This window comes from Aquilutibacter rugosus (assembly GCF_036541335.1).
In the GTDB taxonomy this organism is placed as follows: domain Bacteria; phylum Pseudomonadota; class Gammaproteobacteria; order Xanthomonadales; family Xanthomonadaceae; genus Aquilutibacter; species Aquilutibacter rugosus.
This window is the reverse complement of record NZ_JAZHBO010000001.1, coordinates 642600-699001: the sequence shown is the minus strand read 5'-3', so window position 1 is coordinate 699001 and position 56402 is coordinate 642600. Positions and strand designations below refer to the sequence as shown.

General features: G+C 60.1%; 59 protein-coding genes and 1 tRNA gene (2 of these 60 cut by a window edge). 22 read left to right on the top strand and 38 right to left on the bottom strand.

All coding sequences use genetic code 11. The features are described 5' to 3' along the window. The 12 genes from V3390_RS03365 to maiA all read right to left on the bottom strand — a co-directional run. On the bottom strand, positions 1 to 815 hold the 5' portion of the coding sequence (locus tag V3390_RS03365; protein ID WP_331703343.1) for an ABC transporter ATP-binding protein. 541 nt of this gene lie to the left of the window's left edge; only the first 815 of its 1356 coding nucleotides appear in the window; its start codon is at positions 813 to 815; its stop codon lies off the left edge, out of view. After that, the gene (locus V3390_RS03360; protein WP_331703342.1) at positions 805 to 1623 is read right to left on the bottom strand and encodes an ABC transporter permease; all 819 of its coding nucleotides are present in this window, start codon (positions 1621 to 1623) and stop codon (positions 805 to 807) included. The genes V3390_RS03365 and V3390_RS03360 overlap by 11 nt, the downstream gene beginning before the upstream one ends. A 20-nt stretch (positions 1624 to 1643) precedes the next feature. Then, positions 1644 to 3020 (bottom strand): pyridoxal-phosphate dependent enzyme, encoded by a 1377-nt coding sequence (locus V3390_RS03355; protein ID WP_331703341.1) that lies wholly within the window; start codon positions 3018 to 3020, stop codon positions 1644 to 1646. After that, positions 3017 to 3934, bottom strand: coding sequence for a dTDP-4-dehydrorhamnose reductase (gene rfbD / locus V3390_RS03350; RefSeq protein ID WP_331703340.1), 918 nt, complete (start codon positions 3932 to 3934; stop codon positions 3017 to 3019). Before rfbD ends, V3390_RS03355 begins: the two co-directional genes overlap by 4 nt. Continuing rightward, a complete protein-coding gene (gene rfbC, locus V3390_RS03345) occupies positions 3934 to 4494 on the bottom strand; it encodes a dTDP-4-dehydrorhamnose 3,5-epimerase (RefSeq protein ID WP_331703339.1) in 561 nt (186 codons plus the stop codon). Before rfbC ends, rfbD begins: the two co-directional genes overlap by 1 nt. Then, positions 4495 to 5409, bottom strand: a complete 915-nt coding sequence (rfbA, locus tag V3390_RS03340; RefSeq protein WP_331703338.1) for a glucose-1-phosphate thymidylyltransferase RfbA — start codon at positions 5407 to 5409, stop codon at positions 4495 to 4497. Next, positions 5399 to 6454 carry a dTDP-glucose 4,6-dehydratase gene (gene rfbB, locus V3390_RS03335; protein WP_331703337.1) on the bottom strand — a complete coding sequence of 352 codons (1056 nt, stop codon included), beginning with the start codon at positions 6452 to 6454 and terminating at the stop codon, positions 5399 to 5401. The genes rfbA and rfbB overlap by 11 nt, the downstream gene beginning before the upstream one ends. A 167-nt stretch (positions 6455 to 6621) precedes the next feature. After that, positions 6622 to 6837: an HP1242/YdcH family protein gene (locus tag V3390_RS03330; protein ID WP_331703336.1), complete on the bottom strand. Its 216-nt coding sequence runs from the start codon at positions 6835 to 6837 to the stop codon at positions 6622 to 6624. A gap of 149 nt (positions 6838 to 6986) precedes the next feature. Continuing rightward, positions 6987 to 7997 (bottom strand): UDP-glucose 4-epimerase GalE, encoded by a 1011-nt coding sequence (galE, locus tag V3390_RS03325; protein WP_331703335.1) that lies wholly within the window; start codon positions 7995 to 7997, stop codon positions 6987 to 6989. Between the two features lie 27 nt (positions 7998 to 8024). After that, positions 8025 to 8978, bottom strand: a complete 954-nt coding sequence (locus V3390_RS03320; protein WP_331703334.1) for an OmpA family protein — start codon at positions 8976 to 8978, stop codon at positions 8025 to 8027. After that, positions 8975 to 9349 carry a DUF4398 domain-containing protein gene (locus V3390_RS03315; RefSeq protein WP_331689450.1) on the bottom strand — a complete coding sequence of 125 codons (375 nt, stop codon included), beginning with the start codon at positions 9347 to 9349 and terminating at the stop codon, positions 8975 to 8977. The genes V3390_RS03320 and V3390_RS03315 overlap by 4 nt, the downstream gene beginning before the upstream one ends. Before the next feature lie 99 nt (positions 9350 to 9448). Then, on the bottom strand, positions 9449 to 10099 hold the full coding sequence (maiA, locus tag V3390_RS03310; protein ID WP_331703333.1) for a maleylacetoacetate isomerase: 651 nt from the start codon (positions 10097 to 10099) through the stop codon (positions 9449 to 9451). Positions 10100 to 10181: 82 nt separating this feature from the next. Between maiA and cysD the strand changes: the two genes are divergently transcribed. Then, positions 10182 to 11105, top strand: coding sequence for a sulfate adenylyltransferase subunit CysD (gene cysD, locus V3390_RS03305; RefSeq protein WP_331703332.1), 924 nt, complete (start codon positions 10182 to 10184; stop codon positions 11103 to 11105). Then, positions 11105 to 13009: a sulfate adenylyltransferase subunit CysN gene (gene cysN, locus V3390_RS03300; protein ID WP_331703331.1), complete on the top strand. Its 1905-nt coding sequence runs from the start codon at positions 11105 to 11107 to the stop codon at positions 13007 to 13009. The genes cysD and cysN overlap by 1 nt, the downstream gene beginning before the upstream one ends. Before the next feature lie 16 nt (positions 13010 to 13025). Here cysN and V3390_RS03295 read toward each other — a convergent pair whose 3' ends face one another. The 3 genes from V3390_RS03295 to rplM form a co-directional block, all read right to left on the bottom strand. Next, positions 13026 to 13703 (bottom strand): hypothetical protein, encoded by a 678-nt coding sequence (locus V3390_RS03295; RefSeq protein WP_331689446.1) that lies wholly within the window; start codon positions 13701 to 13703, stop codon positions 13026 to 13028. A gap of 140 nt (positions 13704 to 13843) precedes the next feature. Beyond that, positions 13844 to 14236 (bottom strand): 30S ribosomal protein S9, encoded by a 393-nt coding sequence (gene rpsI / locus V3390_RS03290; RefSeq protein ID WP_331689445.1) that lies wholly within the window; start codon positions 14234 to 14236, stop codon positions 13844 to 13846. Between the two features lie 12 nt (positions 14237 to 14248). Continuing rightward, positions 14249 to 14677 carry a 50S ribosomal protein L13 gene (gene rplM / locus V3390_RS03285; RefSeq protein ID WP_331689444.1) on the bottom strand — a complete coding sequence of 143 codons (429 nt, stop codon included), beginning with the start codon at positions 14675 to 14677 and terminating at the stop codon, positions 14249 to 14251. 226 nt (positions 14678 to 14903) lie between these two features. On the opposite strand from rplM, the gene coq7 reads away from it, so the two are divergent. Then, positions 14904 to 15557 (top strand): 2-polyprenyl-3-methyl-6-methoxy-1,4-benzoquinone monooxygenase, encoded by a 654-nt coding sequence (coq7, locus tag V3390_RS03280; protein WP_331703635.1) that lies wholly within the window; start codon positions 14904 to 14906, stop codon positions 15555 to 15557. Positions 15558 to 15593: 36 nt separating this feature from the next. Here the strand turns inward: coq7 and V3390_RS03275 are convergent, their stop codons facing one another. Next, a complete protein-coding gene (locus V3390_RS03275; protein WP_331703330.1) occupies positions 15594 to 15974 on the bottom strand; it encodes a four helix bundle protein in 381 nt (126 codons plus the stop codon). 226 nt (positions 15975 to 16200) lie between these two features. After that, the gene (gene speD / locus V3390_RS03270) at positions 16201 to 16995 is read right to left on the bottom strand and encodes an adenosylmethionine decarboxylase (protein WP_331703329.1); all 795 of its coding nucleotides are present in this window, start codon (positions 16993 to 16995) and stop codon (positions 16201 to 16203) included. Positions 16996 to 17257: 262 nt separating this feature from the next. Between speD and crp the strand changes: the two genes are divergently transcribed. Then, on the top strand, positions 17258 to 17923 hold the full coding sequence (crp, locus tag V3390_RS03265) for a cAMP-activated global transcriptional regulator CRP (RefSeq protein ID WP_331689441.1): 666 nt from the start codon (positions 17258 to 17260) through the stop codon (positions 17921 to 17923). Between the two features lie 80 nt (positions 17924 to 18003). Here the strand turns inward: crp and V3390_RS03260 are convergent, their stop codons facing one another. The 4 genes from V3390_RS03260 to V3390_RS03245 are packed head-to-tail and all read right to left on the bottom strand — an operon-like array spanning position 18004 to position 21081. Further along, the gene (locus tag V3390_RS03260) at positions 18004 to 18696 is read right to left on the bottom strand and encodes an HAD-IB family phosphatase (protein ID WP_331689440.1); all 693 of its coding nucleotides are present in this window, start codon (positions 18694 to 18696) and stop codon (positions 18004 to 18006) included. A 1-nt stretch (position 18697) separates the two neighbouring features. Continuing rightward, positions 18698 to 19492, bottom strand: coding sequence for an indole-3-glycerol phosphate synthase TrpC (gene trpC, locus V3390_RS03255; RefSeq protein ID WP_331689439.1), 795 nt, complete (start codon positions 19490 to 19492; stop codon positions 18698 to 18700). Then, complete coding sequence (gene trpD / locus V3390_RS03250; protein WP_331703328.1) at positions 19489 to 20511, bottom strand: anthranilate phosphoribosyltransferase; 1023 nt, start codon at positions 20509 to 20511, stop codon at positions 19489 to 19491. Before trpD ends, trpC begins: the two co-directional genes overlap by 4 nt. Before the next feature lie 3 nt (positions 20512 to 20514). Further along, entirely contained in the window at positions 20515 to 21081 is a 567-nt protein-coding gene (locus tag V3390_RS03245; RefSeq protein WP_331703327.1) for an anthranilate synthase component II, read from the bottom strand. A gap of 152 nt (positions 21082 to 21233) precedes the next feature. Between V3390_RS03245 and V3390_RS03240 the strand changes: the two genes are divergently transcribed. Beyond that, a complete protein-coding gene (locus V3390_RS03240) occupies positions 21234 to 21731 on the top strand; it encodes a hypothetical protein (RefSeq protein ID WP_331703326.1) in 498 nt (165 codons plus the stop codon). A gap of 120 nt (positions 21732 to 21851) precedes the next feature. On the opposite strand, the gene V3390_RS03235 is transcribed toward V3390_RS03240, so the two are convergent. Together V3390_RS03235 and V3390_RS03230 are read right to left on the bottom strand one after the other, a co-directional pair. Then, positions 21852 to 22628: a TSCPD domain-containing protein gene (locus V3390_RS03235; RefSeq protein WP_331689395.1), complete on the bottom strand. Its 777-nt coding sequence runs from the start codon at positions 22626 to 22628 to the stop codon at positions 21852 to 21854. A 27-nt stretch (positions 22629 to 22655) separates the two neighbouring features. Then, on the bottom strand, positions 22656 to 24806 hold the full coding sequence (locus tag V3390_RS03230) for an adenosylcobalamin-dependent ribonucleoside-diphosphate reductase (protein WP_331703325.1): 2151 nt from the start codon (positions 24804 to 24806) through the stop codon (positions 22656 to 22658). Between the two features lie 246 nt (positions 24807 to 25052). Between V3390_RS03230 and V3390_RS03225 the strand changes: the two genes are divergently transcribed. From V3390_RS03225 to V3390_RS03215, 3 genes are all read left to right on the top strand, one after another. Then, positions 25053 to 26426: a trypsin-like peptidase domain-containing protein gene (locus V3390_RS03225; protein WP_331703324.1), complete on the top strand. Its 1374-nt coding sequence runs from the start codon at positions 25053 to 25055 to the stop codon at positions 26424 to 26426. A 235-nt stretch (positions 26427 to 26661) separates the two neighbouring features. Next, a complete protein-coding gene (locus V3390_RS03220; RefSeq protein ID WP_331703634.1) occupies positions 26662 to 27003 on the top strand; it encodes a hypothetical protein in 342 nt (113 codons plus the stop codon). 21 nt (positions 27004 to 27024) lie between these two features. Continuing rightward, positions 27025 to 27945, top strand: coding sequence for a phage holin family protein (locus tag V3390_RS03215; protein WP_331703323.1), 921 nt, complete (start codon positions 27025 to 27027; stop codon positions 27943 to 27945). Positions 27946 to 27981: 36 nt separating this feature from the next. Here V3390_RS03215 and V3390_RS03210 read toward each other — a convergent pair whose 3' ends face one another. Continuing rightward, positions 27982 to 28998 (bottom strand): hypothetical protein, encoded by a 1017-nt coding sequence (locus tag V3390_RS03210; RefSeq protein ID WP_331703322.1) that lies wholly within the window; start codon positions 28996 to 28998, stop codon positions 27982 to 27984. A 109-nt stretch (positions 28999 to 29107) separates the two neighbouring features. Here V3390_RS03210 and V3390_RS03205 point away from each other — a divergent pair, with 109 nt between their 5' ends. From V3390_RS03205 to V3390_RS03180, 6 genes are all read left to right on the top strand, one after another. Further along, entirely contained in the window at positions 29108 to 29809 is a 702-nt protein-coding gene (locus V3390_RS03205; protein WP_331689390.1) for an HAD family hydrolase, read from the top strand. A gap of 14 nt (positions 29810 to 29823) precedes the next feature. Continuing rightward, the gene (locus V3390_RS03200; RefSeq protein WP_331703321.1) at positions 29824 to 31218 is read left to right on the top strand and encodes a leucyl aminopeptidase family protein; all 1395 of its coding nucleotides are present in this window, start codon (positions 29824 to 29826) and stop codon (positions 31216 to 31218) included. Between the two features lie 178 nt (positions 31219 to 31396). Next, entirely contained in the window at positions 31397 to 32671 is a 1275-nt protein-coding gene (locus V3390_RS03195; protein ID WP_331703320.1) for an efflux RND transporter periplasmic adaptor subunit, read from the top strand. A gap of 3 nt (positions 32672 to 32674) precedes the next feature. After that, positions 32675 to 33364, top strand: coding sequence for an ABC transporter ATP-binding protein (locus V3390_RS03190; RefSeq protein WP_331703319.1), 690 nt, complete (start codon positions 32675 to 32677; stop codon positions 33362 to 33364). Next, positions 33361 to 34521, top strand: coding sequence for an ABC transporter permease (locus V3390_RS03185; protein ID WP_331703318.1), 1161 nt, complete (start codon positions 33361 to 33363; stop codon positions 34519 to 34521). The genes V3390_RS03190 and V3390_RS03185 overlap by 4 nt, the downstream gene beginning before the upstream one ends. 11 nt (positions 34522 to 34532) lie before the next feature. Continuing rightward, the gene (locus V3390_RS03180; protein WP_331703317.1) at positions 34533 to 35840 is read left to right on the top strand and encodes an ABC transporter permease; all 1308 of its coding nucleotides are present in this window, start codon (positions 34533 to 34535) and stop codon (positions 35838 to 35840) included. A gap of 146 nt (positions 35841 to 35986) precedes the next feature. Here V3390_RS03180 and V3390_RS03175 read toward each other — a convergent pair whose 3' ends face one another. The 4 genes from V3390_RS03175 to V3390_RS03160 all read right to left on the bottom strand — a co-directional run bounded on the left by V3390_RS03175 (position 35987) and on the right by V3390_RS03160 (position 40430). Then, positions 35987 to 36616, bottom strand: coding sequence for a hypothetical protein (locus tag V3390_RS03175; protein WP_331703316.1), 630 nt, complete (start codon positions 36614 to 36616; stop codon positions 35987 to 35989). A 71-nt stretch (positions 36617 to 36687) separates the two neighbouring features. Beyond that, positions 36688 to 37575: a drug/metabolite exporter YedA gene (yedA, locus tag V3390_RS03170; protein WP_331703315.1), complete on the bottom strand. Its 888-nt coding sequence runs from the start codon at positions 37573 to 37575 to the stop codon at positions 36688 to 36690. A gap of 100 nt (positions 37576 to 37675) precedes the next feature. Continuing rightward, complete coding sequence (locus V3390_RS03165) at positions 37676 to 39892, bottom strand: carboxy terminal-processing peptidase (RefSeq protein ID WP_331703314.1); 2217 nt, start codon at positions 39890 to 39892, stop codon at positions 37676 to 37678. A 199-nt stretch (positions 39893 to 40091) separates the two neighbouring features. Continuing rightward, positions 40092 to 40430 (bottom strand): P-II family nitrogen regulator, encoded by a 339-nt coding sequence (locus tag V3390_RS03160; protein WP_331689381.1) that lies wholly within the window; start codon positions 40428 to 40430, stop codon positions 40092 to 40094. Positions 40431 to 40553: 123 nt separating this feature from the next. Here V3390_RS03160 and ubiK point away from each other — a divergent pair, with 123 nt between their 5' ends. After that, a complete protein-coding gene (gene ubiK, locus V3390_RS03155) occupies positions 40554 to 40817 on the top strand; it encodes a ubiquinone biosynthesis accessory factor UbiK (protein ID WP_331689380.1) in 264 nt (87 codons plus the stop codon). Between the two features lie 147 nt (positions 40818 to 40964). Further along, the gene (locus tag V3390_RS03150; protein WP_331703313.1) at positions 40965 to 42491 is read left to right on the top strand and encodes a YifB family Mg chelatase-like AAA ATPase; all 1527 of its coding nucleotides are present in this window, start codon (positions 40965 to 40967) and stop codon (positions 42489 to 42491) included. Here V3390_RS03150 and V3390_RS03145 read toward each other — a convergent pair. The 7 genes from V3390_RS03145 to V3390_RS03115 form a co-directional block, all read right to left on the bottom strand. Next, entirely contained in the window at positions 42488 to 43141 is a 654-nt protein-coding gene (locus V3390_RS03145; protein ID WP_425492991.1) for a lysophospholipid acyltransferase family protein, read from the bottom strand. The genes V3390_RS03150 and V3390_RS03145 overlap by 4 nt on opposite strands. 9 nt (positions 43142 to 43150) lie before the next feature. Next, entirely contained in the window at positions 43151 to 43567 is a 417-nt protein-coding gene (gene arfB, locus V3390_RS03140; protein WP_331689377.1) for an alternative ribosome rescue aminoacyl-tRNA hydrolase ArfB, read from the bottom strand. Continuing rightward, positions 43554 to 44330 carry a pseudouridine synthase gene (locus V3390_RS03135; RefSeq protein ID WP_331703312.1) on the bottom strand — a complete coding sequence of 259 codons (777 nt, stop codon included), beginning with the start codon at positions 44328 to 44330 and terminating at the stop codon, positions 43554 to 43556. The genes arfB and V3390_RS03135 overlap by 14 nt, the downstream gene beginning before the upstream one ends. A gap of 74 nt (positions 44331 to 44404) precedes the next feature. Then, complete coding sequence (gene ubiB, locus V3390_RS03130) at positions 44405 to 46069, bottom strand: ubiquinone biosynthesis regulatory protein kinase UbiB (RefSeq protein WP_331689375.1); 1665 nt, start codon at positions 46067 to 46069, stop codon at positions 44405 to 44407. After that, complete coding sequence (locus V3390_RS03125; RefSeq protein WP_331689374.1) at positions 46066 to 46701, bottom strand: ubiquinone biosynthesis accessory factor UbiJ; 636 nt, start codon at positions 46699 to 46701, stop codon at positions 46066 to 46068. The genes ubiB and V3390_RS03125 overlap by 4 nt, the downstream gene beginning before the upstream one ends. Further along, complete coding sequence (locus tag V3390_RS03120) at positions 46698 to 47696, bottom strand: NAD-dependent epimerase/dehydratase family protein (protein WP_331703311.1); 999 nt, start codon at positions 47694 to 47696, stop codon at positions 46698 to 46700. Before V3390_RS03120 ends, V3390_RS03125 begins: the two co-directional genes overlap by 4 nt. Further along, the gene (locus V3390_RS03115) at positions 47693 to 49318 is read right to left on the bottom strand and encodes a fatty acid CoA ligase family protein (protein WP_331703310.1); all 1626 of its coding nucleotides are present in this window, start codon (positions 49316 to 49318) and stop codon (positions 47693 to 47695) included. Before V3390_RS03115 ends, V3390_RS03120 begins: the two co-directional genes overlap by 4 nt. Positions 49319 to 49363: 45 nt before the next feature. On the opposite strand from V3390_RS03115, the gene V3390_RS03110 reads away from it, so the two are divergent. Then, on the top strand, positions 49364 to 49750 hold the full coding sequence (locus V3390_RS03110; RefSeq protein ID WP_331703309.1) for a YkgJ family cysteine cluster protein: 387 nt from the start codon (positions 49364 to 49366) through the stop codon (positions 49748 to 49750). Here V3390_RS03110 and V3390_RS03105 read toward each other — a convergent pair. From V3390_RS03105 to V3390_RS03095, 3 genes are all read right to left on the bottom strand, one after another. After that, positions 49692 to 50594 (bottom strand): alpha/beta fold hydrolase, encoded by a 903-nt coding sequence (locus V3390_RS03105; protein ID WP_425492990.1) that lies wholly within the window; start codon positions 50592 to 50594, stop codon positions 49692 to 49694. The genes V3390_RS03110 and V3390_RS03105 overlap by 59 nt on opposite strands. Continuing rightward, on the bottom strand, positions 50578 to 51420 hold the full coding sequence (locus V3390_RS03100) for a hypothetical protein (protein WP_331703308.1): 843 nt from the start codon (positions 51418 to 51420) through the stop codon (positions 50578 to 50580). Before V3390_RS03100 ends, V3390_RS03105 begins: the two co-directional genes overlap by 17 nt. A 64-nt stretch (positions 51421 to 51484) precedes the next feature. Next, positions 51485 to 52219 carry a glutamine amidotransferase gene (locus V3390_RS03095; RefSeq protein WP_331703307.1) on the bottom strand — a complete coding sequence of 245 codons (735 nt, stop codon included), beginning with the start codon at positions 52217 to 52219 and terminating at the stop codon, positions 51485 to 51487. Between the two features lie 69 nt (positions 52220 to 52288). Between V3390_RS03095 and glyQ the strand changes: the two genes are divergently transcribed. From glyQ to V3390_RS03070, 5 genes are all read left to right on the top strand, one after another. Next, the gene (glyQ, locus tag V3390_RS03090; protein WP_331703306.1) at positions 52289 to 53206 is read left to right on the top strand and encodes a glycine--tRNA ligase subunit alpha; all 918 of its coding nucleotides are present in this window, start codon (positions 52289 to 52291) and stop codon (positions 53204 to 53206) included. Beyond that, the gene (glyS, locus tag V3390_RS03085; protein ID WP_331703305.1) at positions 53203 to 55278 is read left to right on the top strand and encodes a glycine--tRNA ligase subunit beta; all 2076 of its coding nucleotides are present in this window, start codon (positions 53203 to 53205) and stop codon (positions 55276 to 55278) included. The genes glyQ and glyS overlap by 4 nt, the downstream gene beginning before the upstream one ends. 99 nt (positions 55279 to 55377) lie before the next feature. Beyond that, a tRNA-Arg gene (locus V3390_RS03080) sits at positions 55378 to 55454 on the top strand. Positions 55455 to 55655: 201 nt separating this feature from the next. Continuing rightward, positions 55656 to 55994 carry a helix-turn-helix transcriptional regulator gene (locus V3390_RS03075; RefSeq protein ID WP_331689367.1) on the top strand — a complete coding sequence of 113 codons (339 nt, stop codon included), beginning with the start codon at positions 55656 to 55658 and terminating at the stop codon, positions 55992 to 55994. A 2-nt stretch (positions 55995 to 55996) separates the two neighbouring features. Beyond that, on the top strand, positions 55997 to 56402 hold the beginning of the coding sequence (locus V3390_RS03070) for a type II toxin-antitoxin system HipA family toxin (RefSeq protein ID WP_331703304.1). It continues 830 nt past the right edge of the window; the window shows 406 of its 1236 coding nt (coding positions 1–406); the start codon lies at positions 55997 to 55999; the stop codon falls past the right edge of the window.

Here is a 56402-nt window from a genome sequence, read left to right as displayed (position 1 = left end):
TCGGATCTGTTCATCTCTGACTGGGCGATGGCTGCAGCGAGATCCTCCGGTGAAGTGCTTGACATGGAATTTTGATATTGCTCACACACTTCCTCCGAAGGGCCATCCGCGACTAACTTGCCTTTTTCTAGCAAGATGGCTCGCCGACACAGGCTTTTTACAGCGTTCAAAGAGTGCGACACAAAGAACACCGTTACCCCGCGGCCTATTATGTCCTTTATCTTGGCTAGACATTTCTGCTGAAAAAACATGTCGCCAACGCTTAAGGCCTCATCGATGATTAGTACATCGGGATCCATATGGACCTGTTGGGAGAACGCCACCCGGACCATCATGCCGCTTGAGTACGTCTTCACGGGGTGATCGATAAACTCGCCGATGTCAGCGAATTCGATAATCTCGTCTAATTTCCGGCGAACCTCATCTGAAGACAATCCAAGTACAGCGCCCGCGAGCTCAATATTCTCTCGCCCTGTTAGTTCAGGATTAAAGCCAGCCCCTAGCTCCAATAGCGCTCCAATCCGACCTGCGATGTTTACCGATCCCTTGGTGGGCTGCAAAACACCGGTAATCACCTGCAACAGCGTGCTCTTGCCAGCGCCGTTTTTTCCCAACACCCCAACTGTCTCGCCCTTTCCGACACTGAAATTGATGTCATCTAATGCAAGGTAACCCGCTGACTTCGAGTCCTGCGAACTCTTGTTTCGACTACGCCAGTGCCCTAAAGGCGACCATCGGCGGGCATGTGTAAACGTGTACTCCTTGCTAACGCCTTTAACCGAAATAGCTTCGGTAGCATCCTGATTAATAGACATCAGCAAACTCCAGTTGATTCCCCTTAAACGAAACCAGGCCAATCCAAGCCACTGCAAGGGAGGTCAGGACGCCGAAAAGCATCACATTGACACTCGGCCACTGTACATTCAGCAATATGCCCCGGCCCGCCTCAAACACATAAGTCAATGGGTTCCATTGCGTCAGGAACGATAATTGCTCCGGCATGCTGTTCGCAGGAAACAGCAATGGAGAGACAAACATAAGCAGGACCATAAGGGAGGGAATGATATGCTCAAGGTCGGAGTGAAAGACAGCCGCAGCAGCTACAAACCAGGAAATCCCCACCGTAAAAACAGCAAAAGGAATAAGTACGACCGGAACCCCAAAGATACCGAGCGGAAATTCATGCTTGATCAGGACGAAGAGGACTGTCCAGACAATCAAACTCATCAGAAAATCAATGCTGGCCACAATTACAGACACCCAGCTCAGCACCTCAAGGGGGAACCTCATTTTGGTGACTAGAGATTGGTTGGAATGGATCTGACCCGCTGACCTGGAAACAACTTCATTGAAAAAGTTGTAGAAGATCAGACCGGCCTGCAACACCAGCGCAAACTCAAGCGTAGATCCTGCGCCCCCCCACCTCGCACGCAAGAGTACGCCGAAAACCAAGGTGTAGGCCGACATCAATAACACCGGATTTAAGACAACCCAGAGAAAACCCAGGTTCGAGCGCCGGTACTTTGCACTAAGCTCCTTCTTGACCAGCTGCTTAATCAGGTACTTTCTTTCCCATAGTGGACGAAAAACGTCCATAGGACGCGGAAACATCATTTCAGACATAGTTGCCTCTCAACTCGCATTTAATTCACCTGGCGCCGCAGGTAGTTCAGCAGATCAATTCGGGTGACCAATCCAACAAACCTTACATCATTCATGACAATGGCAACATGGTCCCGACGAAAGATGGGTAACAGATCTTCAATGGACTGTTTGACCTGAACCACGTCGAGAGCAGTAACCATTGCGGTGGAAACAGGATCGCGGAAACGCGCCTCGTCGCCGTAAACTTGAAGTAGTACATCGGATTCATCAACGATACCTACTAGCCTGTCACCATCCATGACCGGGAGCTGAGAGACATCGTAAAGTTTCATCCGTTGATATGCCGTGACGAGCAGATCGGTCGGAGCAACGACAACCGTGTCGCGCTTATCGTACGGGCGCAACACCAGATCTCGCAGATCCCCATGCTGCGGCGACTCCAGGAAGCCGTTATCCAGCATCCAGTAATCGTTGTACATCTTAGACAGATACTTGTTGCCAGTGTCGCAGACCAGTACTAGAACGTTCTTCGGAGTCGTCTGCTCTCGGCAATACTTCAGAGCCGCTGCCAGAATCGTACCGGTGGAAGAGCCACCTAGGATGCCTTCAGACTCCAACAGCGAGCGTGCCGCCAGAAATGACTCCTTGTCTGAGATCGCATAAGCCTTTTTGACTCGTGTAAAGTCTGAGATTGGCGGCAGGAAATCCTCACCGATTCCTTCGACCATCCACGATGCCGACTTATCAACGATATCGCCGCGGTTGATATAGTCCTCAAGGATCGAGCCGACGGGATCGGCTAGAATCAGCTCTGTGCCGGGCGACTTGTCTGCAAAACACCGCGACAAGCCGGTCATGGTGCCGGAGGAGCCGCAACCGAACACGATTGCATCGAGTCCACCGACGTCGCGCATTTGCGACAGAATCTCAGGGCCCGTGCCAAATTCATGTGCAGCCGGGTTATCGGGATTGCCGAACTGGTTGATAAAGAATGCACCAGGTGTCTGATCGGCAATGGTCTTGGCCAGATCCTGATAATAGTCGGGGTGGCCCTTGGCCACATCCGAGCGCGTCAAAACCACCTGTGCGCCCATCGCCTTGAGATTAAATATCTTCTCGCGCGACATCTTGTCGGGGACGACTAGGATTAACTTATAGCCTTTAGATTGCGCCACTAGGGCTAGGCCGAGACCGGTATTACCCGCGGTACCCTCAACCAGCGTGTCACCGGGCTTGATGTCGCCACGCCGTTCTGCGGCCTCGATCATGCTCAGCCCGATGCGGTCCTTAATGGAGCCGCCAGGGTTCTGAGACTCCAACTTAAAGAATAGATTGCAATCCCCGGTATCAAGGTTGCGATTGCGGATGATCGGCGTACCGCCAATCATATCCAGCACGGAAGCATGGATAGTCATTGAATACTTTGCGCCTGTTGCAGCGCGTCGCTATTAAAGGTCATTTTCAGACATTCGTCCCAGCCGGGCAACTTGAGGCTGAACTCAGACTTCAGGGATTCAGTCGAAAGTACCGAATACGCCGGGCGCTTTGCGGGCGTGGGATAGTCCGCCGTTGTAATCCGCTTAACGGCCGGCCTGGCATCGATCAGGCCTCCGGCTACCGCTTGATCAAAGATGGCGTCGGCAAAGCCCGCCCAGGAGGTCTGTCCGCCGGCAACTACATGATGAGTCCGTTGACCGCGGAAGCCCTGACGCAGCATTGCAGCGGTTACCTCGGCGATTAGCCATGCCGGAGTAGGAGAGCCGATTTGATCATCCACAACGCCCAGCTCGGCGCGATCCGCCAGCCGCAACATGGTGCGGAGGAAGTTGCTACCATGGAGGCCGTATACCCAGGCATTCCGCAGGATTCGCACATCTCCACCGGCAGATTGAACCGCTTGCTCTCCGGCGAGTTTGCTGAGGCCATAGATTCCGGCGGGTGCAGTAGCATCCTCGGGGAGATAAGGCCTATCAGCATCGCCCCCAAAGACATAATCCGTCGAATAGTGCACAAACGGGATGCCGTGATCGGCACAGGCCTTCGCGATCGCACCGGGAGCCTCACCGTTGATGCGCATGGCCAGTTCGGCCTCGGACTCTGCCTTATCCACCGCCGTATATGCAGCCGCATTCACAACCGCATCCGGCTTCACACGCTCGATCAAACCACCTAATGCCTCAGGCTCGCTCAGATCCGCAGTCTCACAGGGCTGACCCTCCCAGTCGCCGGAGCGAGTCACAGGCACCACATCGGCGTGGAGCCTTTCCGGCAGTCTACGGACAAGTTCAGTTCCGACTTGCCCGTTCGCACCAAGCACCAGAACTTTCATCAGCGTTTCCAATATTCAGGCAGACGATCTGCAGCAATATCCACCAATCGAGGTGCTGCCGCATCTTTCGGCGAAAGCAACACATCTTTCAATGGCCAATCAATCGCAAGTTCCGGGTCATCCCACGCCACATTGGCATCGCACTGCGGCTGATACGTGTCGGTACATAGATACGTGAAAACCGCAGTATCACTGAGTGTCACAAAGCCATGGGCAAAGCCTTCAGGAATCCAGAGCTGCCGCTTGTTTTCAGCGCTAAGCACGACTGCAGTCCATTGACCAAACTGTGGCGACCCGCGACGAATATCCACTGCCACGTCCCAGACCTCGCCCCGCACAACGGAAATGAGCTTACCTTGTGGCCGCGGCCATTGATAATGCAAGCCACGTAATGCGCCACGGATCGAACTGGAGGTATTGCCTTGCCGAAATCGCACATCCGAACCCAGTGCTAGAGTTTTGTCGAGGTTGAATGATTCAAAGAACCAACCTCGCTCATCGGTAAACACGTGCGGCTCAAGGACGAGACAGCCGTCCAAACTGGTCTTAAGGATATTCACTTAGCCGCCGAGTCTCGAGCGCCCCAATTCGACCAGCTTCAGCAAGTACTGCCCGTAACCGTTTTTCTTCAGCGGATCGGCCAAACGGAGCAGGTCCTCGTCACTTATCCAGTCTTGTATCCAGGCGATTTCTTCCAGACAGGCCACCCGCAAGCCTTGCCGCGCTTCAATGGTTTCAATGTAGTTCGCAGCCTCGAGCAACGACTGATGCGTGCCGGTATCCAGCCACGCATAACCGCGACCCAAACGCTCCAGACTCAGTGAGCCTTCTTCCAGATAGACCCGATTGAGATCGGTAATTTCCAGCTCGCCTCGCGGCGAGGGCTCTAACGAGCGCGCAAACTCGGGAGCGCGACCGTCGTAAAAATAAAGTCCGGTCACTGCATAGTTGGATTTAGGTTTCGCCGGTTTTTCTTCCAGACCAATGACTTTGCCGGAGTCATCAAATTCGGCAATGCCGTAACGCTCGGGATCCGCCACCCAATAGCCGAACACTGTGGCACCATTCTCAACGGCCGAGGCGCGCTGAAGCCGCTCCGTTAGACCGGGGCCATGAAAAATGTTGTCGCCCAGCACCATGGCAGACGGAGCGCCGTCCAGGAACTCTTCGCCAAGGATATAGGCTTGCGCAAGACCGTCGGGGCTCGGCTGTGCGACGTAGGTGATATTGATGCCCCACTGCGAGCCGTCACCCAGCAGATTCTGAAACAGCGCCTGCTCATGCGGCGTATTGATCATCAGAATGTCGCGAATTCCCGCCAACATCAGCACGCTCAGCGGGTAGTACACCATCGGCTTGTCGTAAACCGGCAGCAACTGCTTGGAAATACCTTGCGTGATCGGGTACAGGCGAGTACCGGAACCCCCGGCCAGCACAATGCCCTTGCGAGCTTTCGAAGTTACGTTAGCCGTCATGACCGATTCGCTCCATCTGATAACTGCCGTCAAGAACGCGGCTCACCCACTCCTGATTATCCAGGTACCAGTCCAGCGTGTGCTCGATACCTTGTTCGAAAGTCACCGAAGGCGCCCAGCCGAGCTCGCTTTGCAGCTTGCTGGCATCAATCGCGTAACGGCGATCATGACCCGGACGGTCCTTGACGAACGTGATCAGAGACTCACGATTGGAAACGTCTGCCAACGGGCGCTTTTCATCCAGCAGCTTACAGATCGTCTTGACTACCGTCAGATTGTTGCGCTCGGCATCACCACCCACGTTGTAGGTCTCACCCACGCGACCGCGTTCCAGTACGGTCTCGATGGCCTTGCAATGGTCCGTGACGTACAACCAGTCGCGGATGTTCTGCCCGTCGCCATACACCGGCAATGCTTCGCCTCGCAGGGCCTTTGCGATCACCAGCGGAATGAGCTTTTCGGGGAATTGATAAGGGCCGTAATTGTTGCTGCAGTTGGTGGTCAGCACCGGCAACCCGTAGGTGTGGTGGAACGCCCGAACCAGGTGATCCGATGCTGCCTTCGAGGCCGAATACGGCGAGTTCGGCGCAAAGGGCGTGGATTCGGTGAATTTGCCCGTTTCACCCAAAGTGCCGTAGACCTCATCGGTGGACACGTGCAGGAAGCGGAAAGCGTCCGCCTTCTCTGCAGGCAGCGACTTCCAGTAGTCGCGCGACTGCTCGAGCAAGCTCAGCGTGCCGACCACGTTGGTCTGAATGAATGATCCGGGACCATCGATGGATCGGTCCACATGGGACTCGGCGGCGAAATTAATAACGGCGTCTGGCTGGTGGGTTTGCAACAGATCGCGGACCAGATTGGCGTCGCCAATGTCTCCGTGCACAAACACATGATCCGGATGACCATCCAGAGACTTCAGCGTGTCCAGATTGCCCGCATAGGTCAACGCGTCCAGATTAATGATTTTGTGGCCTCGCTCGACCGCACCCAATACGAAATTACCGCCAATGAAGCCTGCACCGCCGGTGACCAACCAAGTTGCCATGAGTCCCTCTATTTATAAGCCGCCTACGAATAACTGCTCATTGTAGAGGGTGCGGGTGAATTTCTCATCAAGCTGTCACGCTGCCATTCGAGAAGTTTTCATTCAGCTACAGAAAAGCCCGCACCGAAGTGCGGGCCTTGTCTTAGAGAAGTGGACGTACAGAGGGCTCAGCTATCCCCGACCCATTGCATCAGCCGCTCCTTGGCAGCGAGCTTTTCGCGTTTCAGTTCCTGTACGGTCATGTCATCGAAACCGTTGACCCCCAGATCAGAGTCCATCAGCTTTTTGTCCAGATACTGATGTCGCTGGTAGAGCTGCTTGAACTGCACATTGCTGGACATCAGAGCCTGTGCGGCGGACTTCTGCGAATCGGTTTCAAACATGGCGGCCTCCTGGGCTTTACCGTTCAAGGGTCCCGGGGCGCAGAGTACAGGCCATACTGACGATGTGGTCCGAATTCTGAGCCTCGGACAATTCACGCTACGCCGATTTTTTGGACTTGGCAATGCCCTGTTTCGCACCTTGCGAATTTTTAACGATCTGATACCTTAAATCCGTTCGGATTCTTGGATTGCCAGTTCCACGAGTCAATGCACATGTTCTCAATAGTGCGGTGCGCCCGCCAGTTCAGGCGATCGGCTGCCAATGTGGGATCAGCCCAAACAGCAGCCACATCACCGGCTCGGCGACCTTTGATCTCATACGGAATGGGCCGGCCGGCGGCCCTCGCGTACGCCTCGACCAGCTGCAGCACACTGTAGCCGGAGCCAGTGCCCAAGTTGTAGACGGTACAATTTTCATCTTGAGCTGCCACCAAAGCGGCCACATGAGCCTCGGCCAGATCCATGACGTGGATGTAGTCCCGCACTCCGGTGCCATCAACCGTAGGGTAATCGCTACCAAACACATTCAGGTGCGGGCGGCGGCCGATTGCAACTTGTGCCACGTACGGCATCAAATTGTTGGGGGTGCCACTCGGATCCTCACCGATTGCGCCGGATTGATGGGCGCCAACCGGATTGAAGTAGCGCAAAATCGTGGACTTTGCTCGGGAGTTCCGGGAAACGTCCCTGATTATCTCTTCGGAAAACAACTTGGTCCGGCCATACGGATTTGTGGCCGACAGCGGCGATTCCTCGGTAACCGGAACCACCTCGGGGTCACCATAGACCGTCGCCGATGAGCTGAAGACGAATCGATCGACGCCCATTGGATCCAGCAACTCCAATACAGACAGCGTTGAATCCAAGTTATTACGGTAATACTGCAGCGGCAGCTCCACACTCTCCCCAACTGCCTTGAGTGCCGCAAAGTGGATGATGCCCTGCACGCCGGTCATGGCGTCGCGCAGCACCTGCAGGTCCCGGACATCGCCCTCACGAACATCCACGGATTTGCCGGTCAATTGTTGGACCCGTCGCAGTGACTCAGGCGAGGAGTTTGAATAATTGTCGAGCACCCGCACCCGATGTCCGGACTCCAACAGCGCAAGCACTGTGTGGCTGCCGATGTAGCCGGCACCGCCAGTGACCAGAATGTCCATCACCAATTTCCCCTAAAGATGTGGGCCTTATTGTACGGCCGGCGGCGCGATCACGACCTCGACGCGCTTATTTTTCCAGCGATTGGCGGCCGTGTCGTTGTTGACCAGATCGACCGTTGCACCAAGCCCCTGGGCCGGTTGGAGTCGGGCCGCCGGGGTGCCGGCCTTTTTCAGCGCCGCCACAACCGACTCGGCACGTGCTTTGCTCAGGGTCAGCTGCGCGGCCTCGTTTCCAGTGTTGTCCGTGTGGCCCTGCACCGCAATGGCGCCACCGGTGGTGATCTTGATGTATTCGGCCAGCACTCTGATCTGCGCCAAGCCCTTAGAAGACAGCGTCGCCGAATTGGCCGCGGCGAACGCATCGCCACTGAGTGTAAAGACCTCGCCTCGCTGATCCATTAGGGCCGGCGGCAGCTTGCTACCCGCCACCAGTTCGGCCTCTTCCTTGGCCAACTTGAGATCGGCGGCCCGCGCCTGGTTGAGCTTGGATTGCTCGGCAGCCTCAATCTGATCCAGCGCGGTCTGTGCGGCCGCAGCCTGCTCCCGCAGCTTGCGGGCCTCTTCCTCGCGGTTGGCGGCCTCGATCTTTAACCGCTCATTTTCAGCCGCAATCCGCTGATTTTCACGGCGCGTCAGCTCCAGGTTCAGATCGGCAATCTCGCGATCCATGCCGATGATCTCGCCATCGAGCAATTGCGTCTTAGCGGCGGTTTCCGCAATGGTTACGCGGGTTTCGGCCAGGAACAGTTTTTCGGGCTTGTCCTTGTTGCGCGCATTCTCAAAGGCCGCTAAAGCCTGCGCCGCACGCGAGCGCTCAAACATCGCCAGATTGTTATAGCGACTGTCCGCATCCAATGTCTGCAGACGGGCGCGCAATTGCGCTGCCATATCAACCTTAACGACAGCAGTGTCCTGCGCGATGGCCACCCCGACAGGTGACGCCAACAGGGCCACACTCAACATCCAGGCTGCACGGTTCATTGCGCACCCCCTTGTTCAATCTTGGCCCGCAATTCATGGACCTGGGCCTGCCGAGCCTTCGCGTCATTCACCTTGACCGCAGCCTGCGCCTGCACCGTGGCCAAGTCGCCAACGGCAGCGGCACGCTCCAGCAACGGACGCGCATCGCTCTCATTGCCCTTGTCCAGGGCGGCATTGGCCTGCTGCAGATACGACTGCGCCGCCGAAAGGGACTGAGGCGCGAACTGGGATGCATTCAAATCCTGCGCGCGCTGAACTGCCACTTTAGCGGCCTCGAGCTCAGCCGTTGGAGGCGGCAAGGTCGCGCAACCGGCCAGTGTCGCAGTGGCTGCCATCAGTGCGCCAATCGTCAGAACATTCCGAAATTTCATGAGGTCCAAAGGTCGTTGAATCACTTCTACAAATAGTAATTCAAAGTTTTTGCCAACCTGAACCGCACACAACAATTCCCGACACACTCGGCCAGTCCGTTACGCCGCGTCCGGTTGCTGCTCCGGCGCCGCACGCATAAATGCCTCCAACTCCCGACACCGCGCATCGACAGCCACCAGCGCCGGATACTTGTCGAGATCCACGCCAAATCGCCGCGCGTTATACATCTGCGCCACCAGCACGCAATCGGCCATCGTCACCTCTTCACCCATCGCAAAGGCCGCCCCACCCGCAAACACCATCGGCTCCAGCGCGTCAAACGTGGTCGTCATCCAATGTCGCGACCAGGCCTCCGCATCCATGTCGTGACGCTTGAGATACTGCATTACCCGCAAATTTCCCAGCGGTGCAATCTCGCAGGCAATCGCCTGGGCGAAGGCTCTCACCGCCGCCCGCTCCGCATAGGACTCGGGCAGCAACGCCGGCGTGCTCGCAAACGCTTCGTCAAGGTACTCCATGATTGCCAGCGACTGCGTGAGCCGATGTCCCTGATGCTCCAGCGTCGGCACCAGTTCCTGCGGATTCATCTCGCGGTATGCGGCCGAGTGCTGTTGCCCGCCATCTTTAACCAAATGCACCGGCACGTACTCGTAATCCAGTCCTTTCAGATTCAGCGCAATACGCACGCGATAGGTGGCGCTGCTGCGCCAGTAGCCATGCAGGCGAAGTTCGGAATTAAAAGTGCTCATAAGTCTGCAAGTAGCGTCGGCGTTCACATGGAGTGGCTTCGACAGGTACCATAAGTCTAATACTTCGCACGCCGACGCCGCCTTGCCTTCAAGCTCTCCCCTCGCCGAACATCCATCTCACCTCGACAAGCTGGAGGCCGAAAGCCTGCACATTATTCGGGAGGTCGCGGCCGCATTTGAGAATCCGGTGCTGCTGTATTCGATCGGCAAGGACAGTTCGGTATTGCTGCATTTATTGCAGAAGGCGTTCTATCCGGCCAAAGCCCCGATCCGCCTGTTGCACGTCGACACGGGCTGGAAGTTCCGGGAAATGATCGAGTTTCGTGACCGCCGCGTCGCAGAGACCGGTCTCGATCTTCTGGTCTGGACCAATCCCGAAGGCATTGCGCAGGGTGTAGGCCCGATCACGCACGGCTCAGCAGTACACACCGACATCATGAAGACGCAGGGCCTGCGCCAGGCCTTGGACCATTACCGGTTTGACGCGGCCATCGGCGGCGCCCGACGCGACGAAGAAAAGTCGCGCGCCAAAGAACGCATCTTCAGCTTCCGCAACGCGCAGCATCGCTGGGATCCCAAGGCCCAACGGCCCGAACTCTGGAACCTCTACAACACCCGCATCCATCGCGGCGAATCGGTTCGAGTCTTTCCGTTGAGCAACTGGACCGAGATGGACATCTGGCTGTACATCTACCGCGAAGAGATTCCGGTGCCCTCACTCTACCTTGCGCAGGAACGTCCGATTGTGGAGCGCGATGGCGCACTAATCATGGTCGATGATGATCGCCTGCCACTGGAGCCGAACGAACAACCGCAAATGCGCCGCGTTCGATTCCGCACCTTGGGCTGTTATCCGTTAACGGGCGCCGTGGAGTCGACTGCAGACACGCTCCAAAGCGTGATCGAAGAGCTCGCCGCATCCCGCACCTCGGAGCGCCAAGGTCGAGTGATCGATCGCGATGGCGGAGCCTCGATGGAGCGCAAAAAGCATGAGGGCTACTTCTGATGGCCTCCGTGGATACTCGGCCGAGTGCGGCCCAAGTCCTGCTGCAATCGGCAGAAACCAAGTCATTGCTGCGGTTTATCACCTGCGGCAGCGTAGATGACGGCAAGAGCACCTTAATTGGCCGACTGATTTATGAGAGCCAAGGCCTGCTGACCGATCAGCTGACCGCCCTGGAATCCGATAGCCGCAAACACGGTACCCAGGGCGAAGGCCTGGATTTTGCGTTGCTGATGGATGGCCTGGAGGCCGAGCGCGAACAGGGCATCACGATCGATGTCGCCTACCGCTACTTTGAGACACCGACCCGCAAGTTCATCGTGGCCGATTGCCCTGGCCACGAGCAGTACACCCGCAACATGGTGACCGGCGCTTCTACAGCGGATGCCGCCATTGTGCTCGTCGATGTCACCAAGGGCCTTCTGCTGCAGACACGACGCCATGCATACTTGCTGTCGTTGCTAGGCGTGCGCCATGTGATTCTCGCCGTCAACAAGATGGACCTGGCTTCGTACTCGCACGAGCGGTTCGTAGAAATCGAAGGCGAATTCAGCAAACTGGCCTCCTCGTTGGGCCTCAAGCAAATCTGGTCGGTGCCGATCTCGGCACTGCAAGGCGATAATCTGACCGCCTTGTCCGACCGCATGCCCTGGTACAAGGGCCCCGCTCTACTGGAGCTGCTGCATCAGTTGCCGGATCTCGAGGCTCCCGACAGTCAACGCGCATGGCGCCTGCCGGTGCAATACGTCAACCGTCCGAGCTCCGATTTCCGCGGCTACGCAGGCACCTTGCTAGGCGGCGGCAAACTGCACGAAGGCGATTCGGTCCGCGTCCTGCCCGCCGGCACAGTCAGTTCCATTGCACGCGTGATTGGTCCCTCAGGTGATCTGGACCGGGCCTCACACGGCCAAGCCATCACTGTGACTTTGGCCAACGAAGTCGATGTCAGCCGCGGCGATGTATTGGTCGCAGCCGATTCGCCATGCGAAATCGCGGATCAGTTCGCTGCACATATCGTTTGGATGGATGAGCAGCCCCTGCTGCCGGGTCGCAGCTACTGGCTGCAAATCGGCGCACGCACCGTTGCGGCACAGGTGACGGAGATCAAGCACCGCGTCGACATCAACACGCAAGAATACATCGCAGCCAAGCGGCTCGAGCTCAACGAAATCGGTTTCTGCAATCTCTACCTCGACCGCGCCATTCCGTTCGAGACCTATGAGCAACTGCGGGAGCTGGGTTCGTTCGTACTGATCGATCGTCAGACGTACTCAACCGCCGCTGCCGGCATGATTCGTTTTGCCTTGCGCCGTTCGGCCAATCTGCATTGGCAGGCGCTCGATATCGACAAGCAGGCGCGCGCCAACATTAAGCAGCAGACGCCAAAGTGCATCTGGTTTACGGGCCTCTCCGGCTCGGGCAAATCCACGATCGCCAACCTGGTGGAACGCAAGCTGCTAGCTCTGGGCCATCACACCTACATTCTCGACGGCGACAACATCCGCCATGGTCTGAGCAAGGATCTGGGCTTCTCCGACGAAGATCGCGTCGAGAACATTCGTCGCGTCGCCGAGGTCGCCAAGCTCATGACCGATGCCGGCCTGATCGTGCTGGTCAGCTTCATCTCGCCCTTCCGTTCCGATCGCGAAATGGCACGTCGCCTTTTTCCCGACGGCGAATTCATCGAAGCGTTCGTTGACACCTCGCTGGAACTGGCGGAATCACGCGACGTCAAAGGCCTCTACGCCAAGGCCCGAGCCGGCCAACTCAAGAACTTCACCGGTATCGATTCGCCGTACGAGCCACCCGAATCGCCCGAGCTGACCTTGGCCACCGCCACGGCCTCGGCTGAGGAGCTGGCCGACCAAGTCGTCTCTCGCTGCTTGGCTCCGGACTCAGACGCCTAAAGTCGCCGCGCCCTTTTTATCGCGCATCCGCGGCAAATTCTGCCAGGTCACGCTCCAGTCGCACACGATCGATGGCCGACGCCGGCACGGTAAACAGCGCCAGCGAATCGAACATGGTCGGCGCGCCGAGATGCGCCTCTACTACGGTGTAATACGGGCGGGCCGCATAGTCATCGAACAGAATGCGGGTGCCGGGCTTGGCATGCAACGTGGTGGCCAGACAGCAGGCAGCGCGGAAACGGCCGTCGACGAGCACCACATCGGGCGAACTCAGCAGTTCGGTCTGCCACGGAATCAGCGCGTAGGTCAGACCCATCGCGGCCGTGGCGTCGCCAACGGGATAGCCCCATTTGCGGGTCGGGCCAATGTCGGCGTGCAGGCCGGACCACGCCACCGCCGGCGAACGCAGGTCGGCGATCTCGCCTTCGATCATGGCAAGGAACGCGGCATCGGATTCAACGGAAACCGTCGAAGGCACGCCCATCTCCATAGAGAAGAGAGTGCTGCCACCCGCGCCGTATTCGAGAAAACAGGTCGCGGAACGGAGCTGATCGCGCAGCGCGCGTAAACCCGCCGGCTCCATAAACGGTACGCGCCGCCCGGAGACGCCTTCGTTCGCCGCCATTTTGCGCTTGATGTATTTGGCAGTTTCAACCTTTGCGGTCCGCATCCACTGGGACATCACTTCAACCACGGGCACCGCTCCATCTGAGAATAAGTTCAAAGGACAAAGTATAGCCACAGCTTGTTACGGGCAAAAAAAATCCCGCCGGTATGGCGGGATTTTCCAGTTCGAGCTGCTGGCTCGGGCGGCGGGGAAGCCGCCCTGGGCAATTAGCGCTTCGAGAACTGCGTAGCGCGGCGGGCCTTGTGCAGACCGACCTTTTTACGTTCGACTTCACGAGCATCGCGAGTCATGAAGCCGGCCTTGCGGAGTTCGGACTTCAGGGTTTCGTCGTACTCGACCAGTGCGCGAGCGATACCCAGACGGATAGCGCCGGCTTGACCGGTGGTGCCGCCACCCGCAGCCGTAGCCAGGATGTCGAAGCTTTCGCTGTTCTTGGTCAGCTCGAGCGGTTGACGCACGATCATGCGAGCGGTTTCGCGGCCGAAGAACTCATCCAACGGACGACCGTTGACGGTGATCTTGCCCGAACCCTTGCGCAGGAACACGCGGGCGGTAGAGGACTTGCGACGGCCGGTGCCGTAGTTTTGCGTGATTGCCATAACTGTAGAACCTTAGATGTCGAGCACTTGCGGCTGTTGCGCAGTGTGCGGATGTTCGGAACCGGCATACACCTTGAGCTTGCGGTACATTGCACGGCCCAGCGGATTCTTGGGCAGCATGCCCTTGACGGCGGTTTCGATCACGCGCTCCGGGTGACGTTCCAGCGCTTGTTCCAGCGATTCGGTCTTGAGGTTACCGATATAGCCGGTGAAGCGGTGGTACTTCTTGTCCTTGAGCTTGTTGCCCGTGACGGCGATTTTTTCTGCGTTGATGACGACCAGATAGTCGCCGGTGTCAACGTGCGGTGTGTACACCGGCTTGTGCTTGCCGCGCAGACGACGCGCCAGTTCCGTGCTCAGACGGCCCAGGGTCTTGTCCGTCGCGTCAACCACGTACCAGTCGCGCTGGACGGTCTCGTTCTTGGCGCTGAAAGTTTTCATGCGGATACCAATAAAAATAAGTTCAAAATCAAAAAAACGGGCCGGTTTCCGCATTGCGGTTGCCTGCGCGTTCAACAAAGTTATCCCGCTGGCGGCGGTAGCCACCGTGCAAAATCATCGGGAAAGGTTGACGATCATAGCGCACTTTTCGGGGCCGTGCAAGCATCGCAAGGGCCAACAACGCCAGCGTCCGCACCCGTCGCGGCGCAGGCCCTACAATATCGGCATGACGCAGCCCATCTCGCCCCGCCATTACAGCCCCCTGGACCGCCTCCTGATTGAGGCCGAGCGCGCCCTCTCCACCGTCGCCGGCACCCCCCTTGCGCAGCGCAACAACCCTGCCGAAGACACCCCCGCCGCCGAACTCGACCCGGCCCAGCAACGCCACGCCGCCGGTCTGATGCGCATCAACCACGTCGGCGAAGTCTGCGCCCAAGCCCTCTATTGCGGCCAAGCCGCCGTCGCCCGCGACGACCGCACCCGCGAGCACCTGCTCCACGCCGCCGCCGAAGAAACCGACCACCTGGCCTGGTGCGCCGACCGCCTGCGCGAGCTCGACGCCCGCCCCTCGATCTTCAACCCGCTCTGGTACGCCGGATCGTTCGCCATCGGCACCCTCGCCGGCCTGCGCGGCGACGGCTACAACCTCGGCTTCGTCGTCGAAACCGAGCGCCAAGTCGAAGCCCACCTCGCCGAGCACCTGACCACCCTCCCCCCCGGTGACGACCGCTCCCGCGCCATCCTCTCGCAAATGAAAACCGACGAAGCACGCCACGGCGCTGAAGCGCAGCTGGCCGGGGCCAGGCAGCTGCCGGAACCGGTGACCAGGGTCATGGCATTGGCCAGCAAAATAATGAAGCTGGTCGCGTACCGCGTTTAACCCACAAATCAAAAATCAAAAATCAAAAAAGGTTTCTCAGTCGCGTTGGGGATTCTCGGATTCGAGACGCTTTAGGAGCTTGAGCCGAACGGCCGCCAGAATGCGGCGCAATTCGTCAATTTCCTGATGCATCGCCATTAGGTCTGCCCCTGTAAACCAGTGGCGTCTCTCACAGAACAGCAGGTGCGCCTTCAGTTCCGACAACGATCCGCGGGACATCGAAATGAAATGGATGCTCTCGCGAACTGATTCACGCGACCAGCCTTCTGCAAAGTTGGCATACACCGAATTCGCAGCGCGCCGGATCTGGGAGTTGAGCACATAGAGCTCGCTTGGCGGTAAGCGCGACACAAGCCTATAGCACTCATCCGCCAGATCAACGGAACGCGTCCAGATTGTCGTTTTCTCAAAATCCACGGCCCATCGTCATGGAGCCGCCTAAAGCTGTCACTAGGACAGCGCCGTACGGCCAATTAAGCAAATCCCCCAAGAACCAGACTCGACCGACCGCTTTTTTGGGACTCAAAAAAAACGGCACCCTCTCAGGCACCGCTTTTTTGATTTTTGTTTTTTGATTTAAAAACGGCGCCATAGGCGCCGAACTTTTTTGATTTTTGATTTTTGATTTTTGATTTCGTCGACGTCAGTCGACGAGATTCCGTCCGTGATACAACTCCTCGATCTCGCGCTTGAGGCGGGCTTCGATCTTCATCCGCTCCTTGAACGACAGATTGCGGGCCTTCTCTTCGAACAGATAGTTGTCGAGGTCAAAGTCCTTGAGGTGCATCTTAGTGTGGAAGATGTTTTCCTGGTAGACGTTCACGTCGAGCATTTCGTAGCGCGACTTGATGTTCTTGGCCAGGTAGTCCTGGATCGAGTTGATCTTGTGATCGATGTAGTGCTTCTTGCCCTTGATGTCACGGGTGAAGCCGCGGACGCGGTAGTCCATGACCACGATGTCGGATTCGAGCGATTCGATCAGGTAGTTCAGAGCCTTCAGCGGCGAGATGACGCCGCAGGTGGCGACGTCGATGTCGGCACGGAAGGTGGCGATGCCGTTGTCCGGGTGCGTCTCAGGATAGGTGTGCACGGTGATGTGCGACTTGTCCATGTGCGCCACGACGGCGTCGGAAATGATTTCCTTGCCCGCGTCTTTTTTGTCGATGACGGGTTCTTCGGAGATCAGGATCGTGACCGAGGCGCCCTGCGGATCGTAGTCCTGGCGCGCGATGTTGAGGATGTTGGCGCCGATGATCTCGGCCACATCGGTCAGGATCTGGGTCAGGCGGTCGGCGTTGTACACCTCATCGATGTACTCGATATAGCGGCCGCGCTCGGCCTCGGACGTGGCGTAGCACACGTCATAAATGTTGAACGACAACGCCTTGGTGAGGTTGTTAAAACCCTGCAGGCGCAGGCCGGGCAATGGCTTGACCACTATATAGATCCCTGAAATACGGAAAGTAAACCCGCATAGTATGACGCAAAATTCGCCCCGCCAAGCGAGCTGTTCAGGGTCTCTGGCGGATGGGGCGGCCGAATTGCCTTCGCAGATGCATTTAGTACTGGGAATTTACAGAAATGTTGCTATTCTGTGTTGGCTCCTCGCACTCAATGGGGGTCGGCTTCGCGATCGCGACTCGGATCGTTCGGACCGGCGGTGCTCAGCGGAGATTTTATACCGTCTGGACCTTTCATAAGTGACCGTTCAACACCGCAATAATTCACCACTCGTACCTGACCAGCCGACAATTGATCGGTTTCTGGCGCACTGCCATCGGCGGCGGTATCCGTCGCGCACGGACATTTTTCGTCCCGGCGACCCGGCAACTACCATGTATTACGTCATTTCCGGCTCGGTCAGTCTGATCGCCGAGGAAAGCGATGGCCGTGAGCTGGTGCTGGGATATGTCGGCCCGGGTGAGATCGTGGGTGAGTTGGGGCTGTTCATTCAGACGGAACAGCGCGAAGTGGCTCTGCGCTCCCGCACTCCCTGCGAGCTGGCGGAAATCAGCCACGAACGGTTTTACGAGCTGCTGCAGACCAAACTGGCGCCCGATGCCCCGCGTCTGCTGTACGGACTGGCCGCTCAAATCAGCAATCGCCTGCTGGAAACCACCCGCAAAGCCGCTCGCCTGGCGTTTTTGGACGTCACCGACCGGATTCTGCGTGCGCTGCACGATTTGGCCCGCGAACCCGAGGCCCTGTCCCACCCCGATGGCACGCAGCTGCGCGTCTCGCGTCAGGAACTCAGCCGTCTGGTCGGCTGCTCCCGTGAGATGGCCGGTCGGGTGCTGAAAAAATTGCAGCTCGAAGGCAAACTCCACGCCCGCGGCAAGACCATCGTCCTGTACGGAACGCGCTGAAGCGGGAAAGTGGTAAATGGGAGTTGGGAGATGGTGGCGGGGGCTGCAGCGCTTAAGGGCTGGCGGAGCCGCCGCCGTGCCTATTGAGGGCTGCCGGAGCCGCCGCGACCCTTTGCGCCCCACCACACGATCGGCGTGCCGGCCGGCAAGGCCTTCACGAAATCGTCAACGGATGACGGATTTGGGTTCACCACCACCGGGTTAGTGGCCGCCTGCAGCAGCGGCAAATCGGCGCGGCTGTCGCTGTAGGCGATATCAATGATGCCGGCGAATCCGGCGGCACGGATCATGCGGACCTTGTTATGCGAGTGGCAATGCTGCCGGGCGACCAGGCCGCCCAGACGCGGCGCTTCTTCGGTGCCGATCACGGGCAGCACATCGCCGGTGATTTCGAGCAGGATCTTGCGCGCCAGCTCCGTCGGGGCGCCGGTAGCAATCACGACCTGATCACCGGCGGCCACGTGCCGATGCAAGGTCTGCATCGCGATGGGCAATAGGCGATCGCGCAAATCCTTGCGGTTTTCCAACACATAGCGATCGATCAGGCGGTTGAGCGCGCCTTCGGACCGGAGCCCTAGCGTGGCGATCCACAGAAAGACGCTGATGCCGATGCGGCGGGTGGGCATCCATGCAATCAGGGGGCCGGCAATGGGCGCGACGAGATAGGCCAGCGCGGTACGCCACCAGTCCCGCTTGAGCAGCCAGTGCACCAGACGCGTGCCGGAGTCGCCATCGTAGAGCGTGTGATCGAGATCGAAAACGACGAAGGCCATGTCAGTACGCCATCAGCTGTCGCAGGGCCACGCCGGGATCGCGCTCGCGCATAAAGTGTTCGCCGATCAAAAAGGACTGAATGCCACTTGCGGTCAGGCGCTCGACATCGGCGCGCGAATGGATGCCGGACTCGCTAATCGCGATGCGGTCGGAGGGGATGCCCTCTTTTAGCGTTAGGCTGGTTTGCAGATCGACATTAAACGTACGAAGATTGCGGTTGTTGACACCGATCAGGCGCGCATCGGTTTGCAGGGCCTGTTCGAGTTCGTCGACGTCGTGCACTTCGATCAGGACATCCATGCCCAAATCCTGCGCGAGGTTCGAGTAATCGACCAATTGCAGTTCATCGAGCGCGGCCACGATCAGAAGGACGCAATCGGCACCAATGGTACGGGCCTCAAAGATCTGATACTCATCGACGATGAAATCCTTGCGCAGCACGGGCAAAGCGCAGGCATCGCGCGCTTCGCTCAGGTACGCGTTGGAGCCCTGAAAGAAATCGACATCGGTCAGCACGCTCAGGCACGCGGCACCGCCGGCCTCGTACTGGCGGGCCAAGGTCGCAGGATCAAAGTCCTTGCGGATCAGCCCTTTCGATGGCGATGCTTTTTTGATCTCGGCAATCACGGCCGTTTGTCCGCCATCAACCCGTGACGCGATGGCATCGGCGAAACCGCGAGTGCGCGGTGCGCGTTCGGCCCTGGCGCGCAGGCTATCGAGTGTACGGACACGGGAACGTTGTTCGACTTCCTGATGCTTGCGGGCCAGAATGCGGGCGAGAATGTCGTCGCTCATGCGCGCGTGGCCTCCACGAACTGCTGCAGCTTGTGCATGGCACTGCCATCGGCAATGCGGGCGCGGGCGAGATCAATACCGTCCTTGATGCTATCGGCAACTCCGGCCACGTAGATGGCGGCGCCGGCATTCAGGGCGACGATCTCCAGCGGCAGGCCGGGTTCGTTGTTCAATGCGGACAGCAGCATTGCCTTGGACTGTTCGACATTGTCGACCTTGAGATTGCGCGTGGCCGCCATGGCGATGCCGAAATCCTCGGGATGGATTTCGTACTCGCGAACTTTGCCGTCGCGCAGCTCACCGACCATGGTGCCGGCACCGAGACTGATCTCGTCGAGATTGTCGCGGCCCCAGACGACCATGGCGCGCTCGGCGCCGAGCTCGTGCAGCACACGCACTTGAATGCCGACGAGATCTTCGTGGAAGACACCCATCAGCACGTGCGGGCAGCGCGCGGGATTGGTCAGTGGTCCAAGGATGTTGAACAGCGTGCGCACCGCCATCTCACGACGCACCGGTGCCACCTGTTTCATCGAGGGGTGATAGGTCGGCGCGAACATAAAGCCGATGCCGATTTCATTTAGAGTGCGTGCCACGGTTTCGGGCGGCATATCAATGCCGACACCAAGTGATTCAAACAAGTCGGCACTGCCGCTGCTCGACGAAACGCTGCGACCGCCGTGCTTGGCCACCTTGGCACCTGCAGCGGCGGAAACGAACACGGTGGCACTGGAAATATTGAAGGTATTGGCTCCATCGCCACCGGTACCGACGATATCGAGCAGATGCGTTTTGTCCTGCACGTGCACCGGCGTGGCCAGATCGCGCATCACCGTTGCGGCTCCGGCAATTTCGCCGACGGTTTCTTTTTTTACGCGTAGACCGGTCAGTATTGCCGAGGTCATGACGGGCGAGACCTCGCCGCGCATGATGGCGGTCATCAGGTCGATCATCTCGTCGAAAAAGATTTCGCGATGTTCAATGGTGCGGCGAAGCGCTTCCTGCGGGGTTATAGCCATGGATCAGTGCAGCTCCAGGAAATTGCGGAGCAAGGCATGTCCGTGCTCAGTCAGAATGGATTCGGGGTGGAACTGCACACCGTGCGTCGGATACTCACGATGGCGCAGCCCCATGATCATGCCGTTCTCAAGCCAGGCGCTGACTTGCAGGCACTCGGGCAAGGTGTCGCGCTCGACAATCAGCGAGTGATAACGCGTAGCCGTATAGGGCGAAGGCAGGCCGGCAAAGACTCCATCTCCGGCATGATGAATCAGCGAGGTCTTGCCGTGCATGATTTCATCGGCGCGAATGACCTTGCCGCCATACACCTGGCCGATGCTCTGATGGCCAAGACACACACCCAGGATCGGCGTGGTCGGGCCGAGTTCGCGAACCACGTCCATCGAGACGCCGGCCTCGTTAGGCGTGCACGGACCGGGACTGATCATAATGCGCTCAGGGGCCGCCTTGCGAATCTGGTCCAGCGACCATTCGTCATTGCGGATGACCTGCACGTCGGCACCCTGCATTTGCAGGTATTGGACCAGGTTCCAGGTGAACGAATCGTAGTTGTCGATAACCAGCAACATCAGCGGCGAATTGGAACCATTGGCGGTAAACCCCTCATTTTAGCGGGTTTCCGTGACGGAAAGGCCGGCGGCACGAATTTGCAACAGGGATTTCACAGGCGAGTAACCGCAAAAGGCTGACGATAAGCGAAGACTTCAAACGGAGATTCATCATGAAAGTCCGTCATGTATATTCCACGCCTTCCCTGGAGGTAGCACGCACAGTGATGCGCATCGCGCGCGACGGCGGTATCGCCGATCGCGATTTACAGCTGGTCGCCCGTGGTGATATCGAGGAGGCCCGTATCCCGGACCGTCGCAAAGAGGCCGATACCGACCTGAAGCCTGCCGCCATACGTGGTGCGCTGATCGGCGCCGTGGTCGGTGTGCTGGCGGCTGTTGTCGCCTCGACGCTAATGACCTTTCCGCTAACCGTCAACCTGCTGCTCGGCGGTGCCGTGGGCGGGATCCTGCTGGGGACTCTCGGTGCGATGTTGTCGGGGTCCTCTGTGCCCGACCCGCTGCGTCGGCATTTTCATAGTGAAATCGAGGCCGGCAAAGTGCTGGTCGTAATTGACGCCACCACTGAGCAGCTTGCAGCCGTCGATGGCGGGATGCGTTCCGCCGGTGCCACATTACTGCCCTACGACGGACTCACCGCCGCCACCTAACCCCTCGGCGCTCTCGGTACTCTTCGGCAGCGCCGGGTGGCCCACCATTGCCCAACCACCGCACACCTACCAGTTACCACCTACCAGTTACCAACTCCCAATTTGCATTTACCACGATTCTCAGCCACATTTGCTATTGCCGCAGTTCAGACAGGTGGCACAGCCATCCATGATCACAACGGCCTTGGCGTGACACTTGCCGCACATCGTGGCCGAAGGCGGGAACGACGCCCCACCGTCACCGGTGACTTCGACATCTTCGGCGCGTGGAGCCTTGGCAACCTGCAGTTCCGGGAACAGATCCGGCACGACCGATTCGACCTTTTCTTTGTCTTCGAAATAGCGGCGCTTTTCGGCCAGCAATTGCTTTTGCTGTGCGGTCAGTTCCGGGGCGTGCAGCAGACCGATCGACTTGAGATGGTCTTCGACAATGGAACCCAGCTCGGCCACCAGCGACGGCATGTAGACACCGCCCGGCTTGAAGTAACCGCCACGCGGATCGAACACGGCCTTCATTTCGTCAACCACGAAGGTGACATCGCCGCCCTTGCGGAACACGGCTGACATGATGCGCGTCAGTGCCACGATCCACTGGAAATGATCCATGGACTTGGAGTTGATAAAGATCTCGAACGGACGGCGTAGCTCGTGTTCAGTGCCCGGGTTCAGCACGATGTCGTTGATCGTGATGTACATGGCGTGATCGGAGGCCGGCGACTTGAGCTTGTAAGTGGAGCCGATCAGCACTTCGGGGCGCTCGATGCGCTCGTGCATCTGGATCACTTCGGCCGTGGGCACCGCCGCAATGGCCGCTACGGGCTCGGCTGCAACCGGTGCCGCCTTGGAGGAATCGACTACCGAGTAGCCGGCAATCTTTTTGGAAATTTTAATGGTCATGCGTACAGATCCGAATCAGTGCGGCAATCAGAACTTGCCGTAGTAGCCTTCTTTCAAGGCATCAAACAGGTTGGCGGCGGTATGCATTTCACCGTCGTACTCGATCATCTCGTTGCCCTTGGCCTCGACTGTGGTGCCGTCTTCGAGTTCGAACTTGTAGACGGTGCTTTCCAGATCCGATTCCTTGACCAGCACGCCCTGGAAGGCGGCGGGATTGAAGCGGAACGTGGTGCAGCCCTTTAGGCCTTTTTGATAGGCGTAACGGTAGATGTCCTTGAAGTCCTCGTACGGATAATCCGTCGGGACATTGGCCGTCTTGGAGATCGAGGAGTCGATCCAGATTTGCGAAGCGGCCTGCACATCGACGTGTTCCTTGGGCGAGATGTCATCGGCCGCAATGAAGTAGTCGGGCAGTTTGGCGGCTGGTTCTTCGGAGTATGGCATGGCCTCGGCGTTGATCAGTTCGCGGTAAGCGAGCAGTTCGAACGAGTACACATCGACCTTTTCCTTGGACTTTTTACCCTCACGGATCACATTGCGCGAGTAGTGATGCGCAAACGAAGGCTCAATGCCGTTGGAGGCATTGTTGGCCAGCGACAGCGAAATGGTGCCGGTCGGAGCAATCGAGGAATGGTGTGTGAAGCGCGAGCCGACGGCGGCCAACTCTTCGACCAGTTCCGGCGCAACCGATGCGACCTTTTGCATGTAACGTGAGTACTTGGCATGCAACAGGCGTCCCTTGACCACATCGCCGACTTTGAGGCCATCGCGCGCCATTTCGGGACGCTTGCGCAGCATCTCGGCGGTGACGGTAAAGTCTTCGTCCATGATCGGGGCCGGGCCCTTTTCACGAGCCAGTTCCAGACCGGTTTCCCAGCCGGCGACCGCCATTTCACGCGATACGGCCTCGGTGAAACGCAGCGAATCGGGCGAACCGTATTTCATGCGCAGCATGGTCATGGTCGAACCCAGACCCAAAAAGCCCATGCCGTGACGGCGCTTGCGCATGATCTCGGCGCGTTGCTCCGGGAGCGGCAGACCGTTGACTTCGACCACGTTATCGAGCATGCGGGTGAAGACTTTGACCACCTCGCGGTATTCGGCCCAGTCGAATTCGGCATGTTCGGTAAAGGGATTCTTGACGAACTTGGTGAGATTGATCGAACCCAGCAGGCAAGCACCGTAAGGCGGCAGGGGTTGCTCACCGCACGGGTTGGTTGCGCGGATATTTTCGCAGAACCAGTTGTTGTTCATCTCATTGACCTTGTCGATGAGAATGAAGCCCGGCTCCGCGAAGTCATACGTGGAGACCATGATCATGTCCCACAGCTTGCGTGCCTTGATGTGCGAGTAGATCTTGCAGGCGACCAGACCGTCTTCGCGCACGATGTACTTGTTGGCGGCCGGCCAGTCACGCCAGACCACTTGAGTCGGGTCGTCCAGGTCGACATCGTCACGTTCCTTGATGTTGACCGGGAATACCAGTGCCCAGTCGGCATCCTTCTCAACAGCTTCCATAAAGCCATCGGTGATCAGCAGCGACAGATTGAACTGACGCAGACGACCGTCTTCGCGCTTGGCCTTGATGAAGTCTTTGACATCGGGGTGCGAGACATCGAACGTGCCCATTTGCGCGCCGCGACGACCACCGGCCGACGACACGGTGAAACACATCTTGTCGTAGATATCCATGAAGGACATCGGGCCGCTGGTGTAGGCGCCGGCGCCGGCAACAAACGCGCCCTTGGGACGCAACGTGCTGAACTCGTAACCGATACCGCAACCGGCCTTGAGTGTCAGACCGGCCTCCTGCACTTTCTCGAGAATGCCGACCATCGAGTCCTCGATGGTGCCCGACACGGTGCAGTTGATGGTGGAAGTGGCCGGTTTGTGTTCTAGCGCGCCGGCGTTGGACGTAATGCGTCCGGCCGGAATCGCACCGCGGCGCAGGGCCCAGGTGAATTTGTCCTGCCACAGGGCGCGCAGCTCGGGAGTCACTTCGGACTCGGCCAAGGCCTTAGCTACGCGGCAGTAGGTGGCATCAATATCGCTATCGACGGGCTCGCCGTGCTTGGTTTTGAGACGGTACTTTTTGTCCCAGATATCCAAAGAGGCGGGTTGCAGGGGGATTTCAATGGCGCGGTCCGAAATCACGGGTTCAATGCGCAGGGAATTCATGAGGCGATGGCTCCGACGATCGCGGTAAAACGGAAACTCACGGTTCCGCGCGGCGAAACCTGCGGCGGAACCTGTCTGAATACTGAATATAACCTAAAAAGCACAACCTGTAGCGGTCTGCTGCGGCGCAACCACAAGATCTAGTGGCTAACCCGCGCTTAAACAGTAGCACTAAGACCCGCCTCTCTATGTGACGGATCCTGCAAAATGGAACGATTCTCCCACCGATTTTTCTACGGAGCCCGCATGCGTTTTCGCCCCCTAGCCCTTGGACTGGCCATCGGATTGGTCGCCATGTCGCCATTTGTCGGGCCCAGCCCGGCGCAGGCCGCCTTGCCCGTGCAGGTGGGTGGCCAGGTCTTGCCTTCGCTCGCACCTATGTTGGCAAAGGTCACCCCGGCCGTGGTCAGCGTCCAGGCCCAGTCGCGGGTGCGGGTCAGTCCGTTCGGTAGCGATCCGGTGTTTTCGCAGATGTTCCCCGGTCTGACTCAAAGTCGTATCGCCGAGTCGCTGGGCTCGGGCGTGATTGTGGACGCCGAGCGCGGCCTGGTCATAACCAACCATCACGTGATCGAGGGCGCCGAGAACGTCTCCGTGCAACTGGCCGATGGGCGTGCCCTCAAGGCCACCTTTGTCGGCTCCGATCCGCAGACCGATATCGCGGTGATGCGCATTCCGACCGGCGGGTTGCAGGCGCTGCCGCTGGGCGATTCGCAGGCGCTGCGAGTGGGCGACTTCGTGGTGGCGGTCGGCAATCCCTTCGGCATTGGCCAGACGGTGACCTCGGGCATTGTGTCGGCGGTGGGTCGCACCGGTATCCCCGGCGCGGGCTATCAGAACTTTATCCAGACCGATGCGCCCATCAACCCGGGCAATTCGGGCGGTGCGCTGGTTGATCTCAACGGCCGTCTGATCGGCATCAACACGGCTACGTTTAATCCGCGCGGGTCGGCGGCGGGCAATATCGGCCTGAGTTTTGCCATCCCCAGTGATCTGGTCAAGTCGGTCACCCGCCAACTGCTGACGCAGGGCACGGTGCAGCGCGGCTCGCTGGGTGTGGATGCGCGCGATGTGACCGCCGCTCTGGCGCGGCAGCTGGGTGTCCAAGCCGGCGAAGGCGTGGTCGTCACCCGGGTCTTCCCGGGCAGCGGTGCGCAGCGGGCCGGAGTCCAGGTGGGCGATGTGATCCTGAGCGCCAACGGCACGCGCCTCAACGGTCGCGATGCCCTGCATAACTTTGAGGGCCTGCAGGCCGTCGGCGATGACGTGCGCCTCGAGGTTCTGCGCGACGGCAAACGCCTGACGCTGAGCAGCACCCTCAAAGCCGATGCAGGCACGCTGGCCGGCGCCGATGTCGACCCGCGCCTGGCCGGTGCCACTTTGGCAGCATTGCCGGCCAAGTTGGTGCAGCAGGGCGTGGTCGGCATCTCGGTCAGCGCGGTGGCTGCGGGATCACGAGCCGCCGCCAACGGCCTGCGTGCCGGCGATCTCATCGTCGCGACCAATCAGGGGCCGTTCGACAGCCTCAGCAGCTTCCGGGCCACCGTCAATCTGCGCAACCAGCCCCTGGCACTCGAAGTAATCCGCGGCGGCCAACGCGGCCAGTTGCTAATGCGCTGACGGGCCTAACGGCAACTGAACCGTAATCCGAATTTCACGCCGTTTTCGCAGGGAGGTTGGCATGATGAAGATGTACGGGGCGGACAGTCCGTCCTTCGACTTCTAATTCAACGTGTGAGGTTTGACCATGAGCACCAATGATCCGTTCAAGGACGCCATCAACGAAACCAAGGCTGTTGCTGCCGACGCCGTCGAGGCCGTCAAGGATGCCGTTACCCAACCTAGCACCGGCTCCATGAAAGCCAACCTGACCGATGCCGGCGGTTACATCAAGCAAGCCGCGAACGAGGCCGGTACGGCCATCAAGTCGGCCGCGTCCGCTGCTGCCGGTGAACTCAAGACCGGCGGCGCCAACGTCAAGTCGAACCTGTCCGAGGGCGCGACCGCCAGCAAAGCCGCGGCCGGCGATGCCAAGGCTGCTGCCAAGGAGCAGGCCGATATCCTGATCGAAAAGGGCAAGGAATTTGCTGATGTGGCCGCGGAGTTCATCAAGGAACGTCCGATTGCTGCCTTCGGTGCCGCCTTTGCAGCCGGCTGGTTGCTGTCCAAGCTCGGCGGTTCGTCGTCCGAAGAATAAGCGACGGGGAACTGCGACATCGTGACGGAGCCATCAGCCCAATCACCGCAATCGGCGCCTTCGGGCGCCGATTCGCGTTCGACCCGCCGCCGCGCTCGCGTGGCCGGTGGCCGTTATGCCCAGGATCTAAAGGAACTGCGCGGCCATGCGCGCTCCACGTTTAGCGGCGGCCTCGACAGTCTGACGGCCATGCGTCGTTTGGCCCTGGCCGAGTTGAACCTTTCCCGTCATGCCGCGGGTCGCTCGGTGGTGTGGGTGGCGGTGGGCGCGGTGTTTGGCGCTTCCACCTGGTTATTGCTGATGGCGGCCGCCGTAGTCGCCATGAAGTCGCAACTCGAATGGTCGTGGCTCAGAGCATTGCTGATCTCGGCCGTGGTGTCCTTGGTGATCGCGCTGGTCGCGGCCTTTATGGTGCGTCGCTATTTTGCATTTACCGGTTTCAAGGCCACTAAAGATGAGCTGGCTCGCTTTGGCGTGGGTGAGGCCGATGACGATGAGGACTCGGACCGCAAACCGAGTTTCCGCGCGCTGCAGCGCCGTGTGGATCGTGCCGAGGCCGTCGCCGAGGGTCGCCGTCGCCAGACGCTCGAATCGTTTGCCGCCGCCAAGGCGCACGCCAAAGCCGCGGTTACGCCGGGCCGCGTGTTGGCCGCGGGTGCTATCAGCGGTTACGTCGTGGGTCGCAACAAGGGCATCTCCGGTAGTCTGCGTCACACAGGCGCGGCCAGCCGTGCCGCTTTGTACACCACGGATACTGCGTTGCGCGGCTTGAGCGAGATCGCCTCGCTGGCTGCCTCAACTTTTGCCGCGTTCAAATCGGCCGAGGCTGCTGACGAATCGGCCACTGCCGCGGATCAGTCGGGCGCCGCAGCGGCTGCGGCCGATCAGGCGGCGACTGCGGCCACCGTGGCCGCCACCGTTAGCGACGCACCACGGGTTTAAGTGCGATGTGCCGCCTACACGCGCGGCACGTCGGATTTACTTCTTCTTATTACGCAACGACTCCATGGCGTCGCGAAACGACTTGTCATTGTTCTCGGCGACACGCCGAATTAGCGCCTGATTGTCGCCGGTAACCCAGCCTTCCATCACGATCGTTTGCAGGCAGCGCTCTTCGGCCTCTGCATCGCCGTATTTGTCATTGGTATTCGGGCGGTTACAGACGGCAGCCTTCGCTTCGCCTATGGCACTTGCCAGGCCGGCCATGTCATCGGCGTCTTTAGCGATCTGTGCCAGTGCGAGCGTGGCATCCGCAAACTGGACTTGCGGCGTGGCTTGAGCAAACCCGTTCCAGTTGTGTTGCGCGCGTGCAATGGCCCATTGGCGTGCGCGCTGATAAGCCATTACGGCCTTCTCGCGAACCTCGGATGAGGCCTTGTTGCCGGCCGCCTTGAGCTGGTCCGCGTAAATCTTGCCCACTTCCATTTCAAAACCGGCGGCGGCGATCGCGTTGTTCTGCTGCGTCAGCATCAGTTTTTTATTGTCCTTCATGCTGTCGACCGCGCCGAAAAAACCCTGTGACAGATTGCGGAACTGGTCGATGGCCTGATCTGCCGCCCGTGTATCCCCCGCGGCGAACGCCAGCAGTGCGGCTTGCCGATACAGATCGATGGCCACCACCCGAGCGATCGGCGCCTTGTCCGCAGGCGATGCCCTATCGAGCTCCGCCATGGATTTTTGCAGCTGCTGACGGGCTTCGGGCTTTTTGCCGCTCAGACGCAGGACGCCGATATATTCGGACTCCAGCGCCAGTCGCTCGCGTTGCATCTGCTCCTTTTCCGGGGCCGTTGCGTCCGAGGCCGCCTCAGCCGCCTTATAAGCTGCAATCTTTTCCCGGCAGCTGTCCTCCGACTGACTCGTCATCCAGGTCTCACCGCACCCGTGGATGTCAATTGCTTTGCGATACAGCGTAAGCGTCTGACGTTCTGCAGCACTCATCTGCGATGGCAGAACTAGCGCCAGACTCAACGCGCCAACGAAATATGCAGTTTTCATTGCAACCCCCAAAGATCCGCGAGCTCTATGGCCGATTTGGGCAGTTTGCGCCGACTGCGGACGATGTCAAGTCGCGGAGCACTAGGCCGGGCGCGGAGTAAAATGGGGAATGATTATTCGCGCCGTCACCTTTGACCTGGACGACACCCTGTGGCCATTTCCGCCGATTGGTGCGCGTATTGAACAGCGTCTGCACGAGTGGCTGGAGCAGTATGCGCCACGCACGGCCGACACGTTCCCTATCCACCGCATGCGGCAGTTGCGCCATCAGGTCGATCTTGAGCATCCGCAGCACGCGCACGATCTGTCCATGTTGCGCCGTCTTACCATCGAGCGGGCCTTGGCTGAGAGCGGCGAGGATACCGCGCTGACCGACGCGGCCTTCGAGGTGTTTTACAGCGAGCGCAACAAGGTCGATTTCTATCCGGATGCGCAGGATGCGGTGCGTCGTATTGCCCGTCTGGTTCCGATTGCGTCCTTGAGCAACGGCAACGCGGACTTGGAGCGGATTGGTCTGATGCCGCCGTTCCGTCACGCAGTGAGCGCCACACAGATGGGGGTGGCCAAGCCCGATCCGCGCCTGTTCCATGCCGCGTGCGCGCTGCTGGAGTGCGAGCCAGCGCAGGTCCTGCACGTCGGCGATCACATCGAGATGGATGTCATGGGCGCCCTGGATGCGGGAATGCAGGCCGCCTGGGTCAATCGCCTCGGTGAGACTTGGCCGTCCGCTTATCCTTCGCCTACTTTTACCTGTACTGAGTTGAGCGCGCTGGCCGACTGGCTGGAATCGCACTCAACGTCCACGATTTAACGGAGCTTCAAACCATGCGTGCCAACTGGATTTCACCGCAACACGCCAGCGTCAGCTTGCCCCTGTATGTCGCCACTGTCGAACGCTTGCCTTCGGTCTTGGCCACATTGCCTGAGGCACAACAACGGCAGGCAGCCGCGCGTCAATTCAAAGGCGAAGGCTCAACCGCCACATGGCTGATGTCGCCCGATGGCAGTTTGGGCGGGGTGCTGGTCGGTGTCAGCGATCTGCACGATCCGTTTGCCTATTCGCATGTGGTGCCGATGCTACCGGCCGGTTCCGTCTGGCACGTCGCCAATGCCGATGCGCTGGAACCTGCCATGCGCGATGCGCTGGCTTTGGGCTGGGCTTTGGGCGGTTACAAATATCTCAAGTACAAGCCCAAGCTCGAACACAATCCCGCCAAGCTCGCGATGGATGTGTCCGATGAGGTCTCGCGCGCCTACGATGCCATCGTCACGGTTCGTCATCTGATTCATACGCCGTCGCAGGACATGGGGCCTGAGCAATTGCATGATGTCGTTGCAAATCTCGCCGAGATGCACGGAGCAAATTTCCGCGCGATTGTTGGCGATGAGTTGCTGGAGCAGAACTTCCCCGCAATTCATGCGGTCGGTCGTGCGTCGCATCGCGCGCCACGTCTGCTCGAACTGAATTGGTCCGCACCCGATGCAAAGCAGCACATAGTGATTGTGGGTAAGGGCGTGTGCTTTGATACGGGCGGTTTGGACATCAAACCCGCCGATGGCATGCGCAACATGAAAAAAGACATGGGCGGTGCCGCACATGCTATCGGTCTTGCGCAGTGGATTTTGCAGGCGCAGTTGCCGGTGCGTCTGACTTTGCTGATTGGTGCCGTTGAAAATGCAATCGGTCCCGATGCATATCGCCCCGGTGAAGTAATCAACACGCGCAAGGGCTTTACCGTTGAAATTGACAACACCGATGCCGAAGGCCGTGTGGTTCTGTGCGATGCCTTGGCCTATGCGTGCGAAAAGCAGCCCGATCTGGTCATGGACTTTGCGACCCTGACCGGCGCGGCTCGCATTGCCCTGGGTCCGGACTTGCCGGCGCTATTTGCCAATAACGATGCGCTGGCGCAATCGTGGCTGGATGCCGGTCTGGAGTTGCGTGATCCGGTGTGGCGCATGCCGCTGCATACGCCATACTGGCGTTACCTGAGCAGTGGCATTGCCGACTTCGCCAATGCCGGTCCGTCCAAAATGGCCGGCGCTGTCACCGCTGCGATCTATCTGCAACGGTTCATGGATCCTTCAATCCCTTGGACCCACCTCGATGTTTATTCATGGAACGATGCGGATCGTCCCGGCCGCCCCGCCGGCGGTGAGGCCCAGGCCCTGCGCAGCGCATACGCGCTCGTACGGTCAATAGTGGATTCCGGTCACTAGCGCCGGGACACAGTTCGACTTCTCAATGGGCAAATCAACCTGTTCGAAGGCCATGCTGACTCCGCCGATTGCATGACGCGCTTCAATGCCTTTGCGGTGCCGAAGCCGGCCTTCCCTCACCATTTCCCATTTCCCATTCACCAGTTGCCCCACAGTCGCTGTCAGTTACCATTGACCCATGAATACCAACGCCGACTTGCTCAACTCGCTTAAGATCGACCGCAATGCGCCCAAGCGCGGCGGACGGAAACCCGACGACCGTCGCAAATGGTGGATTATCGCCGGCGTTGCCGCCGTTTTAGTGTTGACGGCCATTGCTTATGCCGTGTTCGGTAACCGTGTCACCGCAGTACAGACCCTAGAGGTAGAGGCAGCGCAAGGCAGCGGCGGCGCGGCGGCCACACCCGGCGCGGTGCTCGACGCCAGCGGTTATATCGTGGCGCGGCGAATCGCCACCGTGTCCTCGCAAGTGACGGGACGGGTAAGCAAAGTCTTGATTGAAGAGGGCCAGCAAGTCACTGCCGGCCAAGTGATGGCCACGCTGGATCCGATCGATGCCAACGCCCAACAGGAGCTGGCAAGCGCGCAAGTTAACGCGGCGGCGGCCCAAGCCGGTGCCATCGAGGCGCAGCTGCGCGATGCTACCGCGAATGCCGCGCGTCTGAGTACCCTGGCAGGGCAGCAACTGGTCTCGAGAGCACAAGCGGATCAGGCTATCGCCCAGCGTGATGCGTTACGTGCACAACTGAACGCAATCCGCCGCAATACCAATGTCGCCAGTGCGCAATTGCGCATTGCGAACCGCGGCGTCGATCACACAGTCGTGCGCGCACCGTTCAGTGGGGTCGTGATTGCCAAAGCCGCGCAGCCCGGTGAAATTGTGTCGCCCTTGAGCGCCGGGGGCGGATATACGCGGACAGGTATCGGCACCATCGTGGACATGGACTCGCTCGAGGTTGAAGTCGAAGTCGGCGAGAACTTCATTGGTCGTGTGCGGGAGGGAATGCCCACCGAGACCATACTGAATGCGTATCCGGACTGGAAGATTCCCGGGCATGTCATTGCCGTCATTCCGACTGCAGACCGAGGCAAGGCAACCATTAAAGTCCGCGTTTCGCTCGACTCCAGAGATACGCGGGTGGTGCCCGACATGGGCGCGCGCGTGAGCTTCTTTGAACGAGCCGCACCCGCGGGTCAGCCACAGGCTAAGCCATCGGTGCTGGTGCCGCAATCAGCCATCGTCAAACGCGGTTCGCAAAGCGTTGCATTTGTCCTGACGGACGGCAAGGCCAATCAGACTTCCGTGTCCACCGGCCGCACGATTGGCGACGATATTGAAGTAACTGCCGGACTAAAAGCCGGCGATGAACTCATCCTGCAACCGCCCGAAACGCTAAAGGATGGACAACGTGTACAAAAATCACCCGACCCTAAAGAACCGGAGGAACAGTAGTCCATGAGCGACCTCGTCACCATTCGTAATGTCCGAAAGGATTACCGTCGCGGTTCGGAGGTGGTCGAGGTGCTGCACAGCATCCAACTCGACATCCGACAAGGCGAGTTTGTAGCGCTGATGGGACCATCGGGCTCGGGCAAATCCACGCTGTTGAACCTGATCGGCGGGCTGGACAACCCCACCGATGGCGAAATTCGTATTGACGGCGAGCGCATTGATGAGCTGAGCAGCAATCAGCTAGCGCATTGGCGCAGTGAGAACGTGGGCTTTGTGTTCCAGTTCTACAATCTGATGCCGACACTGACGGCGCAACGCAATGTCGAGTTGCCCCTGCTGCTCACCAACCTCAGCGCCGCCGAGCGGCGGCAACGGGCCGCCGTGGCATTGCAGTTGGTCGGTCTGGCTGACCGCGCCAAGCACAAGCCCAATGAACTTTCCGGCGGCCAGCAACAGCGCGTCTCCATTGCCCGCGCCATCGTTTCTGATCCCAAACTGCTGATTTGCGATGAGCCGACCGGCGACCTGGACCGTCAGTCCGCCGAAGATGTTCTCAATCTGCTCAACGAACTGAACCGTCAGCACGGCAAGACCATACTGATGGTCACCCACGATCCAAAAGCCGCTGAACACGCCAGCCGTGTCGTGCATCTGGACAAGGGTGAACTGGTCGATGACGGTCAGCCGTCATGAAATACCTGCATCTCATCGGTGCTGCGCTATTTCGCAGCAAGTTGCGCACCTTTCTGACTATGTTCTCTGTGGTGGTCGCCTTTGCACTATTCGGGATGCTCGACTCGGTACGCGACACCTTTGCCAACAGCGGCAAGACGGTCGAAGGCGCCAACCGCATGATCGTGTCCTCCAAGCTGTCATTGACGCAAATGTTGCCGGCTTCGCTCGAGCAACGGTTAAAGACCGTGCCCGGCATCACCCGCGTCTCCACGGGTTCGTGGTTTGGCGGCTACTACCAGGACCCTAAGCAGTTTTTCCCTAATTTTGCAGTGGATCCCGATTACTTTCTGATGTATCCGGAGTACGAGGTCGCGCCGCAACAGCTCAAGGACTGGCAGGCCACTCGCAACGGCGTCATTGTCGGCGAATCACTGCTGAAAAAGTTCAACTGGAAGGTTGGGCAGGACATCCCACTGCAGGCCACAATCTTTCCGACCAAAGGTGGCAATACCTGGACTTTCAAGATCAGCGGCATCTTCCGAGCCAAGGACCGCAAGCGCGTCGGCGAGGAGAATTCGCTGGTGTTTCACTGGCAATACTTTGACGAAGCCAACGATTACGTCAAAGGTCGTGTGGGCTGGTACGCCATTGCCGTCGACAGCCCGGACAATGCGACACGTATTGCCAAGGCGGTGGACGCACTCAGCATGAACTCCGATGCGGAAACGAAGACAGAGACCGAGGCTGCATTCCAGCAGAGCTTTGTCAAACAGATCGGTGACATCGGCAAGATCGTGACTTACATCATGGGAGCGGTGTTCTTTACGTTGCTGATGCTGACGGGCAACACCATGGCACAAGCCGTGCGCGAACGCATTCCGGAGCTGGCCGTTCTCAAGACCATCGGTTTTTCCAACCGCGCGGTGTTGTGGATGGTCTTAGCCGAATCGCTGATCCTGGTGATCGTTGCCGGTCTGATCGGCATGGTCGCTGCTACTGTGCTCATGAAGATCGTGGCAACGATCAGTGGCGGCATGATGCCGATTAACGGTCTTGGCAAGAATACCTGGCTGCTCGGTCTGGGTCTGATGGTCGCGTTTGGCCTGCTGGTCGGACTGTTACCAGCAATGCGCGCGATGCGTCTGAACATTGTCGATGCACTGGCCGGCCGCTAAGGAGAACGGGCATGAAAAAATTTCTGATCTCGCTCGGTTTGCTGCTTGTGGTAGTGGCCGTGCTGGCCGCTTGGATTGCGATGCCACCGCTTGGCGCTTTGGTGCTGGTGGTGGTGCTGCTTGCATGGCTGCTTCTGACCCGAAGCGGCAAGCGTGCCGCACAGATTCTCAGCATGGGCCTGCAAAGCTTGCCGCAGCGTTGGGGTGAGTCGCTAGTCATCGTAATTGGCATTGCGGGCGTGGTGGGGGTCCTCGTTGCCATGTTGAGCATGGGCGAGGGTCTCAAGAAGACCCTGACCGGCTCGGGCGACGAGCGGACTGTCATCCTGTTGCGCGCGGGCTCACAGGCCGAAACCAACTCTGTAATCACGCGTGACCAGGTGCCACGGATCGGCAATCTGCCCGGCTTTGCAAAAGGCAAGGATGGCCGTCCGCTGATTTCGGCAGAGCGCTCGCAAGTGGTAAACCTGCAAAGCCGGAAAGACGGCACGGACACTAACGTGCAGTTTCGCGGCGTCGGTCCGGCCGCCTTTGATGTCAACCCGCATGTCAAACTCGTCGATGGCCGTCGCTTTACTCCCGGCCTACGCGAACTGATTGCGGGCCGCGGTGCCAGCACGCAATTCCGCAACCTGCAGGTTGGCAAGCAACTCAAACTCGGTAACCAAATCTGGACGGTAGTAGGCATTTTTGCCAGCGGCGACAGCCACGAATCCGAACTCTGGACTGATGCGGACAGCTTGGCTGCCGCCTACAACCGCAGTGATTTTCAATCCGTCATCGGCACGCTAGAGTCGGACGCCGCCATCAAGAGCCTGCAGACGGCCATCGCCGCCGATCCCACGCTCAAGTTTGATGTCGCCACCACCAAGTCCTATTTCGCCAAACAGTCCGAAGGCCTGACCAAGACGTTGGGATTCCTGGGCAAGATCGTTGCTGCCATCATGGCCATTGGCGCAATCTTTGGCGCGCTCAACTCGATGTACGCGGCCGTGGCCGGTCGTGCGCGCGAGATCGGCACGTTGCGCGCCTTGGGCTTTAATGGTGCGCCGGTCGTTGCAGCCATCATGCTGGAAACCATGCTACTGGCTGTGGTGGGTGGTGCGCTCGGCGCAGGACTGGCCTGGCTGCTCTTTAGCGGCTCCGAAGTCAGCACCATGGGCAGCAACTTCTCTCAAGTCGTGTTTAAGTTTCACGTCACTCCGGACTTGCTCTGGAACGGTCTGAAGTGGGCTCTGGCAATTGGTTTCGTCGGCGGTTTTTATCCGGCGCTACGGGCGGCGCGGATGCGGATTACGGATGCGCTGAGGGCACTGTGATAAAGCAAAAAATAAACAACAAAAAATAAACAGCAAAAAATAAAGAACAAAAAAATAAAGAACAACAAAGAAGGGGGTGGGGGTTGAAGGGGGGGGGCGGCCGCCGCACTTTTATTTCAGTTAGCCGAATTTGCGCGGCTTGCGCGTTACGTGCAGATCGCGAGCTTGCGCGCCGCGGACAGATTGCCGGCCGCAGTCATTTTGGCGCGATCGATGCTCATCGGTTCCGGTGTCGGAGTGTTCTGCACTTCGGGGACGGTGAGATGCGTGACATAGCAGCCGCCAAACCAGCGCGTCCGACCCGCGGTCGTCGTCACCGATAGCACGACCGGAACGCTGGACCAACGTTGGCTCATGCCGGCGTCCGAGGTCACTTCGCCAAACTCTACATCGACAAATGCAGTGTCGCTAAAGCCGCGCTTGAAATCGGCGAGTGGTTGCACGGCGCTGCCTTCGTTCCAGTAGTCGTGCGCGCGTGAGTACTCGTGACGGTTGATCGCGTTGTAATACGAGCGGATCAGATTCACAGCCGTGCTGCGATCGTCGAGCTTGGTGGGAGTCGGCGCGGCGTCGGCAACCGGCGCGGGGTTAGTGGCGTACTTGTTACTCGGCTGCGCAGCATCCGTTGAAGGCGCTACAGGCGCTTCGGGCGTTACCACCGATGGCGCATCCGAGGCGATCGGTTGGACCGGCTCGCTAGGGTCAGGACGATTGCACGCAGTCAATGCCGCGCATGGCAGCAACGCTGCACACATCAAAGTGGGGAACCAACGCACGATCCAACTCCGGGCTTAGCGGTGATGAATCCATTTCACCACGGGGTGCCTGAACCCTGTGGCAAGCACGGCTATTTGCGCCAGAGCTTGGCCGTCGTAATGATCACTACGCCAACGAGGATGATTGCCATCGCACCCAGTTCCGAAGGCGTTACCGTCTCACCACCGAGCAGCACGCCCAGAATCACCGCCACCGGCGGATTGACGTAGGCATAGCTCTGCGCCAACGCCGGACGCACGTTGTGGTTGAGCCAGATGTAGGCCGTAAAGGCGATGATCGAGCCAAACACGACCAGATACAGCATGGCCATCGTTGCGTGCAGAGACGGCATTGCAGTGAAGCGCTCGCCGGTCACCAGTGCTGCGAGAGCCATCCACACGGAACCCGTGAGCATTTGCCCCGCCGCATTCATGAAGGGTGCGGGCAGATCCTGATCGCGACTCCAGATCGAACCGAAGGCCCACGACACCGAGGCCACGATCAGACAGATCAGTCCCAAGGGCGTGGCGGACAGCGTGCCACCGATATTGAGCCAGATCACCCCGGTAAAACCGATGATCAGACCGATCCATTCAACCCTGCTCGGATGATCGCCTCGCATGGCCGAGAACAAGGCGGCAAACAGGGAAACCGAAGCGACCCCCACCGCCGCAATGCCCGAGCTCACTTGCGTCTCCGCCAAGTTGACCAGGCCGTTGGACAGCAGCACCATCAGCAAGCCCAGGATGATGAGCGTCTTCCATTGTTTGCGCGTGGGTGCAGCCACACCTTTGAATCGCATCAGTGCATACAGCACGATGCCGGCCAAGGCCATGCGAATCGCGCCGAGAATAAACGGCGGATAGTCTTCGAGCGCGAACTTGATGCCCAGATAGGTGGAGCCCCACACCAGGTAAACAATCGCTAAGGCGGCAACAACCGCTGCGACCGCGGGCTTGTGGGAAACCGAACCGGACATTGTGAGCTCCTGCAAAAAAGGACGGACCCTGTGACCGCCCGATAGACGACGACAGGGTCCGTTTTTATTTTAGACCGTTGTGATGACGATCGTGCGTGTCCTACTTCGAGGCGACTCGCTTCGCACGCAGATTGATCGCATCGCCAAGAATCTGAGCGGTTTCACGCAGCAGCGGATCGGGACGCTGATCGAGCAGCTTGTCCTTGGCGGCCTCGGTCGCAATGTTGCGTTCGTTGACCGACAGGCCATCGTCCTTGCTGTCATCGGACAGCGGATCCAGCGGCAGGCCCAACTTTTTGCGTTCGGCCTGACGTGCCTTGCGTTGCGCTTCGAGACGATCGCGTTCGGCACGACGTTCGGCAATGTTCAGGACCACGGAATTCTTGCTGCGTTCGGACTTGAAGTACGCAACATCCTGCAGCAACCACTGGAACTCACGGTCCGCGCGAATCCGCGCTTCGTGCTTGGATTGCAGTGCCGGCAGGATATCGCTGAAGCCACCGAGGGTTGCGTGCGGCGCTTCCGGAATCTTGGACCAGGGCAAGGCGTTGTCGTACGAGCTTTCACCGAACTTGGTGTGATCGACCAGCGTCGGCAGGAACAGATCGGGTGTCACACCCTTGTTCTGCGTCGACGAACCGCTGATGCGGAAGAATTCCGCAATGGTCATCTTGATCGAGCCGTAGGGGTCTTCGTCCGATTGCGTATTGAGGAACGAGGGGAACAGCGGCTGCATGTTCTGCACCGTGCCCTTACCGAACGAGATATCACCGACGATGAGCCCGCGGCCGTAATCCTGGATCGCGGCGGCAAAGATCTCCGATGCGGATGCCGACGAGCGGTTGATCAGCACGGCGAGCGGACCGGTCCACAACGCGCCGGGTTGGCGATCGACGCCGACATCGACATTGTTCGCCGAGTCGCGCACTTGCACGACCGGACCTTGATCGATGAACAGGCCGGTGAGTTTGATTGCTTCGTCGAGCGAGCCGCCACCGTTATCGCGCAGGTCCATGACTACACCGGTCACGCCCTTGCTCTTGAACTCGGTGATCAGTCGAGCGACGTCGCGCGATGCCGACACATAATCCTGCGAGCGGCCGCGTGCACTGAAGTCCTGATAGAAGCCCGGCAGTTTGATCACACCGACTTTTTGCGGAGCTTGGCCCTTAGCGGCAGGGATCTCGATGATGTCGGACTTGGCGACACCGTCTTCGAGCTTGACCTTATCGCGGACCAGGGTCACGAGCTTGGGTTGCGAGTCGAGCGATGCTTCTGCAGGAATCACACTCAGACGCACGGTGGTGCCCTTCTTGCCGCGGATCAGTTGCACAACATCGTCAATGCGCCAGCCGACCACGTCTTCCATCGGCAACGCGGCAGTACCGGCTGCGCCTTGTCCCACCGCCACAATGCGATCGCCGGGCTTGAGCATGCCGCTCTTGGATACGGGGCCGCCGGCCACGATTTCGCGGATGGCGACCACATCATCCTGTTTCTGCAGAACGGCGCCAATGCCTTCGAGCGTTTGTGAGATCTGCGTGTTGAAGGCCTGCGCGCTGCGCGGGTTCAGGTAATCGGTGTGCGGATCGACGCTGTTGGCATAACTGTTGAGGAAGGACTGGACCACATCGTCACCATTGGTGTCGTTGAGGGTCTTACCCAAATTGGTGTAGCGCTTGTCGAGCGTCTTGCGGATCTCGTCGGGCTTGCGGCCGGCCAGTTCCAGGCGCATCCAGTCGTAGCGCACCAGTTGGCGCCAGAGTTGGTCGAGGGCTTGCTGGTTGGGTGCCCAGGCGGCCTTCTCGCGATCAAACACAAACGTATCCTGGCCGGTAAAGGTAAAGATGTCCTGCTTGAGCAAGTCGCGGGCATATTGCGTGCGTTGAATGGCGCGTTGCTTGAACACGCCGTACAGATCGAACGCGGGTTGCAGATTGCCGGAGCGGATGGCGTCATCGAGCTGGGTGTCCAAGTTCGGGAACTTGGCCAGATCGTCGGCGCTCAGGTAGATCTTGTTGAAATCCAGCGCCTCGAGGTAGCGCTTATAGATGTCGCGCGAGCGGGCGTCGTCGAGGGGCACGCTCTTATAGGGGTCACCGGATTCGGACAGGACGTTGTAGAGCAGGCGCGAAGCATTGGCCTGGTCCTTGGTGGTCTTCATCGGTGCATTGCGACGGGTCGGCTTACCGGCGGTGGCCGCTGCACTCTGATCGGTCTGTGTTTGAGCCAGCCAGAAATCCATAGCCTTGGGCGCGGCCCAAAGCGCTACCGGCACGGCAACTAGCGCGCCGAATACGGCAGTCTTGATTTTCATGGCGTGTGGGTGTCGATTGAATGAACTCATGGGTCCACAGTGACTAATTTTGCGGCACTGCGCAAGCGGCGAAAGTAATGGGGACGGAGGCAATTAATTTTCCTTAACAAATGCTGTCCATGCGGGCTGCGCAAGGGGCTACGCCCCCGCTGCCGCGGGTCATTTGTTAAGGAAAATTAATTGCCTCCGTCCCCATTACTCACAGCGCGTCGGCGTCGAGCTCCCCGGTACGGATACGAACAGCCCGCTCCAGATCCCAGACAAAGATCTTGCCGTCACCGATCTTGCCGGTGCCTGCAGCCTTGAGGATTGCATCAACGGCGGGCTCGAGCAGCGGCTCGTCGACCGCCACCTCGATCTTGATCTTGGGCAGGAAATCGACCACGTACTCCGCGCCGCGATACAGCTCGGTGTGACCCTTTTGCCGGCCGAACCCCTTGACCTCGGTCGCAGTGATGCCGTTGACGCCCACCTCGGCCAGAGCCTCGCGCACATCGTCTAATTTGAACGGCTTGATGACGGCCATGATCATTTTCATTGCAAAACCACCCAACTCACAGTACGAAGGCGAACGTTACAACCAGTTTATCCCAAAGTTGATACCCGCTTAATGCAAACGCGACCATAATGAAGGCCTACGAATAACCGTACGGAGACCGCCATGATTGACATCAGCAAACTCGATGAGCTCGCCCAGAAACTCGCGTCCATGGTGCCCCAACCCCTGCGCGACACCGGCGAAGAGCTCCAGCAGAACTTTAAGTCCGCCCTGCAAACCGGACTCGGCAAGCTCGATCTGGTGACTCGTGAAGAGTTCGAAGTGCAGCGCGGCGTCCTGCTGAAAACCCGCGAGAAACTCGAGGCCCTGGAGCGTCAGGTCGCTGCCATGGAGACGGCCGCACATACCCGCGACCCCGAGGCCTGAGCGCAAGCTGTCCTGACAGCCGCTCAACGCGAGACGAGTAGCCCGGTGCCCACAACGCACCGCGGCGAATTCTGAGACTCTCCGCAGAGCCTTCGCAACAGACTAATCGGTGATACGCCGATCGGTCTCGGCGCGGAGTGGCGAACTATGGATCTAGCGGTAGTGCAATCGCGCGCCAGTGAGGGCATTGACGCGCCTCCTGTCCGTGTCGAAGTGGCTCTCGGCCCCGGCCTGCCCGGCGTCGAACTGATCGGAACCCACTCCACCGTTGGCCGCCAGGCGCGGGAGCGGGTCAAGGCCGCGCTTCGCGCCTCGGGCTTTGACATGCCGGTGCGCAAGATCACCGTCAATCTCGCCCCCGCTGAGTTGCCCAAAGAGGGTGGCCGCTTTGATCTGCCAATTGCCGTCGGGATTCTGGCCGCCAATGGCGACCTGCCTAGACCGGCACTAAGAGCGCGCATGCTGATCGGCGAGTTGGCCCTGACCGGCGAGCTGCTGCCGACCCGCGGTATTTTGCCGGCGGCATTGGCCGCGCGAGCGGCCGGCTTAGAGGCCATCGTCCCTGCCGCTGACGCCGGCACCCTGCGCCACTGGGCCGAAGGCGTGGTCTGCGCCCGCACTTTGGCCGAGGCAGTGGCGTACCTGCGCGGTCGCAAACAACTACCCAGGCCGGCACAGATCGCACCAATAGACGACCTGATCGCCGATGATACATATGATTTCGCCGATGTTCGCGGACAGGACGAGGCCAAGTGGGCCCTCACCGTCACCGCCGCAGGTGGCCACCATGCCCTGCTGCTTGGTCCGCCGGGCTGCGGCAAGACCATGCTGGCCCGCCGCTTCACCGGACTGCTTCCACCGCTGGAACACGCCGCGGCCGAGCAGGCCCGCGTGATCGCATCCATTGCCAACCTGCCGGCCCCGGTCAGCGCCCGACCGCCTATCCGCATGCCGCACCACTCCACCAAGCCGGGCGCACTGATCGGCGGCGGCACCCAGGCCTGGCCCGGCGAGATCACGCTGGCCCATCGCGGCGTCCTATTTATGGACGAACTCGCCGAATGGCCCCGCGAGGTGCTGGACCTGCTGCGCCAACCCCTGCAGGACCGCCAGATCACCCTGCTGCGCGGCCGTCGCGCCATTACCTACCCAGCGGCGTTTCAGCTCATTGCAGCCAGCAACCCCTGCCCCTGCGGCAAACCGCCCCCGACCGAAGGCGATACCAAAGGCAAGTGTCGCTGCTCAATCGAAAAGATCCGCCGTTACCAGCAACGGCTCAGCGGGCCCTTCGTCGATCGGCTGGATATTCAGGTCCACCTGCATCCGGTCACCGCCGACGACCTAAGTGCCACGCGATCCGAGCGCCTGTCACCGGGCCTGCGCGACACCATTCTTGTGGCGCGACAGATACAGATGGAGCGCCAGGGCATGCTCAACGCCGAGCTCCCCGATGAGTCCTTAGAAGGCATTTGCGGCCTAAGACCGGTGGAGTGGCGACGGCTGATGACTTGCGCCGAAACCAACGGCCTGAGCGCGCGTGGCGTTCACCGAACGCTAAAGGTGGCGCGCACCGTGGCGGATCTGGAAGCCGCAGGCGGTGGCGGAGGCAACGTCAGCTGGTCGCACCTGATGCAGGCCATGGCCTGGGCCCCGACCGGTGCCGAACCCCATTAGATGTCGTGGTACTTGCCGTGTGCGACGGTGCGGTACCACGCCTGAATGCGGGCCAGATCGGCCTCGATATCGGAGGTGAGATCAAACGCCTCACCGACGCCGATTACCTTGCGCGTGTAGTCGAAATAGACCGGCACCACCGGCACATCGGCGGCGCGAGCGATGCGCCAGAAGCCCTGCTTCCAGCGATCGACTTTGCGGCGCGTACCCTCGGGCGCCAGACCGTACCAGAACTGCTCATTGCTGCGAATCAGCTCGGCCGCCTGCTCGACGATGCCCGCCGGGTTACTGCGATCCACCGCCATGATGCCCAGCCACCGCAACAAACCGGCCAGCAACGGCACCTTGAACAGCGAATCCTTGCCCAGAATGCGAATGTCCAGACCCATTGCCGTCTTGGCGCACATGGCCCAGAACCCATCCCAGTTGCTCGAGTGCGGCGCACCGATTAGCACCGCGCGCGGAAGATCGGGGAAGGCACCCTCCATGCGCCAACCACCCACACGCAAAATAGAACGCGCCAGCCACTTTACGAAGGCGCTGTGATGCACTTGCGGCAACGACGGCGGCAAGAGCAACGCGGGGGCATTGGGGTTCGCGGCAGTAGCCGTGCGCAAATTGCGCTTGGAGAGGTCAGAGGAATCAGGCATTGGCAAATTCTAGTCCCAATCGCGTACAGAACGACGAGACTTGGTCTCGCCGCGCTGACGTTTTTCAGTGAGTCGTCGTGTTTTCGAAGCGCGTGTCGGCTTGGTCGCCACCCGTGGCGTGACCGGCAACAGGGCCTGCTCAATTACCGCCGCCAGGCGATCCCGCGCATCCTGACGATTGCGGTCCTGAGTACGGAACCGTCGCGCCTGAATGACCAGCACGCCATCTTGCGTCATGCGCCGATCGCGCCGCGCCAGCAACAGCTCACGCACCGACTCGCTCAAGGACCGCGAACGCGAGATATCAAATCGCAGCTCCACCGCCGTCGCCACTTTGTTGACGTTCTGACCGCCCGGCCCCGAGGAGCGGATGAACTGCTCGTCCAGCTCGGATTCGTCAATCACGATGCCGTTACTCAACCGCATGCGACGCCACTCCATGCTCAGATGCACGCGCATCGGACATAACGGCCGGGGCATCAGCAGGCCGGGACACGAACCACGCCAGGGCCTTGCGCATCTCGTCATCGACGGGAGCGGTGACGTGCAGGCGATGGCCTTCGAACGGATCATCAAAGGACAACGACCGTGCGTGCAGCAGCATGCGATGGATGCCCATCATCCGCCACTGGCGATTGTGCCGACCGTCGCCATGACTGGTGTCGCCGATCAGATGATGAAAACAATGCTTGAGATGGCGACGGATCTGCCGGAAGCGCCCAGTCTCGAGCCGACATTCGAGCCAGGCGTAACGCGAGACTGAAAAGTCCCGATCCGGAAACGGCAACTCGGCGCGAGCTAAGACGCTGAAATGCGTCACGGCCGACTTCTTCTCGCGCTTGCCCGGACCGCCATCGAGCGGGTAATCAATGGTGAAGGCGTCTTCGCGCGGCCAGCCACGCACCGCCGCCCAGTAAGTCTTGTCGAGCGTGTTGGCCATGACCTGCTTGCCCAACAGCGACGCCGTCTCACTGTCGAAGGCCACCAGGCAGCAGCCGGACGTCGCGCGATCCAGACGATGCACCGCAAAGATCGGCACTCGCAGCTGACTCTGCAGCGCATCGACCAGATACTGCTCATCACCGTTGGCCATCTTGCTGCGATGGATCATCATGCCGTGCGGCTTGTTGACGACGGCAAAGCGCGGCGTCTGCAGCAGGATCTCAACGGGTGGCAGGGGATGGCTCATGTTGGCTCATTAAATATCACGCGCCGGCCACCGGGGACAAAAGGTCGAACCCGATCGCCGCGATGCTTCATGCCCTAGCGACGGCGGCGCGGCCACGCGGCCAGCAAGGCCCACACACCACCGGCACCGGCAATCCAGGCACTCAAGGGCACGCTCAGCACTTTGGGGCCACCGGCTTCGAGCACGTACAGTACCGACGCCACGATCAGCAGCCCGGCACCTAAGACGGCTGCCACCGTTTGCCGATGGGCGTCGTGAATCGCCCGACGCATCTGCTCGAGATCCGTCGAAGCGATGATCATGCGCTGCTGACCGTGCGCCTGCTGCGACAACCACTGATGCGCCAGTCGCGGCATCTCCGGTGCGGTAGTCATGATCTCGGGCATGCGCTTGCGCAACTCGCGCAGCAACTGCGAGGGCGAATACTTGCGCACCAGAATCCGCTGCAGCACCGGGCGTGCGATCTCCCAGATATCCAGCCGTGGATCGAGTGTGCGACCCACGCCTTCGATACTCAACAGCGTTTTCTGCAGCAGAATCAGCTGCGGCTGCAGTGTCAGCTGATACTTTTGCGCGGTACGGAACAACTTGGCCAGTAGCTCAGCCAGGGAAATCTCACTCAGGGGTCGTGTCAGATAGGGCTCACACACGGCGCGCACCGCAGCTTCTAACTCGTCGATGCGCAGATCGGCCGGCATCCACCCTGCGCGCACATGCAACTCGGCGATACGTCGGTAGTCGCGGTTGAAAATGGCCATGAAATTCTCGGCCAGATAGTACTGGTCGTCATCGGACAGCTGGCCCATGATGCCGAAATCCAACGCGATGAACCGCGGATTGTCCTTGCGCGCCGGATCCTGATCGACCCAAATATTGCCCGCATGCGCATCGGCATGAAAGAAGTTGTCGCGGAATACCTGTTCGTAGAACACACGCACGCCCTTTTCGGCGAGACGCACGCGATTGATGCCGGCTGCATCGAGCGCGGCCACGTCATCGGACGGAATGCCGTACACGCGCTCCAGCGTCAGCACCTGTTCGGCGGTATGCGACCAGATCACCTCGGGCACATACAGATCGTCACTGCCTTCCCAATTGCGACGCAACAGACTGGCGTTACCGCCTTCGCGCTGCATGTCGAGTTCGGCGGTCAAGGTGGCGGCAATCTCATCGACCACTTCGCGCGGACGAATCTTGTCTGACGCAGGATGCGTGCGTTCCACCACCGAGGCCAGCGCGTACAGCAGCGACAGATCCTCGGCAATTTGCTTGCCGATGTTCGGACGGATGACTTTGACCACCACCTCGCGGCCACTGAACAGCTGCGCGCCGTGCACTTGCGAGATCGAAGCACTGCCCAACGGTTGCAGATCAAAGCGCGCGTAGAGTTGATCGATCGGCTTGCCCAGCGCGGCTTCGACTTGCGTGCGTGCCAGCTCGCCGTCAAACGGTTTGACGCGATCCTGCAGAAACGCCAGCTCGTCGGCGATATCCACCGGAATCAGATCGCGACGCGTTGAAAGGATCTGCCCGAACTTGACAAAGATCGGACCGAGCTCCTGCAGCGCCAGGCGCAAGCGGGCACCGCGCGAGAGTTGCGCGATTTCCTCGGACGCGCGAGGCACGAACGGACGCGCCATCGCCAGCCATTTTTCGTAAGGCGTGTCTTCGGCCAGCGAGTCGAGCCGATAACGCAACAGAATGCGACCGATCCGGGCCGCGCGCAGCACCGAACTCACAGACCGCGCTCCGCGCGCAGACGCGCGATGCGCACCGCCAGCCGTTCGACATCATTGCGCACGGTGTCCACCGCGTCGTGGAAATCCTGCAACTCGATCCGGCCGACGACATCGCGCGACTCTTCGGTCACGAACAGTGCCGACGACTCGGCCAAGCTGCGTCCGGCCTCGCGCAAGTGACGACCTGCACCGCTCACGGCCTGCGCCACCTGCACGCCCATCACGTCGCCGAACAGTTGCACAAACGGCAACTGCAAGTCGGGCGCAAAGTTCGCCATCAGGCCCTGCACCTCGCGCGCCAGATCGGCGTCGCCGCTAATCCGCAGCCGCCCTTTGAGTTTGTTCGGAGCCTCGCGCATCATCGGCGACTGATTGATCAGCCCCGTCAGATTGCTGTCGATTTCCAGATCGTGCTCGATGTCGGACTCCAACTTGCCGACCTGCAATTTGCCATCGGCAGTGACCGTGACTTGCAGCGCCAATGGCGGATTGACCAGCTTGAAGGCGATACGACGACCCTGCCAGCCCCGCACGCGTTCGGCCGCGGCGGCATCCATCGACAGGGCCCGATTCAGTGCGCGCTCAAGCGCTGCACCGGCCAAGGGTCTGAGAAAAGCTGGAATTGCGTTCATGCGGTCATTCTAAACGAGCGCCGTAACTGCTCGATGCCCTGATCGAAGGAAACCGCCGGAACGTACCCGAAATCCTCGCGCGCGGGCGTCATGTCGTACCAGTGAGTGGTCAGCATCTGTTCGACCACAAACGGGGTCAGCAAAGGCTCGCCACGCAGCGGCAACCCGCGATACGCGGCCTGCATCACATGCGCCGCCGCCATCGCCACAGCGGCGGGGATATGCTGCGAAACCGGCGGTTCACCGGCGGCATCAAGCAGCGCATTGACCGTATCCTTCATCGAACGCGGCTCGCCATTGCTGATGAAATACGCCTTGCCCGCATTGCGGCTACCGGGCTCCAGCGCCTGCAGCGCCCGCACATGTGCATTGGCCGCATTGGTCACGTACGTCGAGTCAATGAGATTGTCGCCGCTGCCGATCAGGCGCAAACGACCGGCGCGCGAGCGCTCAACCAGTCGCGGCAGCAGATGATTGTCGCCGGCACCCCAGATCAGGCGCGGCCGCAGTGCGGTCACGGCCAACGACGCGTCATTGGCGGCCAAGGCCTCGATCTCGGCCAGCTTCTTGGTGGCGGCATAGGGCGCACGCAGGCCTTCGCCGTACGGCACCTGCGCCGCCGACAGTCCGGCAACCGGATGGGTCGCGCGGTGCGTCACCGACGGCGTCGAGGTGTACACCACTTTGCGAACCCCGGCGGCCCGCGCCGCCTGCAGGACGTTGCGGGTACCGAGCACGTTGGCGCGATAGTAGTCCTGGTACGGACCCCAGGCCCCGGCCATCGCCGCGTTATGCACAATGGCATCCACGCCACTCACCGCTGCGCGCATGGCCTCGGCATTGGCCAGATCGCCCAGCACTTGCTCCACGCCCAATTCACGCAAGGCCGCAGAATCACGGCGTTGGATGCTGCGCACGGTGTAGCCCTGCGCCTGCAAGGCTCGGCACAGCGCCAAACCCAGAAACCCGCCGCCACCGGTGACCAGGACCTTCATGCGCGCAACCTGCGAGCGGCTTCGACCGCCAGGTCTTCGCGTCGGATCTTGGCGTTATGGCGGATATCCACCGGGAATTTCCGATGCGGCAGGAAGCGTTTGATCCCTTGCGTCAACGGAAGTTGCATGGCCAGCGCGCGCAATTCAGCGCGAATGCCGTCCCACGAGTGCGGGGTGCGCGGATCCAGCTCCACCAGCACGACGGGTTCGCCTTCGACACCAACCAGCGCACTGCGCAACACACTCGGATGCGTGTTAAAGATCGGCTCGACCTGTTCGGTGTGCAAGTCGCCATCGGCCGTGCGAACACGCTGCGACAGACGACCGCAAAACCAGAGTCGACCTTGGGCATCCAGATAGCCGGCATCACCCATCCGATGCACAACGCGATCGCGTTCCGAGATCTTGGCCTTAAAGGTCAGATCCGGCCGGTTGAAATACGCCTCGGTGGTGCTGGGACCGACCACGGTAATCTCACCGATCTCGCCCGGGGCGCAGGCCACGGTCTCATCCCAATTGGCAATCGGACCATCCACGATACGAATGATGCGCACGTCATTGCCCGGCAGCGGCCGACCTACGCAGGTCCCTGCGCCCTGTTCGGTGGCAATGCGCGTGCCTAACAGCTGTCGGCCTTCGATCACTGCCACCGGCAAACATTCGGTGGCGCCGTAGGGCGTCCAGAACTTGGCATCGTCGGGCAAAAGGGCCTGAATTTTCGCAACCGTTACAGGGGGCACCGGCGCGCCCGCGCTGGTCACGCGCCTCAGACCCGCCAGCGGCTTGCCGTATTCGGCCAGCACCTTCATCAGCGCCGGCGAACCGAACAGCTGCTCCACACCGAACCGCTGCATGGCATCGTGCAATTTGCGTGCATCGGCCTGCGCCGGCTTGCGGGCATCCATATCCGGAATAACCGAAGTCAGCCCCAGCGCCGGATCGAACAGTGCAAACGGCGGAAACGTCGGAAAATCCGTGCCGCCCGGCTCAATGCCGAAGGCATCGCGCAGCAGCTCGAGCTGGCCGATAAAGTGCCGATGCTTGTATTCGACACCTTTGGGCACCCCGGTGCTGCCGCTGGTAAACAAAATGGCGGCCAGGTCGTCGGCACCGGGTGTCGGCAACTCCAGCTCGTCCGAGCAGCGCAAATCGCGCAGACGACGATTGCCGAACCAGCCATGGCCGGTGGTCAGATGCACATTCGCAGATGGCGCCCAGCCCAATACGCGCCGCGCCAGATGCGCCATCGGCAAGCCGATAAAGCCCTGCGGATCGGCCTCGCGCAGGCACTGCTTGAGCGAGGCCCGCGGAATACCCGGATCGATCAGCACCGGCACCATGCCCGCACGAAACAGCGCAAACATGCTGACAAAGAAGTCCAATGTCGGTTTCAGCATGACCACCACCCGGTCGCCACGCTCTAACGGCGTCCTGTGCAGCAAACCGCGAGCTAGCGCCGTGCTGCGCTTTTGCAGCTCGCCGAACGTCAGCAACTCGTCGTAACGGGCAAACCCGAAGCGATTGTGGCGCGGACCCGGAACGCGAATCGCGATCTGTTCCGGCTGCAGACGGGCGGCGCGATCGAGCGCGTCGGTGAGATGAGGGGGCGGCAGCTCGGACATGGCAAGATTTTCGCAGAATTCGCAGCGACCGTAGAATAGAGCCCGATGTCCGACACGCCTTTCGTTCACCCTTGCCTATCCTGCGGCGCCTGTTGTGCCACGTTTCGCGTGTCCATGCACTGGAGCGAAACCGATCCGAACTTGGGTGGCGTCGTCCCCGCCGAGCTCACCGAACCCTTAGATGCGCATCAGGTCTGCATGCGCGGAACCTGGGCGAAGGCACCCCGCTGCATCGCCTTAGACGCAGTGATCGGCCAATACAGTCGCTGCACGATTCACGCGCAACGACCGCAGGCCTGTCGTCTGGTGCAAGCGAGTTGGGAATTCGGCCGTGCCGATGCGCAGTGCGACAAAGCACGCGCGGTTCACGGACTTAAGCCGCTGACTCCACAGGATTGGCCGCCAGGAACTGGCGCACCAGCGGCAGACTGACTTCGGCCTTGTCCTCGAGCACGTAGTGCGCGGCATCTTGGTAGGCGTGCACCTGCGCATTCGGCAAGGCATCGCGGAAACCCTGCAGGAAATGCCGGTCGAACACAAAGTCCTTAAGACCCCAGAAGATCAGCGCCGGACGGTCCGCCAGACTCGGCAAGAACGCGCCCATGCGTTCAATGGTGTCCCAGGCGCGATCGCCCTTGCCCAGCGGAATATCCTGCACGAAGCGCAGCACCGAACGCCGATTCGCCCACGAATTGTAGGGTGCAATAAAGCCGCGGAAAACATCAGCGGGCAAGCGACGCACGCTACCGATGTGCGCAGTGCCGCGAGCAAAGGCGTTCAACCCGCGAATCAGAAAGGCACCTAACCACGTATCGCGACCCAGCCACAAACTGCGGGGCAGGCGCTTGGCCTTAGGCAAGGGGAACGCACCGGTATTGGTGATCAGCAAACGCGCCACCTGCGCCGGATGACGCATCGCCCAGCCGAACCCGATGCCACCGCCCCAGTCATGCACGGCCAACGTCAGCGGGCCGGTGATGCCCAAGTGAGCGAGCAGGGCTTCGACATCGTCAATGCGGCTGTCGAGCGTGTAGGTGTAGTGCGCATCGTCGGGCTTGTCGCTATTGCCCATACCGACGTGATCGGGCGCAATGCAGCGGTACTGATCGCGCAGGCCGAGAATCCAGCGGCGCCACAGGAACGACCACGACGGATTGCCGTGCAGCATGAGAATCACCGGCGCGTCCTGGGGGCCTTCGTCCAGATATGCCATGCGGATACCGGGGCGAACTTCGAAGCTTAGCGGGGTGAACGGATACTCAGACGTACTCATCATGCTTAATTTCGGCGGCGACCACATCCTGCCAGACCGAATATAGCAAGGCAAACAGAAACGCGATAAATGGCAATGCACTCAGCCACGAGATCAGACCGATGGCGAGTTGGGTAGAGCTCGTAGGCAGTTTGGTGATCGGCCACACCACCACGTACATCAGGCCGCTCCACATCACCATGGCCACGGTGGCAATGATCGGAATCAGCAGCGCGCCCATGAAAAACGTCTTGAAATTACGCAAAAAACCGCGCCATGCCGTGCCGAAGGCAATGCGGACGATCTGATTGGAGACCGCGACCTCGCCCAGGCCGATGCCCATCAGTGCGGTGACCAGCGACATCATCAGTGCGGTAAACAGCAGCGGCAGGATCTGCAGATTCTGCAGCGACGGACGCTGCAGGAAGTCCTGCGGCAGGCCCACAAAGCGAAACACCGCCAGAATAAGCCCGTAACCGATCAGCACGAGCACAAAGTAACCCACCAGACGCACGGCCATGCGACGGATGCGATACGGCTCAAACACCTGCAAAGGCGATGGCGACTCGACATCGTGGGCGACACGGTGCATCAGACGGAAGTAGCCGCCAAACAACGGCAAGAACACCAGTAGCGCAAACGCGGCACCGAGCAGCAACAGCAGGATCTGCTGCATGTTGCCGGGATCGATAAAGAACTGCAGCAGGTACTCAAACCACGAGGGGATGGTCGACACGATTGACAGCAATGCCGCGCCACCGAAAACGGCAAACGGTCGGCGTAGCATCAGGTGCACCGCGTTCTTGACCCAGCTAATGCTGGCCAACAGCGGCACTTCGCGCGTGTTCATTTAGGCTCACCCTATCAGAGCACGCCGCGGCGCGGCGTGGGTATAGCCGAGTATTATCGCCGATTTAACGGTGTCGCGCTGCGCGGGCGTGACGAACGAAGCGTCGCAGAACTTGCCTGGCATGCGGAGTCGCCGAGACCTTGTCATGCAGCTCGCGGTGATCAATACCCTCGGCCTGTAACTCCTCTCGGCGGGCCCGGACATAGCCCTGCATCGTGGTCCGCGAGAATTCGGGATGGAACTGCAGCCCCCAGACGTGCTGCTGCCAGCGGAACGCATGGCAGTCATCCAGCTCCGAGCGGGCCAGCACCACCGCGCCCTCAGGTGGCGCCACCACGGTCTGCAGATGGGTGGCCTGGGCGTTGAATGTCGCCGGCAGACCCTGAAATAAAGCGTCATCGGCCGTATGGTCGGCATCGGTTTGAAGGCCAACCGTGCCCATCTCACGTTGCGGCAACCAGCCAACCTCGCCGCCTAGCGCATGTGCGATCAGCTGATGGCCATAGCAGATGCCCAGCATCGGGACCCCGGCATGGGCCGCCTGCCGCAGCCAGTCGGCGGTGCGTTCGCTCCAGTCGTGACGATCGGTGACCATGGCCGCCGATCCCGTCACCAGGACGCCGGCAAAGCCTTCGGCATGATCCGGCAAGATCTCGCCCTGCTCCACATTGAAGCTGACCGCCTCGTCGGGCTCCAGACCGGCCGCCACGCGAATCCAGTGCGGAAACCCTTTATGGCGCTTCATGCGCCCGGCCGGCTGTCCGGTTTCAATGATCAGGAAGGGGGTATCAAAGGCCATGAGCTGCAGCCGATCACTTTGAGAGTTTAGGAATGTGCTCAATATATCGCTGAATTATAATGACGGGCTATGACTGACAAGACGCCGCCGACATTCCAGGACCTGATCCTGCGCCTCAACACGTATTGGGCCCGTCAGGGTTGCGTGCTGATCCAGCCGTTAGATCTCGAAGTGGGTGCGGGCACCTTCCACCCTGCCACCTTTCTGCGGGCCATTGGCCCCGAGACGTGGAATGCCGCGTACGTACAGCCTTCGCGCCGCCCGACCGATGGTCGCTACGGTGAGAACCCCAACCGCCTGCAGCGCTACTACCAGTTCCAGGTGGCGATGAAGCCGTCGCCCGACAACATTGTCGAGCTGTATTTCGGCTCGCTGCGCGAACTGGGCATTGATCCGCTGGTGCACGATCTGCGCCTGGTCGAGGACAACTGGGAGTCGCCTACTCTAGGCGCCTGGGGCCTGGGCTGGGAGGTCTGGCTCAACGGCATGGAAGTCACGCAGTTCACCTACTTTCAGCAGGCAGGCGGTCTCGAATGTCGCCCCGTGCTCGGCGAGATCACTTACGGGCTCGAACGCCTGTGCATGTATCTGCAGAACTGCGACAACGTTTACGACCTGATTTGGACTTACGGTCCCGATGGCACCCCCGTCACCTACGGCGATGTCTATCACCAGAACGAAGTCGAACAATCTACGTACAACTTTGAATACGCCGACGTGGCCGAAATGTTCCATCGCTTTGATGCCTGCGAAGCCGAAGCCAACAAACTCATCGAAGCGGGCTTGCCCCTGCCTGCATACGAGCAGGTGACCAAGGCCTCGCACGCGTTCAACCTGCTCGATGCTCGTCGCGCCATCTCCGTGACCGAACGTCAGCGCTACATTCTGCGCGTGCGCAAGCTGTCGCAGGGCGTGGCCCAGGCCTACTACGAACAGCGCGAGAAACTTAGCTTTCCCAATGCCCCCAAATCGGAGGTGGCCGCATGAGCCGCGTGCCATTACTGATTGAACTCGGCACCGAAGAACTGCCGATGCACGCTCTGCCGGAACTGGCTTCCGCCTTTTACGAAGGCATTCTCGGCGGCCTGCGCGCTGCCGGCATCGAAGTGGACGACACCGGCGCCAAACCGCTGCATTCCCCGCGCCGTCTGGCGGTGTTGCTGCCTTCGGTCGCGCTGTCGCAGGCCGATCAACGCGTCGAACTGCTCGGCCCGTATCTGAATATTGCTCTGGATGCCGACGGTCAGCCGACCAAGGCGCTGCAGGGTTTTGCCGCCAAGAACGGCATCGAGTGGGCCGCGCTGGAGCGCACCACCGACAACAAGGGCGAGCGCTTTGTGTACCGTGCCGACAAGGCCGGTCAGGCCACTGCGGCCCTGCTACCCGAGATCTTCGCCAAGGCCGTTGCCGGCATGCCGATCCCCAAGCCCATGCGCTGGGGTGCCCACGCTTACAGTTTTTCGCGCCCGGTGCATTGGCTGGTCGCGCTGCTCGGCAGCGAGGTCGTGCCGATGTCTCTGCTTGGTGTTAGCAGCGATCGCATCTCGCGCGGCCATCGCTTCATGCACGAAGGCGATGTCGTCATTGCCGAGCCCACTCAATATGTCGCTGCCCTGCGCGGCGCGCATGTGCTGGTCGATCCGGCCGAGCGCGAACAGCGCATCGTCGAACAGGCGACCCGGCTGGCGCAAGAGGTGGACGGTCAGGTGCGACTCGAGCCTTCGATCGTGGCCCAAGTGGTGGCACTGACGGAATGGCCATCGGCGGTCCGTTGCGCCTTCGAACCGGAATTCCTTGAAGTTCCGCAGGAAGCGCTGATCGAAACCATGGAAGCGAATCAGAAGTTTTTCCCCGTGCTCGACGCGCAGGGCCGGCTGAGCTCGCATTTCATTGGCACCGCCAATATCGAATCGCGCGATGTGACCCAGATTCGCAAGGGCTACGAGCGCGTGATCCGTCCGCGTTTTGCCGATGCCAAGTTCTTCTTTGACGAGGACCGCAAGCAAGGCTTGTGGTCCATCAACGAAGGCCTGAGCACGGTGACCTATCAGGCCAAGCTCGGCACGGTGGCCGACAAGGCTGCTCGCGTTGGCATTCTGGCGGCCGAACTGGCGCCGTTGCTCGGTGTCGATGCCGATCTTGCCAAGCGCGCCGCGGCTTTGAGCAAGGCCGATCTGCAGTCGCGCATGGTCAACGAGTTCCCGGAACTGCAAGGCATCGCCGGTCGTCATTACGCCTTGCACCAGGGCGAAGACCCCACCGTGGCCGCCGCGCTCGATGAAATCTACATGCCGCGCAATGCCGGTGATGACATCGCACCGTCGCGTCTGGGCCAAGTACTGGCCATCGCCGATCGTCTCGACACGCTCGCCGGCGGTTTTGCGGCGGGCCTGCGCCCGACCGGCAACAAGGATCCCTTCGCACTGCGTCGCCAGTCGCTCGGCCTGGCTCGTACCTTGCTGCAAGGCGAGCACGAGCTGTTGCTGCACGAGTGGATCGAGCGCGCCGTGGCGCTGCAACCCATCGCCCTTCCCGATGATCTCTCGAGCTACGACATTACGCAGTTCGTGTACGACCGACTGCGCGCGTATTTTGCCGATCGCGGCGTGACCGCTTCGCAATTCGAGGCCGTCAACGCCGTCCCGCACGATTCATTGCCTGATTTCGCCAAGCGTCTGCAGGCCGTCGGCGAATTTGCCGGCATGGACGCGGCGCCGGCTCTGGCCGCCGCCAACAAGCGTGCGCGTAACATTCTGCGCAAGGTCGAAGAGCCGATCGCCACCTCGGTGCGTGAGGACCTGCTCACCGAAGCCGCCGAGCGCGACCTGTTCAGTGCACTGCGCACAGCCCAGGCCGAGGTCGAACCGCTGCTCGACTCGCGCGATTACGTGGGCGTGCTGACGCGTCTGGCCTCGCTGCGTCCCACCGTCGATGCGTTCTTTGACGGCGTCATGGTCAATGCCGACGACATGGACGTGCGCCGCAACCGCTGGGCTCTGCTGCTGCAACTGAGCGACACGCTGGGCGGCGTCGCGGCGCTGGAGCACCTCTCGGCTTAAAGCTTGTGCGAAATGGCGCGCAAGCACGCCCCGGCAGCGTCATTTCGTCGCTGCCAACAGCGCCATCGCGGAATTCGGGCTAAAATAGCTCGCTATTCAGCGCCTGTAGCTCAGCCGGATAGAGTAGTGGCTTCCGAAGCCATTGGTCGGGGGTTCGAATCCCTCCAGGCGCGCCAATACAAAAAAGTCCCCCTTCGGGGACTTTTTTATTGGCTGCGCGGAGGATGACGAACCCCCGACGAGGGGGTTCGAGCCAAGGGCAGGATGCCCCTTGGCGGACAACCGCAGGTTGCGCGAGCATCGCGAGCGTGCGCTAGAATTCATCAAAATAGAAAATATAGTTGCTTTTTGCTCGATAAAAGGTAATTATATTTTTTATGCCGAGAGTAACGCCACCAACACATCCCCGCCACCGAGGCCAGCTTGCCGCACTCGGCGACCGACTGCGCGCGGCAAGACTTCGGCGGAAGTTGACCCAAGCGGTGTTGGCAGAACGCGTAGGGGTCACCTTGCCCACGCTACGGAAGCTTGAATCAGGCGATCCCAGCACCAGCCTGGCCACCGTGGTGCGAGTGTTGCAGGTGCTTGGCTTGGCGCAAGACATCGACAAGCTCGCCGCGCAGGACGAACTGGGGCGCGAGTTGCAGGACAATGAACTGAGGCAGCCTCGTCGCCGTACTTCAAGGAAGGCGTCGACGACGCCGGTGAGGGAATAGGGGTGAACCGGATCGAGGTCTATCTCGACGATACATCGATCGTGGCAATTCCCTCGCGCGTCGGCTGGCTGTTCCAGGATGTGGGCAGACGTGGAGACGTGATCCGTTTCGAATACGACACGGCATGGCTGGCCGACGCACGTGCTTTTGCAATCGAGCCGTTGCTTCCACTCCACGAGGGTCCTTTTCACGCGCACAACCCCTCGCAACCACCGGGTATCTTCCAGGACTGTTCGCCCGATCGCTGGGGCAGGTTGCTAATGGACCGACGCGAAACCATTGATGCGCGCGAGCAGGGACGGCCGCCTCGTGCGCTGCGTGCCTGGGACTATTTAGTTGGCGTGGATGACGGTACCCGCTTGGGGGCACTACGTCTGCGCGATCCGAACGAAGACGCCTATGCAGCGT

Coding starts and splice junctions, on each gene's coding strand:
- V3390_RS03195 (WP_331703320.1), top strand. CDS start 31,397: ATGAATACCAACGCCGACTTGCTCAACTCGCTTAAGATCGACCGCAAT.
- V3390_RS03245 (WP_331703327.1), bottom strand. CDS start 21,081: ATGTTGCTGGTTATCGACAACTACGATTCGTTCACCTGGAACCTGGTC.
- V3390_RS03315 (WP_331689450.1), bottom strand. CDS start 9,349: ATGAAATTTCGGAATGTTCTGACGATTGGCGCACTGATGGCAGCCACT.
- V3390_RS03260 (WP_331689440.1), bottom strand. CDS start 18,696: ATGGCCTTCGTCGTTTTCGATCTCGATCACACGCTCTACGATGGCGAC.
- arfB (WP_331689377.1), bottom strand. CDS start 43,567: ATGCGGTTGAGTAACGGCATCGTGATTGACGAATCCGAGCTGGACGAG.
- V3390_RS03165 (WP_331703314.1), bottom strand. CDS start 39,892: ATGAAAATCAAGACTGCCGTATTCGGCGCGCTAGTTGCCGTGCCGGTA.
- V3390_RS03355 (WP_331703341.1), bottom strand. CDS start 3,020: ATGACTATCCATGCTTCCGTGCTGGATATGATTGGCGGTACGCCGATC.
- V3390_RS03145 (WP_425492991.1), bottom strand. CDS start 43,141: ATGCCTGATTCCTCTGACCTCTCCAAGCGCAATTTGCGCACGGCTACT.
- glyQ (WP_331703306.1), top strand. CDS start 52,289: ATGACTGACAAGACGCCGCCGACATTCCAGGACCTGATCCTGCGCCTC.
- V3390_RS03160 (WP_331689381.1), bottom strand. CDS start 40,430: ATGAAAATGATCATGGCCGTCATCAAGCCGTTCAAATTAGACGATGTG.
- V3390_RS03210 (WP_331703322.1), bottom strand. CDS start 28,998: ATGAAAACTGCATATTTCGTTGGCGCGTTGAGTCTGGCGCTAGTTCTG.
- V3390_RS03205 (WP_331689390.1), top strand. CDS start 29,108: ATGATTATTCGCGCCGTCACCTTTGACCTGGACGACACCCTGTGGCCA.
- V3390_RS03120 (WP_331703311.1), bottom strand. CDS start 47,696: ATGAAGGTCCTGGTCACCGGTGGCGGCGGGTTTCTGGGTTTGGCGCTG.
- V3390_RS03185 (WP_331703318.1), top strand. CDS start 33,361: ATGAAATACCTGCATCTCATCGGTGCTGCGCTATTTCGCAGCAAGTTG.
- trpC (WP_331689439.1), bottom strand. CDS start 19,492: ATGAGCGACGACATTCTCGCCCGCATTCTGGCCCGCAAGCATCAGGAA.
- V3390_RS03225 (WP_331703324.1), top strand. CDS start 25,053: ATGCGTTTTCGCCCCCTAGCCCTTGGACTGGCCATCGGATTGGTCGCC.
- rfbD (WP_331703340.1), bottom strand. CDS start 3,934: ATGAAAGTTCTGGTGCTTGGTGCGAACGGGCAAGTCGGAACTGAACTT.
- rplM (WP_331689444.1), bottom strand. CDS start 14,677: ATGAAAACTTTCAGCGCCAAGAACGAGACCGTCCAGCGCGACTGGTAC.
- rfbB (WP_331703337.1), bottom strand. CDS start 6,454: ATGGCAACTTGGTTGGTCACCGGCGGTGCAGGCTTCATTGGCGGTAAT.
- V3390_RS03235 (WP_331689395.1), bottom strand. CDS start 22,628: ATGACCATTAAAATTTCCAAAAAGATTGCCGGCTACTCGGTAGTCGAT.
- coq7 (WP_331703635.1), top strand. CDS start 14,904: ATGACGCAGCCCATCTCGCCCCGCCATTACAGCCCCCTGGACCGCCTC.
- V3390_RS03240 (WP_331703326.1), top strand. CDS start 21,234: ATGAAAGTCCGTCATGTATATTCCACGCCTTCCCTGGAGGTAGCACGC.
- V3390_RS03220 (WP_331703634.1), top strand. CDS start 26,662: ATGAAAGCCAACCTGACCGATGCCGGCGGTTACATCAAGCAAGCCGCG.
- V3390_RS03180 (WP_331703317.1), top strand. CDS start 34,533: ATGAAAAAATTTCTGATCTCGCTCGGTTTGCTGCTTGTGGTAGTGGCC.
- V3390_RS03115 (WP_331703310.1), bottom strand. CDS start 49,318: ATGTCCGAGCTGCCGCCCCCTCATCTCACCGACGCGCTCGATCGCGCC.
- V3390_RS03095 (WP_331703307.1), bottom strand. CDS start 52,219: ATGGCCTTTGATACCCCCTTCCTGATCATTGAAACCGGACAGCCGGCC.
- V3390_RS03360 (WP_331703342.1), bottom strand. CDS start 1,623: ATGTCTGAAATGATGTTTCCGCGTCCTATGGACGTTTTTCGTCCACTA.
- V3390_RS03150 (WP_331703313.1), top strand. CDS start 40,965: ATGGATCTAGCGGTAGTGCAATCGCGCGCCAGTGAGGGCATTGACGCG.
- rfbA (WP_331703338.1), bottom strand. CDS start 5,409: ATGACGGCTAACGTAACTTCGAAAGCTCGCAAGGGCATTGTGCTGGCC.
- V3390_RS03110 (WP_331703309.1), top strand. CDS start 49,364: ATGTCCGACACGCCTTTCGTTCACCCTTGCCTATCCTGCGGCGCCTGT.
- rpsI (WP_331689445.1), bottom strand. CDS start 14,236: ATGGCAATCACGCAAAACTACGGCACCGGCCGTCGCAAGTCCTCTACC.
- V3390_RS03105 (WP_425492990.1), bottom strand. CDS start 50,594: ATGATGAGTACGTCTGAGTATCCGTTCACCCCGCTAAGCTTCGAAGTT.
- cysN (WP_331703331.1), top strand. CDS start 11,105: ATGGCCTCCGTGGATACTCGGCCGAGTGCGGCCCAAGTCCTGCTGCAA.
- V3390_RS03200 (WP_331703321.1), top strand. CDS start 29,824: ATGCGTGCCAACTGGATTTCACCGCAACACGCCAGCGTCAGCTTGCCC.
- V3390_RS03230 (WP_331703325.1), bottom strand. CDS start 24,806: ATGAATTCCCTGCGCATTGAACCCGTGATTTCGGACCGCGCCATTGAA.
- glyS (WP_331703305.1), top strand. CDS start 53,203: ATGAGCCGCGTGCCATTACTGATTGAACTCGGCACCGAAGAACTGCCG.
- trpD (WP_331703328.1), bottom strand. CDS start 20,511: ATGGCTATAACCCCGCAGGAAGCGCTTCGCCGCACCATTGAACATCGC.
- galE (WP_331703335.1), bottom strand. CDS start 7,997: ATGGACATTCTGGTCACTGGCGGTGCCGGCTACATCGGCAGCCACACA.
- V3390_RS03125 (WP_331689374.1), bottom strand. CDS start 46,701: ATGAACGCAATTCCAGCTTTTCTCAGACCCTTGGCCGGTGCAGCGCTT.
- yedA (WP_331703315.1), bottom strand. CDS start 37,575: ATGTCCGGTTCGGTTTCCCACAAGCCCGCGGTCGCAGCGGTTGTTGCC.
- V3390_RS03135 (WP_331703312.1), bottom strand. CDS start 44,330: ATGAGCCATCCCCTGCCACCCGTTGAGATCCTGCTGCAGACGCCGCGC.
- V3390_RS03330 (WP_331703336.1), bottom strand. CDS start 6,837: ATGTTTGAAACCGATTCGCAGAAGTCCGCCGCACAGGCTCTGATGTCC.
- V3390_RS03075 (WP_331689367.1), top strand. CDS start 55,656: ATGCCGAGAGTAACGCCACCAACACATCCCCGCCACCGAGGCCAGCTT.
- ubiK (WP_331689380.1), top strand. CDS start 40,554: ATGATTGACATCAGCAAACTCGATGAGCTCGCCCAGAAACTCGCGTCC.
- V3390_RS03320 (WP_331703334.1), bottom strand. CDS start 8,978: ATGAACCGTGCAGCCTGGATGTTGAGTGTGGCCCTGTTGGCGTCACCT.
- V3390_RS03100 (WP_331703308.1), bottom strand. CDS start 51,420: ATGAACACGCGCGAAGTGCCGCTGTTGGCCAGCATTAGCTGGGTCAAG.
- maiA (WP_331703333.1), bottom strand. CDS start 10,099: ATGAGCACTTTTAATTCCGAACTTCGCCTGCATGGCTACTGGCGCAGC.
- V3390_RS03190 (WP_331703319.1), top strand. CDS start 32,675: ATGAGCGACCTCGTCACCATTCGTAATGTCCGAAAGGATTACCGTCGC.